This window comes from Agrobacterium sp. ES01 (assembly GCF_050320885.1).
In the GTDB taxonomy this organism is placed as follows: domain Bacteria; phylum Pseudomonadota; class Alphaproteobacteria; order Rhizobiales; family Rhizobiaceae; genus Allorhizobium.
Window position 1 is genome coordinate 287033 of record NZ_JBNQTH010000005.1, and the last position, 55989, is coordinate 343021.

Annotated in this window: 53 protein-coding genes and 1 tRNA gene (2 of these 54 only partly in view); 24 read left to right on the forward strand and 30 right to left on the reverse strand. The window is 56.9% G+C overall.

The window, feature by feature from the left end:
- From ACQQ2Q_RS16590 to rocF, 4 genes are all read right to left on the reverse strand, one after another.
- On the reverse strand, positions 1–954 hold the 5' portion of the coding sequence (locus ACQQ2Q_RS16590; RefSeq protein WP_428188215.1) for a methyl-accepting chemotaxis protein. 816 nt of this gene lie to the left of the window's left edge; the window shows 954 of its 1770 coding nt (coding positions 1–954); the start codon lies at positions 952–954; its stop codon lies beyond the left edge, outside the window.
- 168 nt (positions 955–1122) lie between these two features.
- Complete coding sequence (locus tag ACQQ2Q_RS16595) at positions 1123–1602, reverse strand: chemotaxis protein CheW (RefSeq protein ID WP_428188216.1); 480 nt, start codon at positions 1600–1602, stop codon at positions 1123–1125.
- Positions 1603–1855: 253 nt separating this feature from the next.
- Positions 1856–3067: an ornithine--oxo-acid transaminase gene (gene rocD, locus ACQQ2Q_RS16600; protein ID WP_428188217.1), complete on the reverse strand. Its 1212-nt coding sequence runs from the start codon at positions 3065–3067 to the stop codon at positions 1856–1858.
- 17 nt (positions 3068–3084) lie between these two features.
- A complete protein-coding gene (gene rocF, locus ACQQ2Q_RS16605) occupies positions 3085–4020 on the reverse strand; it encodes an arginase (RefSeq protein WP_428188218.1) in 936 nt (311 codons plus the stop codon).
- A gap of 111 nt (positions 4021–4131) precedes the next feature.
- Between rocF and ACQQ2Q_RS16610 the strand changes: the two genes are divergently transcribed.
- Complete coding sequence (locus tag ACQQ2Q_RS16610; protein ID WP_428188219.1) at positions 4132–4569, forward strand: Lrp/AsnC family transcriptional regulator; 438 nt, start codon at positions 4132–4134, stop codon at positions 4567–4569.
- A 25-nt stretch (positions 4570–4594) separates the two neighbouring features.
- Here the strand turns inward: ACQQ2Q_RS16610 and ACQQ2Q_RS16615 are convergent, their stop codons facing one another.
- From ACQQ2Q_RS16615 to ACQQ2Q_RS16625, 3 genes are all read right to left on the reverse strand, one after another.
- Positions 4595–8758, reverse strand: coding sequence for a translocation/assembly module TamB domain-containing protein (locus ACQQ2Q_RS16615; protein ID WP_428188220.1), 4164 nt, complete (start codon positions 8756–8758; stop codon positions 4595–4597).
- A gap of 38 nt (positions 8759–8796) precedes the next feature.
- Positions 8797–10722, reverse strand: coding sequence for an autotransporter assembly complex protein TamA (locus ACQQ2Q_RS16620; protein ID WP_428188221.1), 1926 nt, complete (start codon positions 10720–10722; stop codon positions 8797–8799).
- A 165-nt stretch (positions 10723–10887) separates the two neighbouring features.
- Positions 10888–11151, reverse strand: coding sequence for a YMGG-like glycine zipper-containing protein (locus ACQQ2Q_RS16625; protein WP_428188222.1), 264 nt, complete (start codon positions 11149–11151; stop codon positions 10888–10890).
- Positions 11152–11447: 296 nt separating this feature from the next.
- Here ACQQ2Q_RS16625 and ACQQ2Q_RS16630 point away from each other — a divergent pair, with 296 nt between their 5' ends.
- The 4 genes from ACQQ2Q_RS16630 to hemA all read left to right on the forward strand — a co-directional run bounded on the left by ACQQ2Q_RS16630 (position 11448) and on the right by hemA (position 16640).
- Positions 11448–11936 (forward strand): (2Fe-2S)-binding protein, encoded by a 489-nt coding sequence (locus ACQQ2Q_RS16630; RefSeq protein ID WP_428188223.1) that lies wholly within the window; start codon positions 11448–11450, stop codon positions 11934–11936.
- A 108-nt stretch (positions 11937–12044) separates the two neighbouring features.
- Positions 12045–14393: a xanthine dehydrogenase family protein molybdopterin-binding subunit gene (locus ACQQ2Q_RS16635; RefSeq protein ID WP_428188224.1), complete on the forward strand. Its 2349-nt coding sequence runs from the start codon at positions 12045–12047 to the stop codon at positions 14391–14393.
- A gap of 15 nt (positions 14394–14408) precedes the next feature.
- On the forward strand, positions 14409–15203 hold the full coding sequence (locus tag ACQQ2Q_RS16640; RefSeq protein ID WP_428188225.1) for an FAD binding domain-containing protein: 795 nt from the start codon (positions 14409–14411) through the stop codon (positions 15201–15203).
- 222 nt (positions 15204–15425) lie between these two features.
- Complete coding sequence (gene hemA, locus ACQQ2Q_RS16645; protein WP_428188226.1) at positions 15426–16640, forward strand: 5-aminolevulinate synthase; 1215 nt, start codon at positions 15426–15428, stop codon at positions 16638–16640.
- 54 nt (positions 16641–16694) lie between these two features.
- On the opposite strand, the gene dxr is transcribed toward hemA, so the two are convergent.
- A complete protein-coding gene (gene dxr / locus ACQQ2Q_RS16650; RefSeq protein WP_428188227.1) occupies positions 16695–17879 on the reverse strand; it encodes a 1-deoxy-D-xylulose-5-phosphate reductoisomerase in 1185 nt (394 codons plus the stop codon).
- Between the two features lie 184 nt (positions 17880–18063).
- Between dxr and ACQQ2Q_RS16655 the strand changes: the two genes are divergently transcribed.
- The gene (locus ACQQ2Q_RS16655) at positions 18064–19914 is read left to right on the forward strand and encodes a heavy metal translocating P-type ATPase (protein ID WP_428188228.1); all 1851 of its coding nucleotides are present in this window, start codon (positions 18064–18066) and stop codon (positions 19912–19914) included.
- Between the two features lie 32 nt (positions 19915–19946).
- Here the strand turns inward: ACQQ2Q_RS16655 and ACQQ2Q_RS16660 are convergent.
- Both ACQQ2Q_RS16660 and ACQQ2Q_RS16665 read right to left on the reverse strand, forming a co-directional pair.
- A tRNA-Arg gene (locus ACQQ2Q_RS16660) sits at positions 19947–20023 on the reverse strand.
- 85 nt (positions 20024–20108) lie between these two features.
- Entirely contained in the window at positions 20109–21272 is a 1164-nt protein-coding gene (locus ACQQ2Q_RS16665; RefSeq protein WP_428188229.1) for a M20 aminoacylase family protein, read from the reverse strand.
- Between the two features lie 176 nt (positions 21273–21448).
- On the opposite strand from ACQQ2Q_RS16665, the gene ACQQ2Q_RS16670 reads away from it, so the two are divergent.
- Together ACQQ2Q_RS16670 and ACQQ2Q_RS16675 are read left to right on the forward strand one after the other, a co-directional pair.
- On the forward strand, positions 21449–22537 hold the full coding sequence (locus ACQQ2Q_RS16670) for a D-alanyl-D-alanine carboxypeptidase family protein (protein WP_428188230.1): 1089 nt from the start codon (positions 21449–21451) through the stop codon (positions 22535–22537).
- Positions 22538–22571: 34 nt separating this feature from the next.
- Complete coding sequence (locus ACQQ2Q_RS16675; protein WP_428188231.1) at positions 22572–23714, forward strand: CobW family GTP-binding protein; 1143 nt, start codon at positions 22572–22574, stop codon at positions 23712–23714.
- 18 nt (positions 23715–23732) lie between these two features.
- Here the strand turns inward: ACQQ2Q_RS16675 and ACQQ2Q_RS16680 are convergent, their stop codons facing one another.
- The 5 genes from ACQQ2Q_RS16680 to ACQQ2Q_RS16700 all read right to left on the reverse strand — a co-directional run bounded on the left by ACQQ2Q_RS16680 (position 23733) and on the right by ACQQ2Q_RS16700 (position 27462).
- Entirely contained in the window at positions 23733–23966 is a 234-nt protein-coding gene (locus ACQQ2Q_RS16680) for a sulfurtransferase TusA family protein (RefSeq protein WP_428188321.1), read from the reverse strand.
- Positions 23963–25165, reverse strand: coding sequence for a L,D-transpeptidase family protein (locus tag ACQQ2Q_RS16685; protein ID WP_428188232.1), 1203 nt, complete (start codon positions 25163–25165; stop codon positions 23963–23965). Before ACQQ2Q_RS16685 ends, ACQQ2Q_RS16680 begins: the two co-directional genes overlap by 4 nt.
- A gap of 171 nt (positions 25166–25336) precedes the next feature.
- On the reverse strand, positions 25337–26290 hold the full coding sequence (locus ACQQ2Q_RS16690; protein ID WP_428188233.1) for an acetyl-CoA carboxylase carboxyltransferase subunit alpha: 954 nt from the start codon (positions 26288–26290) through the stop codon (positions 25337–25339).
- Between the two features lie 62 nt (positions 26291–26352).
- Entirely contained in the window at positions 26353–27300 is a 948-nt protein-coding gene (gene xerD / locus ACQQ2Q_RS16695) for a site-specific tyrosine recombinase XerD (RefSeq protein ID WP_428188234.1), read from the reverse strand.
- Positions 27301–27309: 9 nt separating this feature from the next.
- Positions 27310–27462, reverse strand: a complete 153-nt coding sequence (locus ACQQ2Q_RS16700) for a hypothetical protein (RefSeq protein ID WP_428188235.1) — start codon at positions 27460–27462, stop codon at positions 27310–27312.
- A gap of 153 nt (positions 27463–27615) precedes the next feature.
- On the opposite strand from ACQQ2Q_RS16700, the gene ACQQ2Q_RS16705 reads away from it, so the two are divergent.
- From ACQQ2Q_RS16705 to ACQQ2Q_RS16715, 3 genes are read left to right on the forward strand one after another with little or no spacing between them, the layout of a single operon-like run.
- A complete protein-coding gene (locus tag ACQQ2Q_RS16705) occupies positions 27616–28224 on the forward strand; it encodes a shikimate kinase (RefSeq protein WP_428188236.1) in 609 nt (202 codons plus the stop codon).
- Positions 28217–29344 (forward strand): 3-dehydroquinate synthase, encoded by a 1128-nt coding sequence (gene aroB, locus ACQQ2Q_RS16710; protein WP_428188322.1) that lies wholly within the window; start codon positions 28217–28219, stop codon positions 29342–29344. Before ACQQ2Q_RS16705 ends, aroB begins: the two co-directional genes overlap by 8 nt.
- Positions 29345–29355: 11 nt before the next feature.
- Complete coding sequence (locus ACQQ2Q_RS16715) at positions 29356–30648, forward strand: HlyC/CorC family transporter (RefSeq protein WP_428188323.1); 1293 nt, start codon at positions 29356–29358, stop codon at positions 30646–30648.
- 23 nt (positions 30649–30671) lie between these two features.
- Here ACQQ2Q_RS16715 and ACQQ2Q_RS16720 read toward each other — a convergent pair whose 3' ends face one another.
- The gene (locus ACQQ2Q_RS16720; RefSeq protein ID WP_428188237.1) at positions 30672–30953 is read right to left on the reverse strand and encodes a BolA family protein; all 282 of its coding nucleotides are present in this window, start codon (positions 30951–30953) and stop codon (positions 30672–30674) included.
- Between the two features lie 93 nt (positions 30954–31046).
- Between ACQQ2Q_RS16720 and ACQQ2Q_RS16725 the strand changes: the two genes are divergently transcribed.
- From ACQQ2Q_RS16725 to cobT, 3 genes are all read left to right on the forward strand, one after another.
- Positions 31047–31676, forward strand: coding sequence for a J domain-containing protein (locus ACQQ2Q_RS16725; RefSeq protein WP_428188238.1), 630 nt, complete (start codon positions 31047–31049; stop codon positions 31674–31676).
- A gap of 66 nt (positions 31677–31742) precedes the next feature.
- The gene (cobS, locus tag ACQQ2Q_RS16730) at positions 31743–32735 is read left to right on the forward strand and encodes a cobaltochelatase subunit CobS (protein WP_428188239.1); all 993 of its coding nucleotides are present in this window, start codon (positions 31743–31745) and stop codon (positions 32733–32735) included.
- 10 nt (positions 32736–32745) lie between these two features.
- A complete protein-coding gene (cobT, locus tag ACQQ2Q_RS16735) occupies positions 32746–34644 on the forward strand; it encodes a cobaltochelatase subunit CobT (protein ID WP_428188240.1) in 1899 nt (632 codons plus the stop codon).
- A gap of 53 nt (positions 34645–34697) precedes the next feature.
- On the opposite strand, the gene ACQQ2Q_RS16740 is transcribed toward cobT, so the two are convergent.
- Positions 34698–35153 carry a hypothetical protein gene (locus ACQQ2Q_RS16740; protein ID WP_428188241.1) on the reverse strand — a complete coding sequence of 152 codons (456 nt, stop codon included), beginning with the start codon at positions 35151–35153 and terminating at the stop codon, positions 34698–34700.
- A 165-nt stretch (positions 35154–35318) separates the two neighbouring features.
- Here ACQQ2Q_RS16740 and ACQQ2Q_RS16745 point away from each other — a divergent pair, with 165 nt between their 5' ends.
- Positions 35319–36311, forward strand: coding sequence for an esterase-like activity of phytase family protein (locus tag ACQQ2Q_RS16745; RefSeq protein WP_428188324.1), 993 nt, complete (start codon positions 35319–35321; stop codon positions 36309–36311).
- Between the two features lie 41 nt (positions 36312–36352).
- Here ACQQ2Q_RS16745 and ACQQ2Q_RS16750 read toward each other — a convergent pair whose 3' ends face one another.
- Positions 36353–36991 carry a VUT family protein gene (locus tag ACQQ2Q_RS16750; protein ID WP_428188242.1) on the reverse strand — a complete coding sequence of 213 codons (639 nt, stop codon included), beginning with the start codon at positions 36989–36991 and terminating at the stop codon, positions 36353–36355.
- A 112-nt stretch (positions 36992–37103) separates the two neighbouring features.
- Entirely contained in the window at positions 37104–37394 is a 291-nt protein-coding gene (gene rpmB / locus ACQQ2Q_RS16755; RefSeq protein WP_428188243.1) for a 50S ribosomal protein L28, read from the reverse strand.
- 246 nt (positions 37395–37640) lie between these two features.
- On the opposite strand from rpmB, the gene ACQQ2Q_RS16760 reads away from it, so the two are divergent.
- Together ACQQ2Q_RS16760 and yddG are read left to right on the forward strand one after the other, a co-directional pair.
- Positions 37641–38414, forward strand: coding sequence for a DUF3108 domain-containing protein (locus ACQQ2Q_RS16760; protein ID WP_428188244.1), 774 nt, complete (start codon positions 37641–37643; stop codon positions 38412–38414).
- Between the two features lie 35 nt (positions 38415–38449).
- Complete coding sequence (yddG, locus tag ACQQ2Q_RS16765; protein WP_428188245.1) at positions 38450–39337, forward strand: aromatic amino acid exporter YddG; 888 nt, start codon at positions 38450–38452, stop codon at positions 39335–39337.
- Between the two features lie 7 nt (positions 39338–39344).
- Here the strand turns inward: yddG and ACQQ2Q_RS16770 are convergent, their stop codons facing one another.
- Entirely contained in the window at positions 39345–39776 is a 432-nt protein-coding gene (locus ACQQ2Q_RS16770; RefSeq protein ID WP_428188325.1) for a cupin domain-containing protein, read from the reverse strand.
- A 5-nt stretch (positions 39777–39781) separates the two neighbouring features.
- On the reverse strand, positions 39782–40552 hold the full coding sequence (gene gloB / locus ACQQ2Q_RS16775; RefSeq protein ID WP_428188246.1) for a hydroxyacylglutathione hydrolase: 771 nt from the start codon (positions 40550–40552) through the stop codon (positions 39782–39784).
- Between the two features lie 84 nt (positions 40553–40636).
- Here gloB and ACQQ2Q_RS16780 point away from each other — a divergent pair, with 84 nt between their 5' ends.
- The 3 genes from ACQQ2Q_RS16780 (at position 40637) to ACQQ2Q_RS16790 (ending at position 43525) form a co-directional block, all read left to right on the forward strand.
- Positions 40637–41392 (forward strand): class I SAM-dependent methyltransferase, encoded by a 756-nt coding sequence (locus ACQQ2Q_RS16780; RefSeq protein ID WP_428188326.1) that lies wholly within the window; start codon positions 40637–40639, stop codon positions 41390–41392.
- 100 nt (positions 41393–41492) lie between these two features.
- Positions 41493–42599, forward strand: coding sequence for a pyridoxal phosphate-dependent aminotransferase (locus ACQQ2Q_RS16785; RefSeq protein ID WP_428188247.1), 1107 nt, complete (start codon positions 41493–41495; stop codon positions 42597–42599).
- Entirely contained in the window at positions 42599–43525 is a 927-nt protein-coding gene (locus tag ACQQ2Q_RS16790) for a prephenate/arogenate dehydrogenase family protein (protein WP_428188248.1), read from the forward strand. Before ACQQ2Q_RS16785 ends, ACQQ2Q_RS16790 begins: the two co-directional genes overlap by 1 nt.
- 59 nt (positions 43526–43584) lie before the next feature.
- Here the strand turns inward: ACQQ2Q_RS16790 and ACQQ2Q_RS16795 are convergent, their stop codons facing one another.
- Positions 43585–44595: a DUF2125 domain-containing protein gene (locus ACQQ2Q_RS16795; protein WP_428188249.1), complete on the reverse strand. Its 1011-nt coding sequence runs from the start codon at positions 44593–44595 to the stop codon at positions 43585–43587.
- Between the two features lie 37 nt (positions 44596–44632).
- On the opposite strand from ACQQ2Q_RS16795, the gene ACQQ2Q_RS16800 reads away from it, so the two are divergent.
- On the forward strand, positions 44633–45178 hold the full coding sequence (locus tag ACQQ2Q_RS16800; RefSeq protein WP_428188250.1) for a gamma-glutamylcyclotransferase: 546 nt from the start codon (positions 44633–44635) through the stop codon (positions 45176–45178).
- On the opposite strand, the gene ACQQ2Q_RS16805 is transcribed toward ACQQ2Q_RS16800, so the two are convergent.
- The 4 genes from ACQQ2Q_RS16805 to ftsE all read right to left on the reverse strand — a co-directional run bounded on the left by ACQQ2Q_RS16805 (position 45169) and on the right by ftsE (position 48498).
- Positions 45169–45969 carry a lysophospholipid acyltransferase family protein gene (locus ACQQ2Q_RS16805; RefSeq protein WP_428188251.1) on the reverse strand — a complete coding sequence of 267 codons (801 nt, stop codon included), beginning with the start codon at positions 45967–45969 and terminating at the stop codon, positions 45169–45171. The two genes, ACQQ2Q_RS16800 and ACQQ2Q_RS16805, sit on opposite strands and share 10 nt — an antisense overlap.
- Before the next feature lie 67 nt (positions 45970–46036).
- Entirely contained in the window at positions 46037–46765 is a 729-nt protein-coding gene (locus ACQQ2Q_RS16810; protein ID WP_428188252.1) for a YdcF family protein, read from the reverse strand.
- 67 nt (positions 46766–46832) lie between these two features.
- Complete coding sequence (locus tag ACQQ2Q_RS16815; protein ID WP_428188253.1) at positions 46833–47846, reverse strand: cell division protein FtsX; 1014 nt, start codon at positions 47844–47846, stop codon at positions 46833–46835.
- Entirely contained in the window at positions 47839–48498 is a 660-nt protein-coding gene (ftsE, locus tag ACQQ2Q_RS16820) for a cell division ATP-binding protein FtsE (protein WP_428188254.1), read from the reverse strand. Before ftsE ends, ACQQ2Q_RS16815 begins: the two co-directional genes overlap by 8 nt.
- Before the next feature lie 198 nt (positions 48499–48696).
- Here ftsE and ACQQ2Q_RS16825 point away from each other — a divergent pair, with 198 nt between their 5' ends.
- The 3 genes from ACQQ2Q_RS16825 to ACQQ2Q_RS16835 all read left to right on the forward strand — a co-directional run bounded on the left by ACQQ2Q_RS16825 (position 48697) and on the right by ACQQ2Q_RS16835 (position 50505).
- Positions 48697–49383 carry a hypothetical protein gene (locus ACQQ2Q_RS16825; protein ID WP_428188255.1) on the forward strand — a complete coding sequence of 229 codons (687 nt, stop codon included), beginning with the start codon at positions 48697–48699 and terminating at the stop codon, positions 49381–49383.
- Positions 49384–49446: 63 nt separating this feature from the next.
- Positions 49447–49998, forward strand: coding sequence for a hypoxanthine phosphoribosyltransferase (gene hpt / locus ACQQ2Q_RS16830; protein WP_428188256.1), 552 nt, complete (start codon positions 49447–49449; stop codon positions 49996–49998).
- Between the two features lie 147 nt (positions 49999–50145).
- Positions 50146–50505, forward strand: coding sequence for a response regulator (locus ACQQ2Q_RS16835; RefSeq protein WP_428188257.1), 360 nt, complete (start codon positions 50146–50148; stop codon positions 50503–50505).
- A 13-nt stretch (positions 50506–50518) separates the two neighbouring features.
- On the opposite strand, the gene ACQQ2Q_RS16840 is transcribed toward ACQQ2Q_RS16835, so the two are convergent.
- The 4 genes from ACQQ2Q_RS16840 to argH all read right to left on the reverse strand — a co-directional run.
- Positions 50519–53095 (reverse strand): TIGR02302 family protein, encoded by a 2577-nt coding sequence (locus ACQQ2Q_RS16840; protein ID WP_428188258.1) that lies wholly within the window; start codon positions 53093–53095, stop codon positions 50519–50521.
- A gap of 130 nt (positions 53096–53225) precedes the next feature.
- A complete protein-coding gene (gene lysA, locus ACQQ2Q_RS16845; RefSeq protein WP_428188259.1) occupies positions 53226–54494 on the reverse strand; it encodes a diaminopimelate decarboxylase in 1269 nt (422 codons plus the stop codon).
- Positions 54495–54506: 12 nt separating this feature from the next.
- Positions 54507–54698, reverse strand: coding sequence for an LPS translocon maturation chaperone LptM (gene lptM, locus ACQQ2Q_RS16850; protein ID WP_428188260.1), 192 nt, complete (start codon positions 54696–54698; stop codon positions 54507–54509).
- Between the two features lie 122 nt (positions 54699–54820).
- Positions 54821–55989, reverse strand: the 3' portion of a protein-coding gene (argH, locus tag ACQQ2Q_RS16855) for an argininosuccinate lyase (protein WP_428188261.1). 235 nt of this gene lie beyond the right edge of the window; only the last 1169 of its 1404 coding nucleotides appear in the window; its start codon lies off the right edge, out of view — the gene reads right to left on this strand; it ends in the stop codon at positions 54821–54823.

Sequence of the window (55989 nt, forward strand, 5' to 3'; positions counted from 1 at the left end):
ATCGCCGGCATTGGCGCCGATTTCACGCGATCCCGCGGCTATCTCGCCTGCCGCCTTGCCAACCGTCTGTAATGTCTCGCGCAATTTCGCGACGGCTTCGTTGAAGTCGCTACGGGTCTTTTCCATCGTCGGCACAAAGGGCGTGGCGAAATGCACCGTGAGGTCGCCGTGAGCGACCGTGTTCAGACCATCGCTCAAGCGGGCAATATCATTCATGCGCGCGGTGACGTCGGTGGCGAATTTCACGACCTTCACCACTGCGCCCTTGTCGTCCAGGATAGGATTATAGGCCGCCTGGATCCAGAGCGGTTTGCCGCCCTTGCCATAGCGCAGGAACTCATTGGACAGGAACTCGCCACGGGCGAGTTTCGGCCAGAAATCCTTATACTCCTGCGAGGCGATGTAATCAGCATCGCAAAACATGCTGTGATGCTTGCCCTGGATTTCCAAGAGACCATATCCAGTCGCTGCACAGAAATTTTCATTGGCGGTGATGATTTTGCCCGTGGGCTCGAACTCGATGACGGCCTGAGACCGGCTGATGGCGGCCAGCTTGCTGTCATCCTCGATGGCCTTTTGCTTGGCTTCCGTTATGTCCGTTGCAACTTTCACGACTTTGACGGCTTTGCCGCCGACAATGACCGGATCATAGGATGCCTGGATCCAGATTTCCTGGCCGCCTTTGGCGATGCGTTTAAATGAACTGGACTGATATTTGCCGCTGGCGAGAGCTTTCCAGAAAGCTCTGTATTCCTCCGACGCGGCATAGTCTGTGGGACAGAACATGCTGTGGTGTTTGCCGACGATTTCAGCTGGCGTGTAGCCGAGCGCCTTGCAGAAATTCTCGTTGGCACGCTCGATCGTGCCATCGATATTAAATTCAATAATTGCGTGAGAGCGTGAAAGCGCTTCGAAAAACGAATTGAGCTTCCGCGATGACGGTTTGCCAAACATGTTATCCGCTCCCCCTTTAATTTCGGAATCAACAATTCTTTATCTATAAGTGCTCAATGTTTAAGTTGTAATTAAATAAACCTAAGATTGCTTTTTTCGAAATTTGGCAAAGAAAAAGCCGCCGAGGTGACCCAGGGCGGCTTGCCAAATTCAGCTTTACAGGCCCCGTCAGGCTGCCATGTCCTCCATCTCACTGCCCTTGAACATTTTCGACAGATTGAGGAAGCAGATCATACCATGTTCAGTCGCGATGATGCCTTCAGAGAAGGACTTGTCGAAGGAAGCCGACACTTCCGGCACCGGCTGTACCTGCGTGGCAGGAATGGTCAGGATGTCGGAGACGCGATCCACCAGCATGCCAATGACCATGTTGTGCACCTCGGTGACAACAATCGCCGAGCGTTCGTTTGCAACGGTGCTCTTCATGCCAAGCTTTTGCGCGAGGTCGATGATCGGGATGACTGAGCCACGGAGGTTCATCACGCCGATTACGTCGGCAGGAGCGTGGGGAATCGGCGTGGATGGTGCCCAGCCGCGAATTTCCCGGATCGTCGTTGTCCGCACGCAGAATTCCTGATCATGCAGGCGGAACGCGATGATTTCGAGAGTTTCATCACCAAAATTCGTAGAGTTGATCGCCGTTGACATCAAAATTCTTCCCAACTTTCCTATGCCTGAGCAATCGGCGCTGTGCCAAGTACGGCATTTGCAACCTTTGCTGCCGAAAATGCGTGCCTTTATACAATTGCCGTGTCTGGCAGGACTGATTCGGGGCTCACTACGGCAAGCCTAACGGAAGAATGTTTCTTAATTCTAAATTCCGCCCACAGCTCTTCAAGCGCCAAAGACGTTGACCGCTTTCGGGTTGCCGGACAGGTTGCGATAAAGTGCTGGCGGCGTTTCAAGAAATGGGGCCGGTCAGGACTGCTTCTATCTGTTCCAGTGCCCAGTCTACCTGTTTTTCATCGATAATCAGAGGTGGGGCAAAGCGGATGGTATTCTCATGGGTGTCCTTTGCCAGGAGGCCCTTTTCTTTTAGGGCGTAGCAATAGGGACGAGCACCGCCGACGTCCGGGTCGAGTTCGACGGCAAGCATCAATCCTCTGCCGCGGACTTCCTTGATCATATTCGAGCGAATTGATCCAAGACCGTTGAGGAAGCGGGCCCCCATGCGCTCCGCGTTGCCGATCATGTCTTCCTCGACGAGGACCTTTAGGGCTGCGCGCGCGACTGCGCAGGCCAAAGGATTGCCGCCAAATGTCGAACCGTGCTGTCCCGGTTTCAACACACCCAGAACCTCGGAATTCGAAAGGACAGCCGATACGGGGTAAAAGCCGCCGGACAGAGCCTTGCCGACCAGCGTTACATCCGCCTCGATGTTTTCATGTTCTTCGGCCAACAGTTTTCCGGTGCGACCAAGGCCCGTCTGAATTTCGTCGAGTATCAGCGTGATATCGTGTTGCGTGCAAAGCTCGCGCACGCGGCGGAAATACCCAGGGGGCGGAATGATAACGCCTGCCTCGCCCTGAATGGGTTCGATCAATGCCGCGACCGTGTTGGGATTGATTGCCGCTTCGAACGACTTTTCGTCACCAAAGGGCACGATGCTGAATCCGGAGGTGAAGGGTCCGAAGTTTCGGCGCGCATCCGGGTCGGTGGAAAACGAAACAATGCTCAGCGTGCGCCCGTGAAAATTATTCGCGCAGACGATGATCTCGGCCTTGTCCTCCGGAATTCCGCGGGTCTCGTAGCCCCATTTGCGCACCGCCTTGATGGCGGTCTCCACAGCCTCGGCACCGGAGTTCATTGGCAGCACCTTATGCGAGCCGGTCAGCGCGGCTATCTCCTCATAGAACGGGGCGAGTTGGTCGTTGCGGAATGCGCGGGATGTCAACGTCAGTTTGGAGGCCTGTTCCGTCAGAGCGGCCAGAATGCGCGGATGGCAATGTCCCTGGTTCACGGCGGAATAGGCAGAGAGGCAATCGAGGTATTGTTTGCCTTCGCTGTCCCAGACGTGAACGCCTTCACCACGGGTCAATACGACGTCGAGCGGCTTGTAGTTGTGTGCGCCGAGACGCTGTTCTGTGGCGATCAGTTCTGCTGATAATGTCATCTCAAGACCTCTATTGATCACGCGGAGCGGGTGGGACGATCGAGAATTCTACGACCGAAGAGGCTTGCCGACAGTTCGACGAGAACGCGGGCGCTGGTGCCTCGATCATCGAGAAACGGGTTGAGCTCAACCAGGTCCAGGGAAGCGACAAGATCGCTATCATGCAGCATCTCCATGATGAGATGAGCCTCGCGAAACGTAGCGCCTCCTGGAACCGTTGTGCCGACGCCTGGCGCAATCGCCGGATCGAGAAAGTCGACATCCAGGCTGACATGGAGCAGACCGTTTTGGGCGGCAACTTCCTGCAATATGCTCTGCATGATCGATGCCATGCCCAACTCGTCGATGGCGCGCATATCGTAAACACGCACGCCGTGCTCTCCGATGCGCTTGCGCTCTTGGGCATCAACCGAACGAATGCCGACCTGATAGACGCGCTTGGGATCAACAAGGGGACGATCTTCCGGCAGGATATTGCCGAGATCGGCAGCACCGCAGAAATAGGCGACCGGCATTCCATGCATGTTTCCAGATGGCGAGCTTTCCGGCGTGTTGAAATCGGCATGGGCGTCCAGCCACAATACGAAGAGAGGTCGGCCTTGTGTATGTGCATGCCGTGCCATACCGGAAACGCTGCCCATGGCCAGGCTGTGATCGCCGCCCAGCGTCACCGGAATGCTGCCGCCTTCTGCCGCAACATAGATCGCATTCTCCAGCGCGCGTGTCATCGCACCGACGCGTTGGATGTGTTTTGCATTTTCGTTCGGAGTGAGATCCATTGCAGCATCAGGCCGCAGATCGCCGCAATCGGAGACCTGGTAGCCGAGATCGGAAAGGGCGTCAGAAATTCCGGCTATCCGGAGCGCTGCCGGTCCCATGGCGCATCCGCCACGGCCTGAACCTTCCTCCAGCGGTACGCCGATCAAAGCGACTGATATTCCGTTCTTATCCATGCTGTCTCCTGATGTTGTCACCATCATCTTTCATTCGTCTGTTGACAGAAAGAAGGAATAGTGTCGATTTTGAACACCAATTTGACACTTTGATAAATAGCGGTGCGCACAATGCAGGAGCTTGACGACCTTGACCGAACTATTCTTGCGACCCTCAGGCAGAATGCGCGCATTCCAGTCGCTTCGCTTGCCGCTGAGACCGGGGCTTCCAGGGCGACCGTGACGGCGCGCATCACTCGCATGGTGTCCGGAGGAACGATCACGGGGTTTACGGTGAGGACCGGTGACGAGCTACGTCAAATCGGTGTCCGCGCCGTTGTCTTGATCGAAGTGCTCGGCAAGCTTGCCGATCAAGTGATGCGCCAGTTACGTGGCATTCCGGAGGTCAGGGCACTGCACAGCACCAATGGAAGATGGGATTTGATTGCCGAGCTTGAGACCCGCGACCTTGCAGGTTTTGACGAAACATTGAGACTGATCCGTCTGATTGAAGGTATCAACAACACAGAATCCAACATACTGTTGAAGACTACCAAGGCCGGCTTTTGACGCACGTTATATTGCAGGCGTCCGATCAGTACTCTTTTTCGTAGAAGATCCCGGCTGCACCACTGCCGTCACCGCCGGCTTCGCCGCGCAACTTTACCCCGCGCCCTATGTCCAGATTAATAACCGCCTTGCCTGTGCCTTCACCCGATTGCTGAAGTTCCAGATAGGTGCGGTCGTTCAGATACTTGCCGGCACTTACGCTGGCATTGCCCTGACTGTCGGTGGTGATGTCGAGATTGTCGACACCGAGGCCGGAGCGCAGACTGTTGAGAAGCGATGTGGAATTGCCCCCCGCCAACTGGCTTGCTGCATCGGCAAGCTGTGCGATCTGCAGCGGCGATAGCTTGGCGATGGACTGTCCGAAGATCAACTGCGCCAGAATTTCATCCTGGGGAAGGGCGGGTGACGACGAGAAGGTAATCTGCGGGTCATCAGCCAAGCCCTCGATCGATGTTGTGATCGTGGTGCTGCCACTGGTGGTGGTCGCTGTCATATCCAGTCGCGGAATAAGATTGCCGCCGAAGGTGATCTTGCCGCTGGTGAAGTCGAGTCGGCGCGTCAGGATCATCAATCGCCCACGGGTGAGCGTGAAACCGCCAGAGACGATCGGATTACTGGCCGTCCCGCGAATGGTGAGCGATCCGCCGAGTTCGGCATCAATGCCGCGCCCTCGTACGAAAATCCGGGCAGGGGCCGAGATTTTCAGATCGAGCGCCAGATCGGAGCTGCTGCCGTGGCTTTCTGTTTTATTGACCACCGCCATTTGCTTGCGCACATCTGCAGGCGCATTGCGGTGTTCGATGTCAAGCTGGCGCAATGTCGGCGGAAGGCGCTCGGGAATCGTGATCGCCGTCTCGCCAAGATTGACAGCCCCAGACAATGTTGGCGAGGCCAGAAGCGGACCTTTCACCGTCATGTCGCCACTGGCCGTTGTCGAGAAGATGGTGCCGTCGGCATAGGCCGCCTGATCCATTTTTACCGTGAGGTCCGCAGGCAAATTCGGGCTCAGTATGTCGATGGTGCCGCTGGCAGTGACCTTGCCTCCACCAGTCAGTTGGCCTGTCAGGTTTTCGATGCGTGCCGTGTTCCCGTTCATCGCTATGCTGGCTGACAGGTTTTCAACAGCGAGATTTCGCCGAGTGTCTATGAGACGTGCGCCGTTGGTGTTGATCGAACCGGAAATTTGCGGTGCCTGAGCGCTGCCCGCGAGGATGACATTCACGGCCGCAGCACCCTCCAGCACAAGCCCTTGTCCAGCCAGTTGCCCGGCCAGAACGCCGAAGGGCAGGTCTCCGGAAAAGCGCATATCGAGTGGCTTGTTTCCAGTAATCCCAACCGATCCGCCGCCTGACAGTGTCAGGCCGGAGACGCCTGACAGTTCGGTTTGGACTGTTACCTTACTGTTGGCAAACTGCCCTTTGGCGTTGATCGTCAGTGCAGGCAGGTTCGCACTGCGGGTCTGGGCGATTGCGGCATCGGACCATTTCAGGTCGTATCCGATCGACGGGCTGGAAGCGGTGCCATTTGCTGTAACTGTTCCGGAGATCGTGCCAGCGGCGGATAGCGAAGGAACAAAGCGATTGACCAGCGATGCCGGCAAGGCATCCAGGCGGCCGTTGACATCCAGCTCAGAGCCAGCATTGCCGCTCGCACTGATCGTGCCATCGCCTGCCTTTATCTTCAGATCCTGGAATGCAACTCCGCCATCAGCGATCTTCAAGGTGACCGGATCAGCGAGCGTAACCTTGATCCCTTGCGGTGTAGCGGAGGCTTCTTGCAAGGCGATCGACAATTGCTCGTCTTGTTCGATGCTACCCTTCACCGTGACCGGCGCCTTGTCATATTGGGCTTCAAGGTCAAACTCGGTAGCAGATGACTGGCGTTCGAAGGCGAGAGCAATATCGCTGACCTTGTTTGTCCCGAGAGCAAGACTTGATGCTTTCAAGGTTCCATTGAGAGCGAGCGCTTTGGCGTCGGGAATGTCGAGCGAAATACGTGGCCCACTCAGCAGTGTGCCGTCGCGTTCGATGCGCGAACCGCTAGCCTCTACTTTTGCGCGGATCGATCCGCTCGTTGAGCCCAATTCCACCTTGCCCTTGAGGTCGCCCTCTACATTCTGGCCGGCCAAGGCAGCCAGAAGGGCAATCTTTGGGAAGTCGAATTGAAACGCGCCTTGCGGTTGGAAGTCAGGCGAAAAGGACAGGTTGCCGGTAATCCTGTTTTCACCGACATTTGCTTCGAATTGCGGAAGGACCGCGCGTCCGTTCTCGCTTTTGAGTTCGGCCGACAGGTCTATGCTCTGACCATCAATGGATCCTGATGCTGTGGCGGTTCCCGTCGGGGCGTCAGGATCTGCTTTGCCGCTTGCTTGAAGCTCAAATCCCTTAAGTTCGTATCCGGCAAATTTGGCCTGATCGATGGATATCTCTGCTTTGGCATCCAGCGCATCCAAAGGCCCGCTGGCGTCCAGCGAAAAGTCGGCTTTGCCTTCTGCCTTGTCCATAAATGTGGACAGGTTTGAAAGCTCACCTGTGAGGTTGGCGGTCAGTGCGTCGTCTTCATAGGAGGCATTGCCGGTGATCGAACCCAGGTTGGACTTGACGGTCAGGCCATCAACCGTCACGGTCGTTGGCTGCTGGTAGTTCACATTACCGGCGATCTCGATTGTTCCGGTCAACTTTCCGGCCAAATCTTCTGGCAGCACGGATGGCAGGGCAAACAACTTGATCTGCGCATCCAGTTCCTGCGTGTCGAGAGCGTATTGTCCGGTGACGGTGCCGCCAACTGTTGCACTTTCGATGGTCGCGGTCTCGACAGCCACTTTGTCCGCGGAGAGGATTACAGGTGCCTTCACTGTTACGGGCGCCTTCAGGGCTCGTTCCAGTGATGGATTGGTGAATGCGCTTGCGTTGACGCTGAGCACCACGTCCAGAGCACCCGTTCTGTTTCCCAGATCGAATGTGGCACTCGTTGCGGATAGCGAAACACCGCGCAGATCCGCTTGCGGCACAGTCAGGCGGTTGAGCGAGGCACTGAGGTCGAGATTGACTGCACTGGCGGGACCGCGTGCGGTCAAATCGACACTTTCAATGGCAGCCGCAAGCTCGTGTTCACCCATTGGCCAACGGAAGTCGATTGGGCCGTTAACACCCTTCAGGCTTGCTGTCAGATCGTTGTCACCCGATGGATCAAGAGTGCCTGAGCCGGTCAGCGTCAGGCTGCCGCTGGCAATGTCGGCCTTCTGTAGATCGAGACGGCCATCTTCTGCGTAATCGACGGCGAGATCGATGGATGTCGTTCCGGCAAATGCCGGACGAAGCGCTGGCGGCAAGAGGGTCGCCAATTGACCGCCCCCCGTGACTGTCAATTGATGCGGGCCACCCTTCGCTTGCCGATGCGTCGCCTTGATGTCGACAGTCTGTTGTCCGTCAACGGTGCCGGAAATGTCGCCAGTCCATTCGGAGAGAGGACCTTCTCCGACAACGGCGACGTCGACCGAAGGGTTGGACGGGAGGCGTAGCAACCCCGCCAGCACACCGCCCTCAGGCTCTGAAAAACGTGCATCCAGCTTCAGCCGATCATCGTCGGGCGAGAACACGATATCTGCATCGAGCGTGCCGCCAGCGCCATCGTTACGCTTGGCCGCAATTTTCGAGCTGATGGCATTGGAGTCGGCGACCAGATTTCCACTGATGCTTAGATCGAACGTGCGGCCGAGCACGTTTTGATTGAGTGCTATATGGGGAAACAGCAGGCTATCTATATCCAGTTTGACTGGCAGCGAAAAACCACCGTCACTGGCCTGGGTGGTTGTTTGGGGTGCATCCGGTTTCCTGGTAACCGACACGGAGTCAATTTCGAGCCGGTCTGCGTCAAACGTGAATTCGAGAAGAGAGAGCGGCGACCAGTCCAGAGCGATGCCATCAATCGTAGCATAGGTTCCTTTTTCATCTGCGACTGAAACGGATTGTACTCGCAATTCGCCCGTCAGCAGCGGCCCAGGGCCAGAAATGGTGATCTCTCGCCCCGGCTGGGAAACTGCTGATGCAATCCAGGGTGCAAGAATGCCGGCGCCAAATGAAGTGAAGCCTGCAAGCGCGATGATTGCGATCAGCACGGCCAGCCCAAGGCCTATCGCATATTTGGCGGCTCTAAGGAGGGTAACGATTATATGCTTTATGAAGGCCATTCTGCCTGAGTCTCTTCGCTCGTTCGCTGCTGATTGGCCTAAAAGCTCTGGCCTATGCCGGCATAGATCCCGTATTTGCTGCCGCCGTCATAAGGATTGAGAGGCATTGCAACGTCGAGCCGGATCGGTCCGAAGGGTGTAGCATAGCGCAAGCCTATGCCCGCACCGAGGCGAATATCTGAGAAATCAGGGATATTTGAGGCAGTCACGCTGCCGGCGTCAACAAAAGGGACGATACCAATCGAATCTGTCACCTTGATGCGGGCTTCAAACGACGCCAAAGCATAAGATCGCCCGCCGGTTGCGTCGCCGGCCCCATTGTAAGGGGAGATTTCCTCAAACGCATATCCGCGAACCGATCCGCCCCCACCGGCAAAGAAACGGCGATCTGCGGGAATGGCTGCGAGGGTATCGCCGCCTATCAGGGTCCCCGCATCCAGCTTGCCCGCGAGAACAAGTCGATCTTCTGCGCCCAGCGATTGATAGCCGGCGATAGACCCCTCGAAGGACGAGAATAAAGCGCCGCCATTGATCTCGTAGCTTGGAGTTGCCGATATCGAGGCGCGGTAGCCTTCTGTCGGATCAAGTGTGCTGTCTCGGGTGTCGCGCACATATTCGAAAGGGGTTGAAAAGGTTAGATAATCATTCGAGCCGAATGCGTCATCAATGTCTGACCAGCGTAGAGAGACGCCACCTGACACCGTATCGACATCGGTAAGTTCATAGGCGAGCGATGTCTGCGCTGTGACCGCTGTCAGATCGTAAGAAGTTGTGTTGGCTGTCGAAGCCTTGACGCTGGCGCTCAACGTTGCAGCCGGAAAGAAGGCCCCGGGTTTTGTGAACGTGATGCCGGCCGAATAGTCGAGATCACCAAGTTCCGTGGTATTGCCGAGCCTGTCCACCGAGCCTTCGATGCGGAGTGCTTCGGCCTGACCGAAGAGATTCCTGTGGCCCCAATAACCCTGGATACCGAAGCCGTCGATGCTGGAAACCGTGGCGCCGACGCCGAAATAGCGTTGCTTGCCTTCTGAAACAGCAATCTCGATCGGCAATTCACCCTCAGGTGACAGTCGGTCAGCCTGCTTCAGGTTGACGCTCGAAAAGACGCCGAGCTTGCGCAGCCGCTCTGATGCCTTGTTGAGCTTCTGCGGAGAATAGGTTTGGCCTTGCCTCAAGCGAGAGTAACGCTCGATGAACGCGGCATTGACAGCCTTGCTGCCGGACACAGTGATGACGCCAAGTGGTGCCTGTGGGCCGCTGTCTGCAGCAATCATGACATCGACCGTTTGTGTGTCGTGATTTGCAATGACATCGCGGCTTGTTATTTGCGCCAGAGGTCGGCCCTGTTGCTTCAGATCGGTGACGATCTGTTCGGCAGCTTTCAGGATGACGAGCGATCCGGCGGCCCCGCCCGAGACGAGGTCATAGTTTTCCGGGTCAAGGGAAGCGGCATCATCCACCAGGCTGATCTTGCCCAATGTGAAGGTCGGGCCAGGTTCAATCTTGACCGTAACGGGAACAGGCCTGTTGCCGGAGAAGTCTGGATTGGGCGGCAGCTGGTCGACCGGTATGCCGTTGACGGCGACATTGACCACACCGCCATAGCGCGCGTTTTCGTAGAGCGCTGCAATCAAGCGATCACGGTCGTCGCGCGCGCGGATAACAAGACCAAGGTCTCCTGATACGGGTTCGTCAGAGTTCTGGTACAGGAGCGATGTGTTCTCCAGCGCTTCCTGCAGCTTGCTGTCGGTTGTTCCCGTTTCGAAGGTCAGGGTGAATGAAACAGGATTGATGACCTGCTCTTCCTTCTTGTCGTCACCGAAAATATGGATGCCGAAAAGCTCGAACGCGTATGCATTCGGCGTGTGGGCGGGAAAAGCTGCAGCAATTGCTGCGACCGTCAAGACGGTGCCTGCTTTCCGAAACGCTGTACTGATATTCGGCTGTGTCGATAAAATCGGCATGCGCAGTAGTTTCTTCCGTCGCAACAGTCGTCGGTCCGGCAACCGGGTTAGCTAAGATTTTATCTTATACGAAACCGCACCGGCAGGATATCCCGACTTTCGCTAACATATTGTGTCGATGCTCAGGAGCACTGGGTTGCGCACCAGTGCTCCTCAGTCGTTCGATCAGTAGCCGCGTGGGCAAGAGTCGATGTAGCGACGACCGTAGCGGTCGCGGTAGTAGCATTGACCCGGCTGCTCGGAAACGCGACCGAGTACAGCACCGGCAACGCCGCCGATCGCTGCGCCAACTGCGGCACCACGGACATTGCCTGTCGCAAGGCCGCCGATGACGGCGCCAGATGCGGCGCCAATGGATGCGCCCTTTTCCGTCTGCGTGCAGCTTGCCGCAAGCAAGCCCGTCAAGACGAGCGCCAGAACTATCTTCATAACTCTTCTCCTGTTAAGCGAAACCATTGAGAGGTTTTATCATTCAGTGCTTGCCTGCTTTTCCAGCAAGGCTCCTCCTGTATATTTAAGCATATCGTCGAAAACGTGAAAGTCCACGCACACATTTGAGCGTGGTCGAATTGTCCGTTTTTTTGTCTCGATGTGATGCGTGTTGCCCCGCAATTTGCTGCGGTGCGGGAACTAATTAGCGACAATGCCTAAAACTTCATGTTGATCCCGGGATCAAAAAGTCAAATGATGCCTCTGTGTCAGGGAGAGACACGAGGAGGAACATAATGACGAAAGTAACGCTGACGGTGAATGGCCGGACAGTGAGTGGCGACTGCGAGGACCGCACGCTGCTTGTTCAATTCATCAGGGAAAATCTAGCTCTGACCGGCACGCATGTGGGTTGCGATACCACACAATGCGGCGCCTGTGTTGTTCATATGGATGGAAAGTCCGTGAAGAGCTGTTCCATTCTGGCGGTTCAGGCTTCCGGTTCCACGATCACGACGATCGAAGGCTTAGCCGGTTCCGGAGAGCTGCATCCGGTCCAGGCCGCCTTCAAGGAGCATCACGGCTTACAATGCGGTTTCTGCACACCCGGCATGGTTATGGCAGCAGTCGATATGATTGATCGCCACGGTGGCAACCTCGATGAAGCGACCGTGCGCCGAGAGCTCGAAGGCAATATCTGTCGATGCACCGGTTATCACAATATCGTTAAGGCCATTCTTGCCGCCAATGCCGAGATGTCCAATAGCCGTCAGGCTGCCGAATAAGCCAGCCGGCAGTTGAACGCGGTTGGCATCGTCGCATCTGCGCAGCCATCCCGCCTCACGCTGCCCACTGTCACAAGCCTAAATCCTGTTTCTCTGGAGGAGAAGACAATGGGTGTTGAAGGAATCGGCGCGCGTGTGGCGCGCAAGGAAGATAAGCGTTTTCTAACCGGCAAGGGCCGTTATACCGACGATATGAGTGTTGCGGGCATGAAATATGCCTATTTCGTGCGGTCTCCCTATGCGCATGCCAAGATCAAGAGCATCGATCTTTCGGCTGCCAAGGCCATGCCCGGCGTCATCGACGTTCTGGAAGGCAAGCAGCTTCTGGCGGATGGCATCGGCAATCTCATCTGTGGATGGATGATCCACTCCAAAGATGGCTCGCCGATGAATATGGGTGCATGGCGGCCGCTCGCGCATGACACTGTTCGCTATGTCGGCGATGCGGTTGCCATCGTCATTGCCGACAGCGTTGGCCAAGCGCGCGACGCCGGTGAAGTTGTCTCCATTGACTATGAAGAGTTGCCGGTGGTGACCGACGCTATTTCGGCCATGGAAAGCGGCGCGCCGCAGATCCATCCGGAAGCACCAAACAATCTGATCTATGACTGGGAGATCGGGGACGGTAGCGCAACCGACAAGGCTCTTTCGGAAGCCGCGCACATCACCGAGATCGAGATCCACAATAACCGTCTGTCCCCGAACCCCATGGAGCCCCGTGCGACGCTTGGCATCTATGATTCCGCGGAAGACCACTACACCTGCTATACCACCAGCCAGAACCCGCATGTGGCACGGTTGGTAATGAGTGCCTTCTACAATGTCGCGCCGGAAAACAAGCTGCGCGTCATTGCGCCGGATGTCGGCGGCGGTTTCGGATCGAAGATCTACATCTATCCGGAAGAAATCGTCTGTCTCTGGGCATCGATGAAAACCGGCGTGCCGGTCAAATGGACATCTGATCGCACGGAAGCCTTTCTTACCGATGCCCATGGTCGCGATCACGTTTCCAAGGTGAAGATGGGTTTTGATAAAGACAACCGCATGATCGCCTTGAAGGTCGATACTGTCGCCAATCTGGGCGCCTATATGTCGCTGTTCTCCTCGTCGGTGCCGACATATCTCTATGCCACGCTACTTTCAGGACAGTATGAAATTCCGGCCATTCATTGCAATGTGCGCACAGTCTACACCAATACGGTTCCGGTGGATGCCTATCGCGGCGCGGGCCGTCCGGAGGCGACATATCTCCTTGAGCGAACGGTCGAAACGGCTGCGCGTGAACTGGGCGTGTCACCGGCGGAACTCAGACGGCAAAACTTCATCCGCAGCTTCCCCTACCAAACGCCTGTGATCATGAATTATGACGCGGGTGATTACGAAGCCTCTCTCAATGCTGCGATGTCTGCTGCCGACTGGAACGGGTTTGCCAGCCGGCGGGAAGAGGCTGAAAAGCGCGGCAAAAAGCGCGGCATCGGCATGAGCTGCTACATCGAAGCCTGCGGTATTGCGCCGTCACAGGCGGTTGGTTCGCTCGGTGCCGGTGTGGGGCTGTGGGAATCAGCGGAGGTCCGTGTCAACGCGGTTGGTACTGTCGAAGTGCTGACAGGTTCGCATAGCCATGGCCAGGGGCATGAAACCACATTTGCCCAGTTGGTGGCCGAACGGATTGGTGTGCCTCTGGACAGTATTTCCATCGTTCATGGGGATACCGACAAAGTACAGATGGGGATGGGGACCTATGGCTCGCGCTCAGGTGCTGTCGGTATGTCCGCCATCGTCAAGGCGCTGGACAAGGTCGAGGCGAAAGCCAAGAAGATTGCAGCGCATCTTATGGAAGCCGACGAAAGCGATATCGTCATCGAAAATGGCGAGTTGAAGGTCGCCGGCACCGACAAGTCTCTCCCGTGGTTCCAGGTGGCACTGGCTGCCTATACCGCCCACAATCTCCCGGCCGGCATGGAGCCAGGTTTGAAGGAAGGGGCGTTCTACGATCCGACCAACTTCACTTTCCCTGCCGGGTGCTACATCTGCGAGGTCGAAGTTGATCCGGAGACGGGCAAGACAGAGATCGTCCAGTTTGTTGCGGCAGATGATTTCGGCAACATCATCAACCCCATGATCGTCGAAGGGCAGGTTCATGGCGGGATCGCTCAAGGGATTGGCCAGGCCATGCTGGAAGGGGTTCGCTACGATCCGCGGACCGGCCAGCTATTGACGGCCAGTTTCATGGACTACGCCATGCCGAGAGCGGATGATCTGCCGTCCTTCGAGGTTTCCCATCAATGCACGCCTTGTCCCGGCAATCCGCTCGGCATCAAGGGGTGCGGGGAGGCGGGTGCCATCGGCTCACCGCCGGCGCTGATCAATGCCATTACAGACGCGATCGGCACCAATGCGCTCAACATGCCAGCCACGCCGCTTGCGGTGTGGAACGCAATCCAGGCAAGAAATTGAGGGGAGGACGGGACAATGTATGCAACTAGCTATCACCGTCCATCATCGGTTGAAGATGCAGCCAGGCTGCTATCGGGCTCCGAAGATGCGAAATATCTCGCCGGCGGTCAGACCTTGATCGCCACAATGAAGCAACGTTTGGCGGAGCCTAGTGACCTTGTCGATCTACGACATGTCGATTCGATGAAGGGTATCAAGGTCGAAGGGCGCCGTGTGACCATCGGCGCTGCCACCACCCATGCGGAGGTCGCGGCATCGGCAGAACTTCGTGCCGCCTGTCCAGCGATCTGCGATCTCGCAAGCCTGATCGGTGATCCGCATGTACGGCATATGGGAACCATTGGCGGCTCTCTTGCCAACAATGACCCCGCCGCGGACTATCCAGCTGCGGTTCTGGGCCTTGGTGCAACGCTGGTCACCAATCAGCGGCAGATCGCCGCTGATGACTTCTTCGAAGGACTGTTCGATACGGCCCTGGAAGAGGGTGAAATCATCACGGCGATCACCTTCGAGGCACCGGATAAGGCGGGTTATGCGAAATTTGCCAATCCCGCATCCCGATTCGCGATGACCGGTGTGTTCGTGGCCAAGGCTGGCGGGAACGTCAGGGTTGCTGTCACCGGGGCGGGATCGGAAGGGGTGTTTCGTGTTTCGGAAATGGAAGCAGCGCTTTCCTCGCAATGGTCGGCGGATGTGCTTTCATCGATTTCCGTCGATCCATCAAACCTTATGGCTGACATGCATGCCAGCGCCGAATATCGCGCAAACCTAATCAAAGTTATGGCAAGACGCGCTGTAATGGCGGCCTAGGGCTGTTGTCTGAGCAAACTGGCGGAAAAAGGGCGGCGCAGCTGCCCTTTTTCACTTCCGCTTGATGCAAGTCAAATTTAAGGTGATTCGCATAAGCTAGTAGTCAAAATGGAAGTCGCGAAAATTTGTACCATTTGTCGCACTTTAGAGCGATTCCATCTGGAAGGGGTTGACCGCGCGCGCGGGTGATCCCAAAAGGAACGCCTTAGCTGGAGTTTGGCAATGGATTTCGAAGCGTTTTTCAAGAGCGAACTGGATGGTCTTCACGACGAAGGCCGCTACCGGGTGTTCGCTGAACTTGAGCGCCAGAAGGGGAATTTTCCCCGCGCGACGCGTTATACTGAAGATGGTTCGCACGATGTGACCGTTTGGTGTTCCAACGACTATCTCGGCATGGGGCAGAACCCGCAAGTGATCGAGGCGATGAAAGCAACGATTGATCACTGTGGCGCGGGTGCGGGAGGCACCCGGAATATTTCTGGCACCAACCACCATCACGTTCTTCTCGAGCGCGAATTGGCCGATCTGCATGGTAAGGAATCGGCACTGATCTTCACGTCCGGTTATGTCTCCAACTGGGCAGCGCTCGGTACGCTCGGCCAGAAGATCCCGGGCCTCATCATATTTTCCGATGCTTTGAACCACGCTTCGATGATCGAGGGCATTCGCTATGCAAAATGCGATCGCGTCATCTGGAAGCACAATGACCTGAAAGATCTGGAAGCAAAGCTTGCTGCCGCTGATCCCAAGGCACCGAAGATGATCGCGTTTGAATCCGTCTATTCGATGGATGGCGACATTGCGCCAATCAAGGAGATCTGCGATCTCGCTGACAAATATGGTGCCATGACCTATCTGGACGAAGTGCATGCCGTTGGCATGTATGGTCCGCGCGGCGGCGGTATTGCTGAGCGCGAAGGATTGATGGACCGTGTCACTGTTATCGAGGGAACGCTCGGCAAGGCGTTTGGTGTCATGGGCGGTTATATCACTGCCTCAACCGCGCTTTGCGACTTTGTCCGTTCCTTTGCATCCGGCTTCATCTTCACCACCGCATTGCCGCCGGCACTGGCTGCGGGCGCGGTGGCCTCGATTCAGCACCTGAAGACAAGCCAGATCGAGCGTTTCGCCCATCAGGAACGTGTCCGTCGGCTGCGTTCGCTGCTGGATTCACGCGGCATCCCGCATATGGACAATCCAAGCCACATCGTTCCGGTGATGGTTGGAGATGCGGCCAAGTGCAAATGGATCTCGGACATCCTGCTCGACAATTTCAATGTCTATGTGCAGCCGATCAATTATCCGACTGTGCCGCGCAAGACCGAGCGTTTGCGCATTACGCCGACGCCGTTGCATAGCGATGCGGATATGGATCAGCTCGTCAGCGCTCTTCATTCGCTGTGGTCGCAATGTGCGCTTGCGCGCGCAGTTGCCTGAGGCATCGCCAATCATTGACGTTTTCGAAAACCGCCTGCTTGTCAGGCGGTTTTTTCATATATGCTTGATGAAACCGCTTGCCCGGTGACGGGCTTCTTCGTCCGTTTTGTAGACATCATCGATCGATGATGCCGGTGGATGGCCCACCATCGCTTCCATGACCTTCTCGGCGATGCCGGCCATGTCGAGAAAGCCGATATCGCCAGTGACGAAGGCATCGAAGGCGGTTTCCTCTGCCGCATTCATGATTGCCCCTTGCAAGCCGCCACGCTCCATGGCGACGCGTGCAAGGCGCAGTGCCGGGAAGCGATCCTCGTCCGGCGCTTCGAAATCCAGGCGGGAAAGTTTTGTAAAGTCCAATCGCTCCACCGGAAGGCCGGGGCGGCTTGGATAGGTTAGCGCATAACCGATGGCGGTGCGCATGTCCGGGGCGCCAAGCTGGGCGAGAACAGAGCCATCTGCATAGCCCACCATGGAGTGAATGATCGATTGCGGATGAACGACCACCTCGATCTGATCGGACGTCACCCCGAAGAGATGTTTGGCTTCGATCATCTCCAACGCCTTGTTGAACATGGAGGCGCTGCCGACAGATATTTTGAGCCCCATGGACCAGTTGGGGTGCGTGCGTGCCGACTGGACGGTCACATCCCGCATCTGTTCGCGGGTGTAGGCGCGAAATGGGCCGCCGGACGCTGTCAGGATAATTCGTTCCAGTGCGTGGCGCTGATTATTGTCAAGGCACTGAAAGATTGCGCTGTGTTCGCTGTCTACGGGGATGAGTTTGCCACCGCCAGCTTTCACGGCGTCGACAAACAGATCTCCACCGGAGACAAGGCATTCCTTGTTGGCAAGCGCGATGGTGGCGCCACGGGCAGCGGCCGCAAGGGTCGGCGCAAGACCGGCGGTTCCAACGATTGCGGCCATGACCCATTCTGCGTCGAGTTCGGCTGCTTCCTTCAGACCGCTTTTTCCCGCTGCGACATCGGTTTTCGTTCCCGACAACGCATCCTTCAGCGCCATATACTGGCTCTCGTCTGCAGTCACCGCGAGTCTCGCGCCTGTCGTTCTTGCCTGCTCTGCCAGAAGCTCGATATTGGCATGACCGGTGACGGCCATGACCTCGAACTGATCGCTGCCGCCCAGGTGATCGATCACATCGAGCGTGTTCACACCGATCGAGCCGGTCGAGCCGAAAACGCTGAGACGGCGCGGTGGATTGTTGGCGGTCAACTTCATGAGATCCGGCAATTGCTTAAGTTGTAGATGCGTCTACAAGGGAAATAGCCGGTCAGCAACCCTTGGTTCATGACAGGCACGAGAGTGGAACGTTGATAGCCATGTCGCAAGTCGTGCCCTCCACGTTTAGCACGCAATGTCGTCTCAGGCTTGGGCACGGTTCCACGGCTTTGAAAGATGGCCGATGTCTGTAAGCGACGTTTTCTTACGTCACCTGTGGCTGGCACTCGCCGGCCTGACATTTCTTGCGCTGGGCGCTGGCATTGCCTTCTACCTGGCTGATCGTGCGGTTTTTGCCGAGAGGCTCTGGTTTGGCGGTGCTGCACTCGTCCTTGCAGCCCTCACATTTGAAGTGGTTCGTTCGCTGGTTCAGGGCCGGTTTGGCGTTGATATCATCGCAGGGCTGTCCATCTCTGCAGCCTTGGTGTTTGGCGAGCCGCTCGCAGCGATCATCGTTGCACTGATGTATGCCGGTGGACAGCAGCTGGAGAGTTTTGCCGAGGGCAGGGCGCGCCGGGAAATGACTGGTCTTCTCGGTCGGGTTCCACATGTGGCCATGCGTTATGACGATGATCGGCTTATTGAAGTTTCAATCGACAGCCTCGTGCCCGGCGACAAGGTTCTGGTTCGCCAGGGTGAGGTGATCCCCGTCGATGGAACGCTTTCCGGTGATCGTGCCGATATCGATATGTCAGCCCTCACAGGTGAGCCTCTGCCTGTTCGCTTCAATGCGCGTGACGACATAGCCAGCGGTGGTGTGTCCGTGGGTGCGGCCTTCGATCTCGTCGTTACGAGGCCTGCTGCAGCCAGTACCTATGCCAATATCGTGCGACTGGTGGAGGGTGCCCAGGCGAGCCGCGCTCCGATCATGAGGCTGGCAGACCGCTATGCAATCTGGTTTCTGGTCGCAACATTACTGGTTGCTTCCGCTGCCTGGTACTGGTCCGGCGACGAACTGAGGGCCCTCTCTGTGCTGGTCGTTGCCACACCTTGCCCTTTGATCCTTGCCGTGCCGGTCGCTGTCATATCGGGAATGTCCCGGCTCGCCTCGCTTGGTCTGCTGGTCAAGACAGGCGGCGCGCTGGAAGCGCTGGCCAGTGTCCGTATTGCGGTCATGGACAAGACCGGCACGTTGACCAGCGGTGAGGCAGGCATTGTGGAGACCCGGGTGATGCCCGGCATAGACCCGCAAGAGATGACGCGCCTTGCCGCATCGCTTGACCAGGCATCCAATCATCCAAGCGCTGTCATGCTCGTGCGGGCCGCCAGCCGTCTGGGCCTCGTGCTTGATTCGCCAGCTTCGGCAACGGAGACGCCGGGAAATGGCATTGCCGGATCCGTTGACGGTCATCAGCTTGTCGTTGGCGGAAGCGATTTCGTTGAAATGAATTGCGAGGGTAGCAATTTCCGGGCATTGGCCGCGAACAGACCTTTGGGAACGGCCGTGGTTGCCGTCGCACTTGACGGCAAGCCCGCAGGTGTCCTGCTTTTGTCCGACATGCCGAGGCCGGAAGCAAAGTCGGTGATTGCGGCGCTTCACAAGGCAGGGATCGAGCGCATCATATTGGCGTCGGGCGACCGGGAGGATGTGACGCGGTCAGTGGGCGAGGTGCTTGGCATCACCAGCATTCACGGAGATCTGACGCCGGCTCGCAAGGTCGAGATCGTTCTGGAAGCCCGACGCGAGGGACCGGTGATGATGGTCGGAGACGGTGTCAATGATGCTCCGGCGCTCGCTGCTGCGGATGTCGGCATTGCGATGGGGGCACATGGTTCAGCGGCATCGTCGGAAGCTGCCGATGCCGTCCTGCTTGTTGACGATCTCGGTCGTCTTGCCGCCGGATTGCGGGTTGCATCGCGTACGAAGATGATCGCCCGGCAGAGTGTTGTCGCGGGGATCGGTCTTTCACAGGTGGCCATGATCTTTGCAGCGCTCGGCTATCTGCCGCCCGTGCAGGGTGCGTTGCTCCAGGAGTTGATCGATGTAGCGGTCATCTTCAATGCCTTGCGTGCGCTACAGGTGCCTGCCGACTGAAGTGTCGCCTCAATTTCAAGCCTAGTGAGAAATGGTGATCCCGACGCGATTCGAACGCGTGACCCCCAGATTAGGAATCTGGTGCTCTATCCTGCTGAGCTACGGGACCACTTGGCGACATCCTTACAAAAGCAGAAGCGGCAAGCCAAGCCTCATGGGTGAAAAAACAATTCGGCACCCACTGCGCCTGCTGCTCAATCCGTCAGTCGTTGCTCGGCAAGCTTCACCCAATAGGAGACGCCATAGGCAATTGCTGCGTCGTTGAAGTCATAGGCCTGATTGTGCAGGCCTGCAGTGTCGCCGTTGCCGATCATGATATAGGCGCCCGGTCGCGCCTGGAGCATGAAGGCGAAGTCTTCACCGGCCATGGAGGCATCCACTTCGGTGTTGACGTTTGATGGGCCGACGACGTTGATTGCCGCCTTTGCCGCGTGATCTGTCTCGTCCGGATGGTTCACCGTTACCGGGCATGCGCGTTCATATTCGAATACGATCTCTGCGCCGTTGGCGGCTGCAATCCCATGGGCGATCTCGCCAATACGCTTCTCGGCCAGGCTGCGCACTTTTTCATCCAGCGAACGGACGGTGCCTCCGAGGTGAGCATCTTCGGGAATGATGTTGTGCGCGGTGCCGGCATGGAAGGTGGTGACCGAAACAACGACAGAACGCAGCGGATTGGCATTGCGCGCGGCAATGACCTGCAGCGCGCCGACGATCTGCGATCCGATGACAATAGGGTCGACCGTGTTGTGCGGTTCTGCCCCGTGGCCGCCTCTGCCCTTTACCAGGATGTTGAACTTGTCGGGTGCCGCCATGATGCCGCCCTTCCTGATGGCAAAGGTACCCACCGGCATGCCCGGCATATTGTGCATGCCGTAGACTTCCTCGATGCCGAACTGCTCCATCAAACCATCTTCGACCATGGCAAGCGCGCCACGTCCGCCTTCTTCTGCAGGCTGGAAGATGACGATGACCTTGCCGTTGAAATTGCGAGTCTCGGCCAGATATTTTGCGGCGCCAAGCAGCATGGATGTGTGGCCGTCATGTCCGCAGGCGTGCATTCGGCCCGCAGTCTTGGATGCCCAGGGCTTGCCGGTCATTTCCTCAAGCGGCAGAGCGTCCATGTCCGCGCGCAGACCGATTGCGCGATTTCCCGGTGCCCGACCGTGAATGACACCGACGACGCCCGTCCGCCCGAGACCAGTGACAACCTCGTCAACACCGAATTCCTTGAGCTTTTCCTCGACAAAGGCTGCGGTGTTATGCACCTCGTAGAGAATTTCCGGATTTTGGTGGAGATGGTGACGCCATTGGGTCAGTTCGGCCTGCAATTCAGCGGCGCGATTCAATATGGGCATGAATGAAAGTCCTGTAGATGACAGAGATGTGTAATTTAGCGGTTGAATGACAGATTGTCCGCTCCATAATTGACCTAATTCACCGCCTTTGCCATTCCATCCGCGTTGGACATGCTAAGAGCGGTTTGCAATTTCCATATCCTGAAGCGGGAGGACCATTCGTGCAAGGCAATAAGATGAGATCTTTACCGTCCATCGGCCGTCTGTTGATCAGCGGCACAATTGCGGTTCTGATCGCCACCGGCGCACCCCTTGCCGCTTATGCCAATCCGAAGATGGTGATCGATGTCAACAGCGGACGGGTGATCGAGCATGAGGATGCCTTTCGCAAATGGTATCCTGCATCGCTCACCAAGCTCATGACGGCCTATACGGTGTTCCGCGCCATCAAGCAGCGCCAGGTGGGGCTGGATACGATTGTGACTATGAGCCAGAAAGCGTCCGCGCAACCGGCGAGCAAGATGTATTTCAAGCCCGGCTCGCAGATGACGCTCGACAGTGCTCTGAAGATCATGCTGGTGAAATCTGCCAACGACGTGGCGGTGGCCATTGCCGAGACGGTTGGCGGATCTCTCGATAATTTCGTCGGGCGTATGAACGGTGAGGCCGCAAGGCTCGGCATGCGTTCGTCTCGCTTCGTCAATCCCAACGGATTGCCGGGCAGTGGCCAGTATACGACAGCGCGGGACCTTGCCGTGCTGGCAATGGCCATTCGTCGCGAATTTCCGCAATATGCCGGCTATTTTTCGCTGGAGGGTATCAACACTGGCAAGCGCAGTTATCCCAACTACAATCTGCTGATCGGGCGTTTCGACGGCGCGGATGGCATGAAAACCGGTTACATCTGCGCCTCCGGCTTCAATCAGGTGTCATCGGCGACGCGGCGCGGACGCACTGTGATCTCCGTTGTGCTCGGAGCAGATAGTCTTGGCGAACGCGCGGACCTTTCTGCCGAACTGCTGCAAAAGGGCCTGACGACCTCTGCCGGCGGCGTGCCGCTGCAGTCGCTGGCACCTTATGGGGCCGGCCGCGATGCTGTCGCCGATATCAGTGCGCAGATCTGTAATCCGAAGGCCCGCGCCGAACGCAGCGAAGGGCGCGACGAGGAAGGCCGCATGGTGGTGCATTCTCCCTATATTCAGGAAATGAACCATCCGCCACGGACCGTCTTTGCCGGTCTCCTTGCCGGGAGCGGCGCTGCTGCATCCGCGGGCAAGCCTGAGATCGCCAATGTTCCGATCCCCATTCCGCGACCAACATTCTAAAAGTCGTTATCCATAACCATAAGGGAGAACTCCCATGGCTGCACGGCGTGACCGCGTGCCTGTTTCCATCATTACCGGCTTTCTCGGCGCTGGAAAATCCACGCTGCTGAACCGTATTCTCAAAGATCCTGCGATGCGGGATGCGGCGATCATCATCAATGAATTTGGTGAGGTCGGCATCGATCATTTGCTGGTCACGGCGTCGGATGAAGCCATTATCGAGCTCTCGGACGGTTGCCTTTGTTGCACCGTGCGCGGCGCGCTTGTCGATACGCTGGCCATGCTTGCCGATGCGATGCAGACCGCTGGCTTGAAGAAGCTGACTCGTGTCGTCATCGAGACCACAGGGCTTGCCGATCCTGCACCGGTCATGCAGTCGGTCATGGGGCATCCCGTAATTGGCGAAACTTTCGAACTGGAAGGCGTGGTCACTTTGGTGGATGCCGTTAACGGGGTTTCCAATCTCGAGCGGTTTTCCGAAGCCGTCAAACAGGTGGCCGTGGCGGACCGGCTAATCCTGTCCAAAAACAGTATGAGCGACGCGGCAACCGTCGCTACACTTCGTGAACGCCTGCGCGAACTTAACCCGCATGCGCCGATTGTTGACGGCGATAGCGAGGAAGCCGGGCTCGCTTCGATTTTCGACAACGGGCTTTACGATCCGCAGACGAAGACGGCTGATGTTGCGCGCTGGCTGCGGGCAGAAACCGGCGACGCGCATAGCCACCATCATCATGATGGTCACCACCACCACCACCACCACGACCATGGGCACCACCACCATGACATTAATCGCCACGGTGAAAATATCCGATCCTTTTCGATCATACATGACCAGCCCATCGATCCGGCGGCACTTGAGATGTTCATGGATCTGCTACGCTCTGCGCATGGCGAGAAGCTATTGCGCATGAAGGCCATTGTCGGTCTGACCGACAATCCCGAACGGCCGCTGGTGCTGCATGGAGTTCAGTCGATCTTTCACCGCCCCGAACGCCTGCCTGAATGGCCTGACCCGAAGGACAAACGGACGCGGCTGGTACTAATTACCCAGAATCTGCCCGAGGATTATGTGCGGGAACTGTTCGACACGTTCGCCGGCAAGCCATCGATTGACAGGCCTGACCGGGCAGCGCTGGAGGATAATCCGCTGGCGATCCCGGGCATGAAGATGTAGCTGCGTCTATCCGGCTTGTCACGCCTTGCGGATGATGAAGCGGTGGCCATCGACGGTCTTTACGCTCTCGAGGAGGCCATGGCCGTCTTCGCGGCAGAAATGGGGAATATCGATACCTGCCAGAGGATCGGTCGTTTCGACAGCAATTGTCGTGCCGCGTGGCAGCTTCTCCAGCCGCTTTCGTGTCTTCATGACCGGGAGGGGACATTTCAGCCCCTTAAGGTCGACGACGATCAACTCCTCAGAGCTCACTGACTGGACCACAGCTTCCAGAAAGGTTTCCTGGCTGCCGGTTGTTCTGCAGCTTCAGTCTGAGGATTGGGAACTGGCACTGGCACGGTTGCCGTTGTGGTCGGGGCCACCGCAGGACTGGCTGGCGCTGATTGTGCGGTTGCTGCTGGAACAGGTGGCGTCTGCGTTGCCGCAGGTTGGTCGCTGCTCATTGCCTCAAACTCGTCGATGCTGACCAGGCGGCCAGCTTTCAGCGCTGAGCCTGTGGGTGCATAGGCGAGGTCGCTGGCTTTTGCCTTGCGCTTTGCGGCGACCAGTGCCTTGCGCTCGGCTTCGCTTGGATCGACCCATGCCTTACCCTTGTATTTGTTCAGCGCCTTTGCGTAATCGCGTTCATAGGAGACGTTGTAGGATGCAAGCGCAGATGCCAGTGCCGGTGGGGTGGACATGGGGGGACAAGCGGCGGCTGCATTCACAGTAGCATTGCCTTCGACTTGCTGGTTGAAGACATATTGCCGGCCACACACCGCCACTTCCGGCGGACGTTTGGTCACTTCGAAATTATCGTAGCCGACTTTCAGCATTTTCCAGAAGTCGTAATGCGGACTCAGCCGATGGCGGGCCATGTTTTCGGCAGTCATCCTGAACGGGAAAGCCTGGAGCTGTACCGTCTGCTGGCCACCCTTGAAAGCGTCGCGCGCGAACGCGTAGATTTCCATGATCTGGGCGTCAGTCATCGAATAGCAGCCAGACGACGAGCAGGCGCCGTGGATCATCAGGTTGCTTCCTGTGCGGCCATTGGCCTGATCGAAACGGTTTGGATAGCCGGTATTGATTGCCAGAAAATACTTTGAATTTGGGTTGAGGTGATAGGGCGTGAGCGGATAGTAGCCTTCCGGAGCCTGACGATCGCCTTCTTTCACCTTGGGTCCAAGCTTGCCCGACCATGCACAGATTTCATATTCGGCAATCTTGTCGAACCGGTTGTTGGTCTTGGCCTTCCAGATTTCCAGAACGCCTTCTTCCTTGAAGACACGGATCATGATCGGCGAATTGCGTTCCATGCCTTTGGCCTTCATGGCGGCCAGAATTTTAGATGGAAGCGGCTGTTCGACCTTGTTGCTGATCTTCGATGGATCGAAACTATCCAGCGTGTCGTTGCACCCGGCCAGGGTGGCAACGGCAAGGAACAGGACGATTGCTGTCGATTTCACATGCATTCCGCTGAACTCTTGTCGAAAAGGCTATCGGAAGATTCATGCATAGCCGGTTTGAGTCGATGGTAAACCCATGATCTTCACAACATGTTAACTATCGCTGATAAAACAGCCTTCTGCCGACACTTTTCGGCAGAAAATAGTAGCAAGATTGTGACCGCAGCCCGTGTGACCCTAGAGGTTGCGACCAATCTCGAGGAATTTCTTCCTGCGGTCTGCTCTCACGGCATCGCCGGACAACTGTCCGAGATCCTTGAGCGCATTGGCAATCACCTCTCCGGTGCGGCCGATCACACTGTCCGGATCGCGATGGGCGCCGCCGAGTGGCTCTGGGATGATGCCGTCAATCACGCCCAATGACTTTAGATCTTCTGCCGTGATCTTCATGTTGGTCGCCGCTTCCTTGGCACGGGTGGAGTCGCGCCAGAGAATGGAGGCTGCACCTTCCGGCGAGATCACCGAGTAGATTGCATGTTCCAGCATATAGACCCGGTTGCCGGTGGCAATGGCGATAGCGCCCCCAGATCCCCCTTCGCCGATGACGACTGAGATCATCGGAACCTTGAGCGAAAGACACATTTCCGTGGAGCGCGCGATTGCTTCTGCCTGGCCACGTTCTTCAGCACCGACGCCGGGATAAGCGCCCGCCGTATCAACAAGGGTGACCACGGGAAGACCGAAGCGGTCGGCCATTTCCATCACGCGAACGGCTTTGCGATAGCCTTCAGGGCGAGGGCTGCCGAAATTGTGCTTCAGGCGCGACTTGGTGTCGTTGCCCTTCTCCTGGCCGATCACGGCGACGGGCTGTCCGCGAAAACGTGCAAGACCTGCCTGGATCGCGGCGTCCTCGGAGAACTTCCGATCGCCGGCAAGCGGTGTGAACTCAGTAAAGAGTTGCTTTGAAAAGTCGACAAAATGCGGACGCTGAGGATGGCGCGCGACCTGGGTTTTCTGCCAGGCATTCAGCTTGGAATAGATATCTTCCATAGCTTCGCGGACGCGACCTTCCAAGCGCTCGATTTCCTCGGAGGTATCGATGCTTTCGTCTTCGCTTGCGATTTTCTTCAACTCGCGGATCTTGCCTTCGAGATCAGAGATTGGTTTTTCGAAGTCGAGATAATTTTGCATAAATTCCGTTTCCGATCGTTTCGCCCCCGTTATCGAGGGCCCGAGTACCGGGTTTTCCGGTCCTAATCCCCTCTTTTGACCTGTTTTGCAAGAGGGTGATGTGTTTCGACCAGCTGACGCAACCGCTCTTCCAGCACGTGAGTGTAGATTTGCGTGGTCGAAATGTCGCTGTGACCCAGCAATTCCTGAACGACACGCAGGTCCGCGCCGTTTTCCAGAAGATGACTTGCAAAGGCATGGCGCAAAACATGAGGGGAGATGGCAGAAACCCGTAAACCGGCGCGTGCGGCAAGTGCCTTCAATTCGCGGGCAAAGACCTGACGGGGCAAATAGCCTTCCTTGCTCGCGGATGGGAATAGCCAACGGTTTTCCAAAGATGTGTCGGGCGCTGTGGCTTTCAACACGTGGCCGTATGCAGCAAGCGCTCGGGTGGCCGCGCCTGAAAGCGGAACCAGCCGTTCCTTGTTGCCCTTGCCTTTGACCACAAGAAATTGCTCCTTGATGTCCAGAACCTTGGCTGGCAGCGATACAAGTTCGCTGACTCGCATTCCCGTGGCATAGAGCAATTCCATGAGCGCATGAAGCCGTAGCCTGCCCAAATTGCCACCGTCATCCTGCTTCGCCTCTTCTGCCGCAAGGTTGAGGAGCCGGTCTACATCCTCAATGCTCATGGTCTTTGGAAGAGGGCGCCCCTTCTTTGGCGCATCCAAGATTCCGGTCGGGTCGTCTGTGCGCAGCCCTTCGGCATAGAGAAACTTGTAAAACTGACGCATGGCCGACAGGCGGCGTGCTTGAGACGATGCCTGAAAGCCGCGCCTGGAGAGATCTGCCAGATAGGCGGACAGATCGCCTGATGCTGCCTGCACAAGCAGTACTTTTCGAGAGGTCAGGAAATCGTGGAGATCGGCGAGGTCTCTCTCATAAGAGGTGAGCGTGTTGCCTGCCGCGCCGCGTTCAGCGCTCATCATCTCCAGGAAGGCTTCAATACGGGCTTGGCTGAGATCGGGCAACGGTATCTCTCATTGTTCTGGCGGGTTCATGCGTTCAGCCGGCACACGAACAACGATGTCGCGCTCGTGTGGTTCAACGAAAACGACCAGCGCCAGCATGGCACCATAGATGATTGCAGCGACCGTTGCGCAAAAAAACAGGAAGCGGAGCAGTGTTGGCATCGATCCATCTTTCGGGTCTCAGTTTGTCACCTCATATCGTGATCCACATGGGAAACGACAAGTTGGGTGTGCTTTGCCCGGTTTTTGGCCGGTTGGCTTGACGTCGCGATCTTAAATATCAATACCGTTGTAAAAGAATTGCGAACGGGACCGATGACCGATCCAACTATCACTGCCGCACCCACTATTGCCGCCAAGGTGCGAACTGCCCTGGGCCGGCGCGACATTGTGTTCGTGGGGCTTATGGGGGCGGGCAAATCGGCTATTGGCCGAATGGTGGCGCAACAGCTTGGATTGCCCTTTGTCGATACCGATGCGGAAATCGAGCGGGTCTCGCGCATGACCATCAGCGAGTTGTTTGCCGCTTATGGTGAGCATGAGTTTCGAGCGCTTGAGACCCGGGTTATCAAACGTCTGCTCAAATCGGGTCCGCGTGTTATCTCGACGGGCGGTGGCGCCTTCATCAACGACAGGACGCGCAGGCAGATAGAGCGCGGCGGAATTTCGTTGTGGCTGAAGGCGGACCTCGATGTATTGTGGGAGCGCGTTAACAAGCGCGACCACAGGCCGCTGCTTAAAACCGAAAACCCAAAGCAGACGCTCGCCAATTTGATGGACCAGAGATACCCCGTCTACGCCCTTGCCGATATCACTGTTCATTCGCGTGATGTTCGAAAAGAGCTGATTGTGCGGGAGGTAATCGATCTTCTTGCTGCCTATCAAGGACTGGCTGTGTCTTCCGAAAGTGTGAATGATGACTGATATTGATACTGCCGAACGGGTCGTGCATGTACCGCTTGGCGAGCGTTCCTATGATATTTTGATCGGTTCTGGGGTTATCAAGCGCGCCGGCGGGGAAATTTCCACCCGGATCAAGGGCCGTAAGGCGGCGATTGTTACCGACGAAAATGTCGGAGCGATCTATCTTGAGGGTCTCATGGACAGTCTGGAAGCAGACGGTATCGATGCGACCTCACTGATATTGCCGCCTGGCGAGAAAACCAAGAGCTTTGACAACCTGACCCGCGTCTGCGACGTGCTTCTGGAGGCACGGATTGAGCGCAATGACACGGTGATTGCGCTTGGCGGTGGCGTGATCGGTGACCTTACGGGATTTGCCGCCGGTATCGTTCGGCGTGGTGTCAGATTCGTGCAGATCCCGACATCGCTTTTATCCCAGGTCGATTCGTCCGTCGGCGGCAAGACAGGCATTAATGCCCGTCAGGGCAAAAACCTGATCGGGGTTTTCAATCAACCTGATCTGGTGCTTGTCGATACCGATGTCCTTGAGACGCTGAGCCAACGGGAATTGCGGGCCGGATATGCGGAAGTTGCCAAATATGGCTTGATCGACAATCCGGAATTCTTTTCCTGGCTCGAGACCAATTGGCGTGACGTTTTTGCCGGCGGTGCTGCCCGGGTCGAAGCAATTGCCACAAGCTGTCAGGCCAAGGCCAATGTCGTTGCAGCAGACGAGCGGGAAAACGGACGGCGCGCGCTTCTCAATCTCGGCCACACGTTCGGCCATGCTCTCGAGGCTGCAACCGGCTATGACAGCCGGCGACTGGTGCATGGCGAAGGGGTTTCGATTGGAATGGTGCTGGCGCACCAGTTTTCCTCACGCCTCAATTTGGCGAGCCCGGATGATGCGGCGCGCGTGGAAGCCCATCTGAAGGCTGTTGGACTGCCAACACGAATGAATGATATTGAAGGCGAGCTACCGCCACCCGATATGTTGATGGAGGCAATTGCCCAAGACAAGAAGGTCAAGGGCGGCAAGCTGACATTTATCCTGACCCATGGGATCGGGCAGTCATTTGTGGCTGACGATGTTCCCGCGTCAGAAGTCTTGAGTTTCCTGGAGGAAAAACACCCGAAATGAACATAGATGCCATGACCACGATCCTGTCTGAGAACTGGCTGCTGATCCTGGCGATTTTGGGCCTTATCGGTGCTTCTGCTTTTTTCTCGGGTTCCGAAACAGCGCTGACGGCCGTCTCGCGCGCCCGCATGTATTCGATGGAAAACAACGGTGACTTGCGCGCCGGCGTGGTGAACAAACTTATCGGCAGGCAGGACCGTTTGATTGGTGCACTGCTGATTGGCAACAATCTCGTCAACATTCTGGCATCATCACTGACGACGAGCCTTTTCCTTGCGCTGTTTGGGGATTCAGGCGTTGCTATCGCGACGCTGGTTATGACAGCCCTTCTGGTCGTGTTTGCTGAAGTGTTGCCAAAGAGCTGGGCGATCTCCTCGCCAGAGCGTTTCGCTCTTTTCGTCTCGCCGTTTGTTCGAATTTTTGTTCTTGTTGTGGGGCCACTTTCCTCAGGGGTCAATCTGGTCGTGCGCCTATTGCTCGGGATGTTCGGTCTCAATCTCTCGAAAGAGACATCCATGCTGTCGGCGCAGGAAGAGTTGCGCGGGGCGGTGGATCTGCTCCATCGTGAAGGATCGGTGATCAAGGCCGACCGCGATCGTCTGGGCGGCGTTCTCGATCTTGGTGAGCTCGAAGTGTCCGATGTGATGATCCACCGTACCTCGATGCGGGGCATCAGTGCGGACGATCCCCCAGAGACGGCGGTACGCGCGGTTCTTGAAAGTCCTTATACACGCATGCCACTCTGGCGTGGTTCGATGGAAAACATCATTGGCGTGATCCATGCAAAGGATCTGCTGAGGGTGCTTGCAGAACCGGATCTGGATCCCTCGACAATTGACATCGCCAAGATTGCCCAAAAGCCCTGGTTCGTCCCAGACACGACCAATCTGAAGGATCAGTTGAACGCCTTCCTGCGCCGCAAGGTTCACTTTGCCATCGTCGTGGATGAATATGGAGAAGTGCAGGGCATTGTAACGCTTGAGGATATCCTTGAGGAAATCGTCGGGGATATCGCCGATGAGCACGACATCGATATTCAAGGCGTTCGACAGGAAGCCGACGGTTCGATCGTAGTCGACGGGACTGTTCCGATCCGAGATATCAACCGAGCGCTCGACTGGAATCTGCCGGACGAGGAGGCAACCACGATCGCTGGCCTCGTCATTCACGAATCAAAATCCATACCCGAAGAACGCCAGGCCTTCACTTTTTATGGAAAGCGCTTCATCGTTATGAAGCGCGAAAAGAACCGGATCACCAAATTGAGGATCCGTCCGATCGATGAAGTGACGAAGACTGCATAACCGGTGGCGGGGACGATACGCTTTTACCAGCGCGTAGGCTCTCCGGGGGCTGCAGCTTCAATGGCCAATGCATGGAGCCCGGCGTCGAATTCTAGCTTCAGCAGATCGGTAATGGCGCGGTGTCGCGCCACACGCGTCAATTTGGTGAAGGCCGGTGACACAATACGGACACGCATATGCGTTTCACCTTCACCGGTCATGTCTGGCTGATGCCCGGCATGATGAGAACTCTCATTGAGGACGATCAGACGTTCTGGCTCGAAGGCCGCATTCAGCTTGTCTTCGATACGCGTTTTAACGGTCATTGATTTGCCTCCGGCTAAAACGGTTCACAAAGCCGCTAGAAAACTGATTTGTCAATTCTTGTAGACACATGAGCAAAGCACCATAATTGCACAATGAAACTAGACTCGAAATATTTCGACGGCATTCGCACAAAACGTAAGGCGAAGCCCGAAGCCGCAACGGCCGCTCCGACCTGCCAATGGGACGGTTGCGAACGGCCGGGCGCTCACCGCGCTCCTGTCGGGCGCAACGCTGAAGGACAATTCTTTCTCTTCTGCTTCCAGCACGTGAAAGAATACAACAAGGGCTACAACTACTTTTCCGGCCTTTCCGATGGTGAGATCGCTCGGTATCAAAAAGAAGCGATTACAGGCCATCGCCCCACCTGGACCGTTGGTGTGAACAAGGAATCGCGCGATAGTCCGCTGCATTCAAAGGCGGATGCGCGCTTTGCTTCCTCTGCGGCCCATACGCGCATGAAGGATCCGTTCGGCTTCGTGGCGCAGAATGGTACTCCCAAGTCGCGACAGCCGCGCGCGCGCAAGCTGAAAACCCTGGAAGCAAAGGCCTTTGATACGCTGGGGCTTGGCGCAAGTTCGTCATCGACGGAGATCAAGAGCCGCTACAAGGAACTTGTAAAAAAACACCATCCGGATGCGAATGGCGGAGATCGTGGCTCTGAAGAGCGTTTTCGCGCTGTTATTCAAGCCTACCAATTGTTAAAGCAGGCTGGTTTCTGTTAATCGAAAACGCAACGGAATTACGATTGCACAGGCGGCTGGACGGCGCGCGTTCGGCATGGAGTTACGATGAGCAAAATTGAACTAGAAATTTCCAACCTCCCCGATACCACAGTATCTGTCAGGGAGGTATTCGGCATCGATTCCGACATTCGCGTTCCCGCCTATTCCCAAGGCGACGCCTATGTTCCAGATCTTGATCCGGATTACCTGTTTGACCGCGAGACAACGCTCGCCATTCTGGCCGGATTTGCCCATAACCGCCGGGTGATGGTTTCGGGTTTCCACGGAACAGGCAAGTCGACACATATCGAGCAGGTGGCTGCACGTCTCAACTGGCCATGCGTTCGCGTCAACCTCGATAGCCATGTCAGCCGTATCGATCTTGTCGGCAAGGACGCCATTGTTCTGAAGGACGGCAAGCAGATTACCGAATTCAAGGACGGCATTCTGCCCTGGGCCTATCAGCACAATGTTGCTCTCGTCTTCGACGAATACGATGCGGGTCGTCCTGACGTGATGTTCGTTATCCAGCGCGTTCTGGAATCCTCCGGTCGTCTGACGCTGCTTGACCAGAGCCGCGTCATTCGTCCGCATCCAGCCTTCCGTATTTTCTCGACTGCAAACACTGTCGGTCTGGGCGATACAACGGGCCTCTATCATGGCACCCAGCAGATTAACCAGGCACAGATGGACCGCTGGTCGATCGTGACGACGCTGAACTATCTGCCGCATCAAAATGAAGTCGATATCGTTCTTGCCAAGGTGAAGAGCTTTAAACAGAGCGATGCCGGCCGCGACACCATCAGCAAGATGGTTCGGCTTGCCGATCTGACACGTGCCGCCTTCATGAACGGCGATCTCTCCACCGTGATGAGCCCACGAACCGTCATTACCTGGGCGGAGAATGCCGAGATCTTCGGTGATGTGTCCTTCGCCTTCCGCGTGACCTTCCTCAACAAGTGCGACGAGTTGGAGCGCACGCTTGTGGCTGAACAGTATCAGCGGGTCTTTGGAACCGAACTCAAGGAAAGCGCCGCGAACATCGTGCTTGGCGCCTGAGGTATCTCTTATGGCAGGCCGTGGAGACAATTCAAACGCCAGACCGGGCGCGATCATAGATTCCGAACCGTTTCGCCGTGCGGTTACGGGCTGCGTACGCTCGGTTGCCGGAAGTGGCGAGGTGGAGGTCTCCTTCGCCAATGAGCGGCCGGGTCTGGCTGGCGACCGGGTGCGGTTGCCTGAGCTTTCCAAGCGTCCGACAGCACAGGAAGTGGCCGTCACGCGTGGTATTGGCGATTCCATGGCACTGCGACTTGCCTGTCATGATCAGTCGGTTCACGCTACCATGGCGCCGATGGGGACTGATGCACGTGCGGTATTCGATGCCGTTGAGCAGGCCCGCGTCGAGTCTCTCGGTGCAAGCCGCATGAGCGGCATGGCCACGAACATGACCGCGATGAACTCGGAAAAATACGCCAAGGCGAATTTCGCCGGCATCAGCCGTCAGGAGGATGCGCCATTGGCCGAGGCCATGGCCATGCTCGTGCGCGAAAAGCTGACGGGCGAAAAGGCGCCTGCCAGCGCGGGGCAAGTGCTGGACCTTTGGCGTCCCTTCATCGAAGAAAAGGCCTCGGCGGATTTCGCCAATCTTCGCAATTCCATGGAAGACCAGCAGGCCTTTGCCAAGGTCGTTCGCCATATGCTGAGCGCCATGGAAATGGCCGAGGATTTCGGCGATGACGCCGAAGATGCCGACGAAGACGATCTGAGCGAAGAAGATCAGCCGCGCTCGCAGGAAGAGCAGGAAAACTCCTCCGAGGAAGAAGCCGGCGATGAACAGGTTCCGGCCGAAGACAGCGAGTCTGCTCAGGAGCAGATGGATGACGGCGAAATGGACGGGGCCGAGATCTCTGACGACGATATGGTCGAAGAGGGCGACGACGAGTCTGAAACGCCGGGCGAGATGCGCCGTCCCGCAAGCCCATTCGATGATTTCAACGAGAAGGTCGACTACAAGATCTTCACCAAGGAATTTGATGAAATTATCGAGGCTGAAGAGCTGTGCGACGAGGCTGAGCTTGAACGTCTGAGGGCCTTTCTCGACAAGCAGCTTGCCCATCTTCAGGGTGCAGTCGGTCGTCTGGCTAACCGTCTTCAGCGCCGCCTTATGGCACAGCAGAACCGGTCCTGGGATTTCGATCTTGAAGAAGGCTATCTCGATACGGCACGCCTGACGCGCATGGTGATCGATCCGATGCAGCCGCTCTCGTTCAAAATGGAGCGGGATACGCAATTCAGAGATACTGTCGTTTCACTCGTGATCGACAATTCAGGCTCCATGCGGGGGCGCCCGATCACGGTTGCGGCGACCTGTGCCGATATTCTGGCGCGCACACTTGAGCGATGCGGCGTCAAAGTGGAGATCCTCGGCTTTACCACCAAAGCATGGAAGGGCGGCTCGTCACGCGAGCAGTGGCTTGCCAATGGCAAGCCGCAGACGCCCGGTCGCCTGAACGACCTGCGTCACATCATCTACAAGTCGGCTGATGCGCCGTGGCGCCGTTCGCGTCGCAATCTCGGGCTGATGATGCGCGAAGGTCTGCTGAAGGAAAATATCGATGGAGAAGCGCTGATGTGGGCCCATGGCCGATTGATCGCTCGGCGTGAGCAGCGCAAGATCCTGATGATGATTTCGGACGGCGCGCCGGTGGATGATTCCACACTCTCGGTCAATCCGGGTAATTATCTGGAGCGGCATCTTCGGGCCGCTATCGAGCAGATCGAGACAAAGTCGCCGGTGGAGCTGCTTGCGATCGGCATCGGCCACGACGTGACCCGTTATTACCGCAAGGCGGTGACGATCGTCGATGCCGATGAGTTGGCCGGTGCCATGACCGAACAGCTCGCGGCGTTGTTTGAAGACAAGCCCGAAAAGAAGGGTGGCTCTTCCATGCGTCGCGCTGGATGAACTGACATCAGCCGGTATCGGTTTGAAAGCCGATACCGTTGAGCATCTGCTCCCTAGAGCATCGCCGGCTCGGCGCGAACCTGACCGGCGACATCTTGTGATTGAGCGCCTGTTATCTGTGCCATGTTTTCCTTGATATACTCAGCGATGGCGTCTTCCATCTTGGCACGCTCGTCGGTTGGCATGGCTTCAAGCTCTTCTTCCGTCACATCATGGTCGGCCAGATACTGCGCTCTCAGGCGCTCTGCCAGCGACATCGTCAGCCATTTCAAAAGGTCATCCTCGGCACTTCCGGTTGACTCTGTATCGTCTATCTGAAGGTCGCTTGCATTCGGGTCCTGGGGGGTCTCTGAAGCGAAATAGGTGTCGGCTTTCTGTTGTGCTTTCTGGCGGGAATAACCCTCCAGCACGTCGTCGAACCAGCTATCGAAGTTCGTCGGAGTGGATTGAGCTGAGTTTTGATTGGAGCTGGGTGTTACGCCGTACAATGGCCCGGATACGCTTGTCATTGTGGAGCCTCCATCGTTCAAGTTCGCCCCATCTTATCGGATGATGCTTGCCCGTGGCTGGGTGCTTGCCGGACGGCAAACCAAGGCTTGCATTGACCGGTCTTTCCCTCATCGCATATGACGTCGGGTAGATGTAATTTCCGGGACAACTCCTTGCCTCATCAAATGCGCCGTGCGCCTGCCATTCTTCTTGCCCTTGCCGCCCTTTGCCTGTCTGTGCCTGTGTCAGCAGAGCCTATTTCGGTGGACGCGAGGCGGATAGACACGTTCAAGCCAGGACTGGACAACCAGCGCTTCGGTCGTCTTGAGTTTTTGGGAGGATTGGAGCTGAGCTCTACCGAGCCGCTGTTCGGTGCTTGGTCGTCCATTCGTTTTCTCGATGACCAAAGTCATTTTATCGGCGTTCTGGATACTGGCCATTGGCTGGAAGGCAGGATCGATCGCGGATCAGACGGCCGGCTTTCTGGGCTTTCGGAGGTGTCCCTGTCGCCGATGGCAGACCGACAAGGACGTTTCATGCAGGGCAAGTATCTGATGGATGCTGAAAGCCTAGCGCTGCGCGATGATGGCATCCTTGTCGGTTTCGAGCAGCGTCATCGGATTGATGTCTATCCTAGAGAGGGCTTTACTACTGCGCGCCCGACCTCATCATTGCCCTTACCGTTTCCAACGACCGAGCTTCGGCGAAATGGCGGTTTGGAGACTGTGGTGGTTTCGCCTCTGGACACCCCGCTTGCCGGTGCGACCATCACGATTGCAGAGCGCAGTGTCGACGGCGACGGAAATCTCTTCGCTGGCATTGTCGATGGATCGCTCCAAGGCGCGTTCCGCGTTGCTCGTCACGACAGCTACGACGTCACTGACGGCGCTTTCCTGCCCAATGGGGATCTTATGCTTCTGGAGCGTCGGTTCTCGCTGGCGACCGGTATAGGCATGCGCATACGGCTTGTTGCCGGTGACACCATCAAACCTGGCGCGATTATCGATGGGGAGGTTTTGCTGGATGCCGATTTCGGCTATCAGATCGACAACATGGAAGGGCTTGATGTGATCAAGGCCGCCGATGGTACCACGCATATCATTGTCGTTTCGGACGACAATCACTCTATCCTGCAGCGTAATCTGATGCTGGAATTCAGGTTGAACGATGAGAGATAGGATAAGAAAAAGCCGCGGACAGTGCCGCGGCTTCTTTCATCTCAGTTTGCCGGCTGCGCGGATGGCAGCGGTTTCAGCCTGTTCATCAATGCGCCATAGGGCAGGAGCATCACAAGGCCTACCAGCATCTTTACGCTGAAATCGCCGAGTGCCCACGAGATCCAGCGCGGTGCATCTGCCGAGAAGATGCCAAGGACCGGCGCCCATTCAATGGCGAAGTCATCATTGGCACCCAGCATGACGAAGGCTGGAGCAAAGGCGAGCGAGAAGAATATCACCGTATCGAGCGAGGAGCCGATGAAGGAGCTTACAAGCGGAGCCTTCCACCAAGCGAGCTGGCGGAGCCGATTAAAGACGGTGATGTCAAGAAACTGTCCGGCGAGATAGGCCGTGCCTGATGCGACTGCGATGCGCGGTATGGATGTCACGAAAGACAGGGCTACACCGATGACGAAACCAATCAGGACCACACGACGGGCCATTGATGTGCCGAACTGGCGATTGGTGAGGTCGGTCACCAGAAATGCTACCGGGTAGGTAAAGGCACCATAGGTCAGCAAGTCGCCGAGCTGAATGCCTGCCAGTTCTCCCGAAAGGGGATATTGGACGAGGACGTTTGATGCGACGACAACCGCCGTCATTATAAGGCTGTAGATCAGAATGTGCCGTTTGCTGGGCATTTTTTTATCCTGGGTGATGCCACCAGTTAGAGTGAAATTACGACAAAGCAAAAGGCTTGTCCGGATCATCTCCGTGCAAGCCTTGATGCTTTATCGTCTAGGGCGTTGAAGCTTAAGCGGCTTCAGCGGTCTTCTTGGCGATCTGGCGACGCAGCAGACGAGCGCGCATGCTCAGTTCGGTTTCCTTGGCCTTCAAGAGAAAGGCGTCAAGGCCACCACGATGCTCAACCGAGCGAAGGGCTGCAGCCGAAATGCGCAGACGGAAACGCTGACCGAGAATATCGGAGATAAGCGTTACGTCGCAAAGGTTCGGCAGAAACCTGCGGCGGGTTCTGTTATTGGCGTGGCTTACGTTATTGCCCGTCTGGACTGCCTTGCCGGTCAATTCGCAACTGCGGGACATGATGCACCTATTTTTTCTGTGTATGGATTTGCGCTCCGGCCATAACCGGCGCCGCATTCCAATCGTTCGTTATCGGAAAGTTGCGGTTCTATAGTCAGACTGGCTTGCGCCGTCAAGCCTGTGCGTGGGTTTTACCGCCGCAACGGGGAAAACTAGCTGTTTTATTGCCATAGTCTCATTTAACAATGCACTTCAGGAAGTGGGAGCTGTTGCTGGCAAGGCGCAGACTCTGAACCGAGGTCATGCATGTCCAGGCTTAAAATTGCAATTGCATTGCTGACCGGTTTTTGCGCGTCTTCGGTCGTGTCGAATGCTGGTGAGGATAGCTACCGAACGGATTATCGCATCACGCTTTCGGGTATTCCCATCGCAAGTGCCACCTTTGTTACCCAACTGGCCAGCAGCAGGTACAAAATCCGAGGCACCTTTGTATCGGCAGGGGTCGCGGATCTCATCACTGATATTTCCGCCGAGACCAATGTATCTGGGCGATTGCGTAACAATCAGATGGAGGCCTCGCATTACTCGCTGGTCTATCGCAATGGAAAGAAAGTGCGCACCTACGATGTTCGCCTTGATGGTGGCAATGTCACCCAGTCCGAGATCAAGCCTCCGCCGAAGAAACGACCGAAGAACTGGATACCTGTTACCGCCAGTGATTTGAAGGCGGTGCTTGATCCCTTATCGAGTCTTATCATTCCTGATGGCGAAAAGATCTGTCAGCGCACCTTGGCGATATTTGACGGCGAAAGCCGCATGGATCTGGTGCTCAGCCACCGGGGTACGAAAGAGTTTTCTTCGGGGGGCAAAACCTCAAAGGCAACCGTCTGTTCGGTGCGTTATGTGCCGAAGTCAGGTTTCCGCAAAGGCAGAGACGATGTGGAGTATCTGTCCAATGTGTCGGGAATGGAAATCTGGTTTGCCAAGACAAATGACCTCCCGTTATATGCTCCGGTCTATGCCCGTATCCCCACGCGTTACGGGCCAGTCTATATTACGGCGGTGAAATTCAGCGGCTAGGTTTCAGCCGCGGATCCCACCCGGCGGAGAGGGCGATGCGCACCAAGGCAACGATCATTGGATTTTCGGCCATTCTGATGTGGTCTTTTCTGGCGCTCTTTACTGCAGCCTCCGGAAAGATGCCGCCGTTTCAGCTTTCCGCAATCTGTTTTGCCATCGGTAGTCTGCCAGGGATGGTGTTGTTTGCCATCAAGCCGCAGCGGTTGAAGCTCTTGCGTCAGCCGGCCGGCGTCTGGCTGCTCGGCGTTGCAGGACTGTTCGGGTACCATTTTTTATATTTCACCGCGCTTAGGAATGCGCCTGCGGCTGAAGCAGGATTGATTGCGTATTTGTGGCCGTTGTTCATCGTGGTCGGCTCAGCGCTGTTGCCGGGGGAGCGGCTGCGCTGGTTTCATATCGCCGGTGCGCTCGCCGGGCTGGCCGGCACTGTCATCATTATCATCGGCAAAAACGGTCTAGATTTCGATCCGGTCTATGCGGTTGGTTATGGTGCTGCCCTTCTCGGTGCTTTCGCGTGGTCAAGCTATTCTCTTTTGACGCGCAGACATGGCTCAACGCCAACCGATGTCGTCACCGGATTTTGCCTGGCAACCTCGTTGCTTTCGCTGGTCTGCCATATGGGCCTTGAAACGACTGTTTGGCCTGACGGCGTTTTTGAGTGGATCGCCGTGCTGGGTCTCGGTCTGTTCCCGGTCGGTGCTGCCTTCTACGCCTGGGACTTTGGCGTGAAGGGGGGCGATATTCAGATACTCGGAGCGGCCAGTTATGCGGCCCCGCTGCTATCGACCCTGATCCTGATGCTGTTCGGTTATGCCGAGCCCTCCGGTCGGGTTGGCATAGCCTGCCTTTTGATAACGGGCGGAGCTGTGCTCGCAGCACGCGATATGTTCAAGTCTCGCTCCAAACTACAGCCAGCGGTGTAGCGAAGATCTAGCTCATCGGCTCTCCGGGAGACCAACCGGGTGGCGCCATCTCGAAGGCGGAGAAATCGAAGCCGGGGGATACGGTGCAGCCCACCAGGGTGAAATCGCCCAGTGTTTCTGCCGCTTGCCAGCAGTTGGCCGGTATAACCGATTGTGGACGCTCTCCTCGCGTCACAGCCGCGCCCAGGATGGTGGTTTCTACAGTCTTTCCGTCGTTGGAGCTGTAGAGCGCCAGCGATGCGCCAGCGTAATAGTGCCAGATCTCTGCGGCATCACGCACCTTGTGCCAATGCGAGCGCTCTCCGTGCTTCAGAAGGTAGTAGATCGCCGTGGAATGACCGCGGCGACCGCCATGCTTGTCGCGGAAGGTCTCCGCATACCAGCCCCCTTCCGGATGTGCCTGCAGGGAAAGCTCCGCAATGATCTCGTCCGCCGTCATGGGCATCAGAAATTATCCTTGCGTGTGCGGATCTCGGCAAAGACCTCCGCGTCGCTATTGGCGTCCATGCCAAGATTTTTGCGGATAGCCGGATCGCTGGCACGCAGAAAGGGATTGGTTTCCTTCTCTATGCCGATGGTGGTGGGAATGGTGAACTTTCCCTCTGCGCGGAGCGCTTCGATCTCTGCTGCCCGTGCTTTCAACTTTTCGTTGTCGGGATCGATCGTCACGGCAAAGCGGGCGTTTGCCAGCGTATATTCATGGCCAAAATAGACAGTCGTGTCGTCGGGCAGGGCTGCAAGCTTTTGCAGTGATGCCCACATATCTGCAGCGGGACGTTCGAACAGTCGACCGCAGCCGAGCGCAAACAGTGTATCGGCTGCAAACAGCAACTTGCTCTCCGGCAGGTGATAGCAGACATGGCCTGCGGTATGGCCAGGCGTTTCAATCACATTGACGGTATGGGGTCCAAACTCAAAGCTGTCGCCATCATTGACCGCCTCGTCGAGGCCGGGAATGGCCACCGCTTCGGCGCGGGGGCCGATGATCTGGCAGTTGAAGCGATCTTTCAGTTCCAGGTTCGCTTCCACATGATCACCGTGATGGTGCGTTGTGAAGATATGGGTGATCGTCCAACCGCGTCGCTGAGCCGCCTCGATGATCGGCTCCAGTTCCGGCGCGTCGATGGCTGCGGTCAGGTTTGCCTCCGGGCAATGCAGGAGAACGCCGAAATTATCGCTGCGGCAGGGGAAGACTTCGAGTTCAAGTGATTTCATCTTTGGGGTCTCCCTCTGTTTATCAGGGTCAAATGTAAGTGCTTTGCCCTTGAAGTCCATGCGCCGATGTTTATCAATTGCGCCATGTATGTGGATATCGTCGATCTCCGGCAATTTTATCACTCGCTTCTCGGGCGCATGGCGGAGCATTCCATCGCGATGGCCTTGTCATCGCTTTGGGCACGGCTGCCGCAAGAGCGGCTGGTTGGGCTTGGCTTTGCCGTTCCTTATCTCGAGCGGTTCCGGGCCGATACCGAGCGGACCTTCGCCTTCATGCCGGCGGGGCAGGGCGCTGTAAACTGGCCCGCCGGAGCCGTGTCCGATACCGCGCTCGTCTTCGACGAGGAATTGCCGCTTCCCGACTCTTCAATTGATCGGGTGTTGATGGTGCATTCGCTGGAGTTTGCCGAAAACCCACGCGAAACGCTGAAGGAAGTCTGGCGTATTCTGGCGCCGGGTGGACGTCTTGTGATTGTTGTGCCAAATCGCCGCGGTGTCTGGGCGCGGCTGGAGCACACACCTTTCGGTTCTGGCCGGCCTTATTCGCGTGGCCAGTTGACCAACCTGTTGCGGGAGGCCAATTTTACCCCCGGTGCAGCAGCTGAAGCGCTGTTCTTCCCGCCCTCCAAACTGCGTCTGGTTCTGGGGATGCGCTCCTCTTTCGAGCGTCTTGGCCGCTTGCTGTGGCCCGCCTTTTCCGGGGTGATCATCGTTGAGGCACAAAAGCGTCTCTATCAGGGTCTGCCAGTCGCAGCTCGGCAGTCCAGGCGGGTGTTCGTTCCAGTCCTTGCGCCGCAAGGTGTACCAACGACCAGAAGCCGCACGGAAAGGAAAAGCTGATCGCCCCGTTACCCTCGACAATCGGACGGTTCCGTTCTAATCCACTGGACCGTTGCCGCCGGGAATTGCCGGCGCCGTTAGCGTTGAGGAAAAGATTACCATGAGCAGCGACATGAGCAAGCCGGTCCCGCGTCCAGGAATTCTCGATATTGCTGCTTATGTGCCCGGTAAGGAAACCGCTCCGGGCGTTGCCCGTGTCTTCAAGCTGTCATCGAATGAAACGCCACTTGGCGCCAGCCCAAAAGCAATCGATGCATTTCGCCAAAGCGCCGGTCACCTGGAGCTTTATCCGGACGGCCAGGCCCATGCATTGCGTGATGCAATCAGTGCAGTCCATGGGCTGAACAGCGCGAACATCATGTGTGGCAACGGCTCGGACGAGTTGCTCGGCTTGCTGTGCCAAGTCTATCTGGGTGATGGGGACGAAGGTATCATCACCGAACATGGATTTCTCGTCTACAAGATCCAGATCCTGGGCGCGGGCGCAAAGCCCGTCGTCGTGAAGGAAAAGAACCTCACGGTCGATGTGGATGCGATCTTGGCCGCCGTGACGGAAAAGACGAAGATCGTCTTCATTGCCAATCCCGGTAATCCGACAGGCACTTATGTGCCCGTCGGCGAGATCAGGCGCCTCCATGCAGGCTTGCCGAAGCATGTCCTTCTGGTGCTGGATGCAGCCTACGCTGAATATGTAAGAGCGAGCGATTACGAAGCAGGAATCGAACTCGTGTCAGGCAGTCGCAATGTCGTCATGACGCGCACTTTCTCAAAGATTTTCGGGCTCGCAGCGCTGCGTATTGGCTGGATGTATGCGCCAGCTGATGTGATCGATGCTGTCAACCGTATTCGCGGACCTTTCAATCTCAACGCGCCGGCCATTACTGCTGGTGCTGCTGGTATGCGGGACCAGGATTTCATCAAGGTGGCCTCCGACCACAATGAAGTCTGGCGTGCCAGGTTGACCGAGGCCTTTGCGGCGCTTGGTCTGACGATCACGCCATCGGTTACCAATTTCGTGCTGATCCACTTTCCGGATATTGACGGAAAGCGTGCCGATGATGCGGATGCTTTCCTGACAAGCCGGGGTTTCATCTTGCGCAGTGTGCGTGGATACGGGTTGCCGGGTGCACTGCGCATGACGATTGGCTCGGAAGAGGCCAATCTCGGCGTGATCGGCGCACTCGAGGAATTTATGGGGAAGGCCTGATGGCGATCCTGTTCGATAAAATAGCATTGATCGGTATCGGTCTTATCGGTTCTTCGATTGCACGCGATCTGAAAGCGCTCGGTTTGGCGCGGCATGTCACGATATCGAGCCGTACTGGCGAGACATTGAAGCGTGCGGAAGAGCTTGAGCTCGGAAGCCAGTATGTTTCGTCTGCTGCAGACGCGGTCGAGGGGGCCGATCTGGTGGTCGTGTCTGTTCCGGTCGGGGCATCGGGCGCGGTGGCGCAAGAGATCGCACCGTATCTGAAAGCCGGTGCGATCGTGACCGATGTCGGTTCGACGAAAGCATCGGTAATTGCGCAGATGCTGCCGCATATACCCGAAGGAGTGCATTTCATAGCAGGCCATCCATTGGCTGGTACCGAGAAATCCGGCCCGGATGCCGGCTTTACAGGCCTGTTCAAGGGTCGCTGGTGCATCCTCACACCGGTGGAAGGTACAGATCCTGGCGCGCTTGCGAAGCTTCAGGAGTTTTGGCAGGCGCTCGGATCACGTGTCGACGAAATGGATCCGGAGCATCATGACAAGGTGCTGGCCATCGTGTCGCATCTTCCGCATATCATTGCCTACAATATTGTCGGGACTGCGGATGATCTGGAAAACGTGACCGAATCCGAAGTCATCAAATATTCAGCTTCGGGCTTTCGCGATTTCACGCGCCTTGCAGCATCGGACCCGACCATGTGGCGTGACGTCTGCCTGCATAACAAGGATGCCATTCTGGAGATGCTGGCGCGTTTCTCTGAGGATCTCGCCTATCTTCAGCGCGCGATCCGCTGGGGCGAGGGTGACAAGTTGTTCGAACTCTTTACGCGCACGCGCGCTGTGCGCCGCTCGATCATCGAAGCGGGCCAGGATGTCGACGCGCCGGACTTCGGCCGGCATACGCTAGACAACAAATCATAATTACTCTTTCGCGGGCTATCCATGTGCATAGCCCGCTTTGATTTAGAGTAATCCCGATGTCAAATTGGCGGGATCTTGCCGATTGGGAACAGGCCCAGGAAGATTGCGCCATTATCGATGCGCAGATCCACATTGCCCTTGTTGCCTCCCATCAGAGCAGACAGCATCCGCATTGCGTTATCGATATCGTTCGCCGCATCCGGCCAGACCAGTTTTGTCTCAGAGGCCAAGCCGGTAATGTTTTCGACTTCGACATGGATCTTTCCGGACAGCAGACCGGTATCACCGATGCTGATGGGGCCGCTGAGCGTCACCATTCGTCCGTCTCCCAGATCGGCAACAAGGCGCGTCAGGTTGCCCTGCAACCCATAGAGATTAGATAGGTTCGCGCCGCCGAAGTTCAGCAGGCTTGCCTGACCATCCAGCGTGGCCTCCAGGGTCGCCGAGAACTTTGGTAGTTCGATCTTGCTCTCGCGGGAAGATAGCTGGACGTCACGAACCGTCGCTGCATAATCGAGGTTGCCGTCGTCCTGACGGATATGACTCTCCAGATGCGAAACGGCCATGTCCAAGGTGGGCGCGCTCTGGGTCGTCGTCAGTGCTGCGCTCAGATTTTCCACTTCGAGAGATGAACGGTCTATGCCCGCGATCGCGGAGACAACGCTGGAGCGCAGCTTTTCCCATTGCAGTGAAAGGCCATATCCGGCAGTTGAACGGACCTGTCCCGGTCCATCGAGCTCCCAGACAATCTTGCCCGGATTGTAGACCTGTGCTGCCGATCGGAAGTTTCCAAAGGACGCGGAGATGCCGTTCCTGTGATCATCGATTGCTATGCTTGTGCAAAAGAGACCGATGCGGAACGGGAAGCCGCGCAGCTGCCGATCGGCGCATTCGACATTGGCTCTGTCGGTATCTTTGGTGCCGAATATCTTTGCCAGCCTGCCATCAAGGGCGGTTGCCGCCCAATACCAGCCTCCGCTATAGAGGAGCAATGCTACCAGGACGGCGAGTGACAGTCGAAATACCTTCCGGCTGGCTGTTGTCTTTTTCGACCGGTCTGGCATTGCCATGAAGCGCTCCGATTCTCGAGTGTCGCGGCAGTTTGATATGAAGTGCGATATGGACGAATTTTGGGTCTTTGGCTATGGCTCGCTAATGTGGAACCCCGGTTTTCCCTATGAGCAGCGCGTCCTGGGACTAACCTTCGGTTTCCGGCGGTCGCTTTGCGTGCGCTCCTGGGTGCACCGCGGAACGCAGGAGCGCCCGGGATTGGTGCTTGGCCTTGATCGTGGCGGCTCCTGTCGAGGCGTTGCCTTTCGTGTGGATGCTCAGCATTGGTCGGCCACCGTCGAGTATCTGCGGGAGCGGGAACTGGTGACGCATGTCTACAAGGAACGCAGCGTGCCGGTACGGCTGGAAGACGGCAGGGTGGTCAAGGCACTTACCTATGTGATCGACCGTTCACATCAGCAGTATGCAAGTGGCGTTACCGTCGCTGAAGCGGCCAAAACGGTCAGTGAAGCCGTTGGTCGCTCAGGCCGTAACCGTGATTACGTGGCCAATACGATTTCTCATCTCAAGGAAATCGGTATTCGCGATCACTGGCTTGAAGACGTATTCAAAGCCGTCGAGCGATCCGAGCTTCAGGACTGAGACGACTGGGCGACGGTCTTCAGTTCGTCATACCGCTTTTGCGCCGTTGGCGGCACGTGAAGACCGGGGTTTTGCTCAATGGCCTCCACCAGCAGTTCGTCGCTCGCCTTTTCCAGTGTGTCAACCAAAGTTGAAAAAAAGACGTCGGGTTCCAGGCCCTGCTGGATTGGCGGCAGGATCCTCACCTTGAAATGACCGGGATAGCGCATGGTGCTGTGGCGCGGCCAAAAGAGACCCGGATGCATGGCCACGGGGACGACCGGCACATCAATGTCTCTGTAGAGGCGGGCAATTCCATATTTGTAGGCGGGCTCTGCTCCCGGCGGGCGTCGGGTGCCTTCAGGATAGATAATAAGCTGTCGCCCATTGCTCATGGCCTCTTTGGCGCGCTGCATGACACCGACCATCGCCTTGCCCTTGGCGCTGCGATTGACAGGGATCATTTCCTGTTTGCCCGCATACCAGCCAAACAGAGGGATCCAGGTCAGTTCGCGCTTCAAGATGAAGACAGGATCATCCAGCCAGGGCAGCAACGCATAGGTGTCCCAGAAGGACTGGTGCTTTGGTGCCAGAATATAGCCGCCCGGAGGAATGTTCTCCAATCCCTCGATCTCGAAGGTCGTGCCGACAATCTTTTCCATCAGCCAATGGCAGGAGAGGGCCCAGTTCTTTGGAACGGAATAGGCTTTCTTGCGTGGCGACAGAAAGTAAAACGGCGCCATCACGATCATCCATATGATCAGATTTGCATAGAAGACTGTATTGAAAAGTATGGAACGCAATGTGAGCATTAAGTGGATTCCCGGACCGGACGGAAGCAGTGACTACACGATAACGCACTTGAGAGAAAGCGTGACGTCAGGATTTGTGCCCGGTTGTGGAAGCCGTGTGCCTTCTCAGCCCGTCGCTGGTGTCGAGCCCAGATACGCCGCGGACATAGGCGACAATCGTCTTTCCATATTCCGATAGAAGCGTACGCACAGCATCGGGATCGGCATACCACTCGGCTTTTTTGAGATCCGTATTCACCACCGGATAGCCGATGAAATCCGTTTGACCGTCGACACGCCTGAGCTCGAACAGACTGCGCGGCATGTGGTAGTTGCTCGTGACCACCAAGATCGTGCGGTAGCCCTTTTCATGGATCCACTTTGCGGTCTCGGTCGCATTTCCGATCGTGTCGATGGCGTCGTAACCAATGTCCACGCAACAGTCGAAGAGGTCGGTGGAGCTCTTGGTCATCTTGCGGATCTGGGCGCTGGTGGTGGATGGGTGCACGCCCGAGATCAACAGTCTTTTGCCGTAGCCGCGGCTGAGAAGATCCACAGCCTGATCGATACGCTGGTAACCGCCGGTCAGAACCACGATGCCGTCTGCCTTAGCCGTGTCGGGTGGTCCGAGCGTCGTGACCGAATCGACAAAGCGCAAAAAGCCTCCCACGAAGATTGCAGCCGCCAACAGGACCAGTATTCCACCATAGCGCAGCGCACGGCGAATCGGCCCGCTTCTTCTGAAGAGTGGAGGGGCTGACTGTCGGCGCTGCGCCTTGTTTGAGGCAGGCTTTGGTTTCATTGGGCCTATCGTCATGTCACGGTGATTAGCGCTGTCTTATGGCGCGTAGCTGGCGGCTTTGTGGCAAACCTTCATGACTTTATCAATCTCCCTGAAGTCCATCCGTCAATGCCGGATCTGAACGTATGAGGTCGATTTCATAGATTGTGCGCATGACCGTCAGGCGCGCCGTCAGTGTTGTCAGTGCAGAGATCACGATCATGGTGGCGAAAATCCCGAGATATCCTGCAAAGCCGATGCTGAATGTTCCGAAAAGGGCTGTCGCCTGATCGCTTTCCGGCGTTGCCAGCGACCGGCTCTGCCAGAAACTTGCAAGGGCAAAACAGAGCGCAGCCAGTATGCCTCCGGTGGCCGCTCCCTTCAGGCTTATTTTCAAAAAATGGCGCTGGAATTCTTGGGCGACGAAGGAGGTTTCTGCACCGACGAAATGAAGTACTTCGACGATATGCCGGTTTCCGGACAAGACGCCGCGCGTGGCAAAGACAACCGTCAGCACCATGGCCGAGAATACCAGAATGAGAACGCCAAATCCGATGACAACGGTCGTGCGCGCCATCGATACCAAGCGGTTTACCCAGGTTCGGTGATCATCCAAATAGGCTTGCGGGATTTCTTTCTTCAAGAGAGCGCGCATGGAGTCGAAATCCGGCGGATTGCTCTCGTCAATCGTAATGATGACAAGGCGGGGCACTGGAAGATCGGACAGATCCAGGCCGGTGCCGAGCCAGGGTTCGAGCAGGCGGGCAGTCGCGTCATCGTCCATGATCCGCCCGTCTTTGGTGCCGACAAAACCCAGAGCCAGATCGCGTGCTTTTACCAGTGCCGCATTCATGTCCAGATTGTCGTCGGGCTTGATCTGTATCGTGATCTCGCGGGAAATCTGGCTCTGCCAGCCGGCCGCTGTTGCCTGCACCATGGATACGGCGCCAAGCGTCAGGCAGGCGAGAAAAGCCATAATCGAAATCACCACCATCAGCGCGTTGCCCTGGATATTCGAAGGCGGCAGGATTGGTCCAGTTGGGCGCACCTGCATTTCCGCGCGGCGCGGCGCCCGCTTCGGCAATGCTTTCGCCAATTTCGATGCTGCCTTATTCATAGATGTCCAGCCGTCCATCAGTGAGGATCATGCGGCGGGCATCCACCTGATCCATGAGGGCGAGGTCATGGGTCGCGATCACCACAGCCGTGCCGAGGCGGTTGAGTTCCATGAAAAGCGTCAACAGTCGCCGGGCCATGGGCGGGTCGACATTGCCTGTCGGTTCGTCGGCCAGCAGAACTTCCGGTCTGTCGATCAGGGCGCGGGCAATGGCCACACGCTGTTTCTCTCCGCCCGACAGGACCGGTGGCAAAACATTGATGCGTTCACCGAGACCCACCCAATGGAGTAGTTCCAGAACGTCCTTCTTGTAGCTCATCTCGTCCTTGCCGCGAACCCGCAGCGGCAGCGCGACATTTTCATAGGTCGTCAGATGATCGAGGAGCTGGAAATCCTGGAAGACGATGCCGATGCGCCTACGCAGCATCGGAAGATCGTTGCGGGGGATCTTTGCCGTGTCGCGCCCAAAACTGCGTATGAGGCCGCGCGTCGGGTGCAGCGACATGAAGAGCAGTCTCAAAAGCGTGGTCTTGCCTGCACCCGAAGGGCCGGTCAGGAACTGAAACGACCGTTTCGGGATGTCGAAAGTCAGGTCCCGGAGAATCTCCGGTCCCATTCCGTATCGCAGGCCGACATTTTCGAAATGGATCAATGAAATGCCCAGTCTGGCAGATTTGGAGTCAGGCCACTTGTTAACCTTTTTGGTTAACAGCCGGTAAATCATACGCGCAAACCAGCCTCTCTGCCGGCTTTTTTGCGAAGCATTAACCAATAGAATTTAGAACTCAGAGGGTTTCGTTTCAATGCCAAGATTTGGGTGTCCTCTCAGGGTGCCCGAGCCGGAGACAGGATGGGCGCTTCCCGCTTCAATCAGCAGCACCTTTGGCCGGACGTGGATGTCATTCCGCCCGACAGGAAGGCGCGCGCGAAATCCCGGCTAGAAACTCAACATGCGGCTGAAGTGGTCGATGCGGAATTCATTACGATCGTGGAGGCTCCCCGTCGTTCGTTCGACGCGCGCCGCTTCAATGACAATAGGCGCCAGGAGACGTCTTCTGTCGGTGATGCGCAAATTTCGAAGGCCAGTCTTGCACGTCATGTCGTTGAAGGCTTGGAGGATGTGCTGGGGCGGCTGTCCAACAACACATTTGCAATGCTTGTTGCCTGCGCATTCTTCGCCGTCTTCATGCTCGTGGGCGGGCTGTCTGCTTCTGCCTATTCTGGCGTGAACAGGCCGACCGCGCGCGCTCTCGACATTACCCATGTGTCCGTCACGCCACAGGATGCGAACGGTATGCGGGTTCTTCTGATCAATGCGATTATCGAGAACCATTCCAACCTTGAGATGGCGCCGTCGCCGGTGCGCGCCGATCTGATTTCAGGCGGTCAGCTTGTCGCAAGCACGTTGATCCACTTGCCGGTTCGAATTGTGCAGCCTGGGCAGAGCCGCGGCTTTGCGGCCAAAATACAGTATGCCGGTGGAAAAATCCCGGAACTGAAGCTTTCTTTCGCGCCTCGGGATGTTCAGCATCCCTGAACGTGCTAATGCGCGATGAGAAGGCTGCCGGCGAGGCGGTCGCTAATTCCAAGGAGCGAAACCTTGCCAATCGTGCGCGGTAAAGTCATTGATCCCCTTTATTCTGCCGAGCAGATTGCAGAGCGCAATCTCGTGCTCGCCAGCGAGATCGCCAAGGGCGCCTGCGATAATCTTCTGGTTATCTCAGTCCTCAAGGGCTCGTTTATTTTTGCCGCCGATCTGATCCGTGCTCTGCACGACGTTGGTCTGGCGCCCGAGGTTGAGTTCATTACGCTGTCGAGCTATGGCACCGGTACCGTCTCGCAGGGCGTGCGGATCATCAAGGACATCGATAGCGAGGTCAAAGACCGCAACGTGCTTTTGATCGATGACATACTCGAATCCGGGCGCACCTTACGTTTTGCCAAGGAGTTGATGTATGCGCGCGGTGCGGCCAATGTCGATATTGCCGTCCTTCTGGACAAGCGCGTGAAGCGCAGTGAGAAGCTCGAAGCCAATTATGTCGGCTTCGAATGCCCTGACTATTTCGTGGTCGGTTACGGCATGGATGTCGCTTATGCTTTCCGTGAACTGCCCTTTGTCGGCGTTGTGACCGGAGATGCGCCGGAAGCGTGATCTTCACCGCCTCGATCGGCCCTCGGCTTCCATAAAATTCTAGAGAAGCTGTTAACCATTTCGGATGGCAGGCGGGGCGTGTTTACCTCTCGACAAGGAAACTCTGGTGATTTGGCCCCAGGACATTTTTTGACGGGAGAGCCATCCATGGCCAAGATTCTCATTACCGAAGACGAAGACGCATTGCGCACTTTCGTTGCACGCGCGCTTCGAATGGACGGGCATGAGACCTTTGAAGCTGCGGATGGCGCTGACGGGTTGGAAAAGCTCGCCGAAGGTCAATTTGATCTTCTGTTGTCCGATATTCGTATGCCGGTAATGGACGGTATCGAGCTCGCGCATCGCGCATCTGCCGAGTACCCGGATCTTAAGATCCTGTTGATGACGGGGTATGCGGAACAGCGTGAGCGTGCCGATGATCTGATGACCAAGGTTATCGATGTTGTCGATAAACCTTTCGCACTTCCAGACATCCGCAAAGCCGTAAGCCGCGCGCTGGTTGGTTAAGAGCCGGCCGGTTTCACTGAATGTCGAGAAGACGCTCTAGATAGCGCTTCTCGGTCTCGGGGCTCGCGTTTTCCTCAAGCTTGCGACGTATGGATTCCAGAATTTCACGCGCGCGCTGGACATCGATCTCGTCTGGCACACGAACGTTCTCTCCGAAATCGGGCCCCGATGTTGCGCGCGGTCTTCCAAGCGGGTCGCGACCGTTCTGCTGGCCTTGGCCGGCCATGCCCTGACCTGGGTTCTGACCTTGCCCACGCATGGCCTGCATGATCTGGCCCATCATATCGCGCGCACCCTCGCGCAATGCTTCCAGCGCACGCCCTTGCCCTTCCACGGCGCGATTACCCTTGCCTTGTCCGAGTGCCTCTCCGGCACCCTTCATCTCGCGCTGGGCCTGGCCAAAGCCTTCGCCGGGCTTGACCCCCATACCTTCAAGCGCTTGCTGCAATTCCTGGAGTTGCTGACCCAGGCCATCCTGTTGCTCGCGCAGTTTCTTCAATGCGTCGCGCAGCTGCTCGGCGGTCATCTGATCGCTGGGTGATTGCTGTCCGTCCTGTTGACCCTGCTGCTGTTCGCCTTGGTCCGGATCGCCACGCTGCATTCTGTCTCTGAGAGCCTGATCCAGTTTGAATGTTTCATCCATCAGCTTTTGTTGCTGCTGCATGAGCTCGCCGAGCTTGTCGATCTGCTCGCGCATCTGGTTGTTGCTCTTCTGTTGCTGGCCACCCTGTTGCGGTCTGCCTGCCTGCATATTGTTCATCATGCGCTGGAGTTCATTCAGCATCTGTTGCGCGGCGTCGCGATTGCCGGAGCGTGCGAGATTTTCGATCTGATCCATCATGTTGTTGAGATCGCGATCGGTCATCATCTGCATGGCCTGCTGCTGGTCCATAGGCTGACCGTCCTGCTGGCGCTGGGCAAGTTCCTTCAAAAAATCCTGCATTGCTGAGCGAAGCTCGTCCATCAAGGCCGCAATTTCCTCGTCAGAAGCATTGTTCTCCAGAGCCTCGGACAGCGCTTTTTGGGCGTCACGCAATCTTTGCTCGGCAAGGGAGAGGTCGCCGTCTTCAATTCCAAGGGCGATCTCCCACAGATAGTCTGCGGTGTCCTTCAACTGCACTTCGTTATTGGCAAGCTTCATCCTGGCGCGTGCCGATTCGATCAGCAGAAAATGGGTGGGATTGGGAATAGTCTCGTCGGCCCGGACTGTCAGCGCCTCGTTGAGTGCAATTGCCTGCGGCATCTGCCTTGTGTCCAGCGCGAACACCTGCCGTTGTTCCGAGACCGCAGCTGCAAGCGGATTGGTAAAACGATGGGGTGGCAAGATCATTTCATGGGGCGGGCTGCGCCCCGTCTGACCGGCTCCATCCGTGCTGACCAGTGTGATTTTAACGCGCTTGCCCGACAATGGGTGTTCGGTGATGTTTCTGCTGGCGAGCCCCTTGGCTTCCCTTGCATTGTAGCGCGGAAGGTCAAGCTTGTATTCCGGTAGCGGATAAAGCGGTGTCGCGCCGTCCTTCTCATCAACCGGCACTATTTCAGCATGGGCTTCCTGGAGGCCGTAATCATCAGTCGCCTTGAAAGGGATTTCCAATGCTCCGTTGACGGCCACCTTGGGCATGCCGTCGAAGGCGATTTCCGGCGGCTTGTCCAGAACCACCTCAATAGGCCAACTGTGGCCTGCTGCTTCGAGCGTGCCGTTGTCTGCGATCTTCATGGTGAAGGTTCGCGCAGCTTTCGCATCCGCTTGCGTCGAATTGCTATCCGTCTCCTTGGCCCCTTGCCGATCGAGATCGATTGTCTTGCCGCTATCGTCGATGAAATGCACAGGATCGCTGCCGTCGCCGCCAGAAAGCCTGACGGTTGCGACAGAAAATTGCGGCACGCTGGGCGCGGCTGTCATTGCATTTTCGCGACCGGTCAGAAAAACAGGAGCCCGGCCAGTGTAAGACGGCGGCGTTATCCACGCATCGATGCGCATGTCCGGTACCGTGGCTTCTGGCGCGTTCCAGCGAAATGCATCGGCCACTCGGCCGGCATTGTTTGAGCCTGAAAAAGCATAGGCGGTCACCAGCAATAGTGCCGGTATCGTGCGCAAGGCATATTGATCGAACTTTGAAATATCCGGTCTGGGAAGACCCGCGTCAAGCGCTGCAATCTTGCGTGCCATGCGCCGCTGGTGCTCTTGCCACAAGGCCCTTGCAAATGGACTTTCGAATGCGGGCACGTCTTCCTGAACAGCCACCGGCTGGTGGGGCAGGTTGTTGCGCTCTTCCAACAGTCTGTCCGCTTCCTGAGCTTTGGGCCACCGCAATCGGAAAAAGGGAATGAGGGCGGCCAGAAAAGCGAAGATCAGGACAAATACGAGGCCGAAGCGCGGGATGTCGGGTATGATGCGGAAAACGCCGAGCCAGGCGAGCGACAGAAAAATAGCAGCAATGCCCACGGAAGGTAGGAAGAGTGGAATGGCACGCTCGGCAAAAAGCACGAGGCGCGCCAGAAACCGCTTGACCGCAACAAGACGCGCAAGGCGGGGATAAGCGCTGAATGCACTTGTCGCTCGGCTCTTGTGCTTGTCCGGTTGGCTCATGATCGGGTCTCCGGCTGCGTGGATAGGGTCCATGCGTCGCCCAAAGGATAGCAAGCTTTGTGGCGAAGGCGAGGGGCGTGCCGCCCTCACCACCAGTTTTTACGCAATGTCGCTTAAATGTGATCGCCGATCAGGCGAGCCAGTCCGGCATGGAATCGAGCCCGATCAGGTCCTCATAACTTGTTCGTGGGCGGATGACGTGGAAATCATCGCCGTTCACGAGCACCTCCGGTACCAGCAGACGGCTATTATAAGTGCCTGCCTGGACAGCTCCATAGGCGCCGGCAGATCCAACGGCAATCAGATCTCCCGGACGCGGCATGGCCATTTCGCGATCAAGGGCCAGATAGTCGCCTGTTTCGCAGACCGGCCCAACGATATCTGCGCGGATACGCGGAGCATTGGCCGCAGAAAGGACGACTGCTCTCGTCTCATGATGCGCTTCGTAAAGTGTCGGGCGGATCAGGTCGTTCATGGCCGCATCAACGATGACGAAAGTCTTGTCTCCGCCATCCTTCACGTAGATGACCTCGGTCACCAGAATACCGGCATTGCCGACGATCAGTCGACCGGGTTCCATCACGATGCGGCAGTCCAGTTCCGCGAGCTGGTCCTTGACGATGCGTGCATAGGCCTCTGGCTCAGGCGGAGGATTGTTGTCGTCCTTGTAGGGGATACCAAGGCCGCCGCCGACATCGACATGTTCGATGACATGCCCATCTGCCCGCAACGCGCCGACCATTTCCTTCAGCAGGCGAAAGGCGTCTTCGAAGGGTTGCAAATCGGTGATCTGGCTACCGATATGCATATCAATGCCGGTAACCTTGATGCCGGGAAGCGCTGCGGCACGGGCGTATACTGCCCTGGCGCGCTCAAAGGAAATGCCGAATTTGTTTTCTTTCTTGCCCGTCGAAATTTTTGCGTGGGTCTTGGCATCGACATCGGGGTTTATGCGGAAGGATACGTGAACCTGCTTGCCAGCCTTCACCGCGCGTGCGTTCAAGACCTCGAGTTCCGGTTCTGATTCGACATTGAAGCAATAGATGCCGGCCCCGATGGCAAAGTCCATTTCCCGGACGGTCTTACCTACGCCTGAGAACATGATGCGGCTTGCCGGTATGCCAGCTGCCAGTGCGCGCCGCAGTTCGCCTTCGGAAACCACGTCGATGCCCGCGCCCAGCTGGCCCAGTGTTTTCAGCACTGCCTGGTTGGAGTTCGCCTTCATGGCATAGCACACCATGGAGTCGACACCTTCGAATGCCTTGGCAAAAACCTTGTAATGGCGCTCAAGCGTGGCGGTCGAGTAGCAGTAGAACGGGGTGCCGACTGCCTCGGCAATGTCGGTGACAGGAACGCCTTCCGCATGAAGAACGCCGTCGCGATATTCGAAATGGTTCACGGGTCAAGCCTGTCAGAGTAGGGGGTCGAGAACGAAAGGTCGGTCCGGCGCGGACGTCTGGTCCGGCGTCGACTGCTTGTTCTGCTGTTCAACCGGCATATTCGGCGGGTCGAGGTCTGTCTTGCGGCCGCAGCCCGACAGGACGGCGAGCGTCGCGACCATCAAACCGGTCATAAGCAGCGTCTGTTTCAGCGATTTCACCATGTTTCGTCCAGCATCGTCCGTTGGTTCAGCGTTAAGTTTCCAAATGCGTAGCGAAAAACCGGGGCCTTGTGCACCCCAATTCTTGTGATGCCAAAGGCCCCGACTTTGATCAGATGGTCTTATCAATTGCGCGCGCGCCACCAGGCGATCTGCTTTTTGACTTCCGAAGGTGCTGTGCCGCCGAAACTCTTGCGGCTTGCAACCGAGGCTTCAACCGTCAGGACATCGAAGATGTTGGCCGTGATGGACGCATGAATGGACTGGAGATCCTCCAGCGAAAGCTCTGCCAATTCACATTCCTTTTGTTCAGCGAGCGCCACGGCGCGTCCGGTCACATGGTGGGCGTCGCGGAAGGGCAGGCCCGCTTCCCGCACTAGCCAGTCGGCGAGATCGGTTGCTGTCGAATACCCTGAACCGGCCGCCGCCTTCATCTTGTCGGCACGCACGGTCATGTCACCAACCATTCCGGTCATGGCCGCAATCGCAAGCTCGAGGCTTTCGGCTGAATCGAAGACCTGTTCCTTGTCTTCCTGCATGTCCTTGGAATAGGCGAGTGGCAGTCCCTTCATGACGGTCAGCAGTGCCACCAGCGAACCGTTGATGCGTCCGGTTTTGGCGCGAACGAGTTCGGCTGCATCCGGGTTCTTCTTCTGCGGCATGATTGACGAGCCGGTGGAGAAGGCATCGGACAGGCGAACAAAGCCGAATTGCGGTGTCGACCAGATGACGATTTCTTCGGCAAGCCGTGACAGGTGGGTCGCGCAGATCGAGGCGATTGCCAGGAATTCGAGCGCAAAGTCGCGGTCCGACACCGTGTCGATGGAGTTGCGGGTCGGTTCGCGGAAGCCGAGGGCCTTGGCCGTCATCTGCCGATCGATGGGAAACCCGGTGCCGGCGAGGGCCGCGGCACCGATCGGACTTTCGTCCATATGTTCGATGGCGTGGCGCACGCGCTGGCGATCACGACCGAACATCTCGACATAGGCCATGCAGTGGTGGCCGAAGGTCACCGGCTGTGCCGTCTGGAGATGGGTGAAGCCTGGCATCACCGTTTCAGCATGCTCTTCAGCACGATCCAGAAAAGCCTTGATCAACGATGTCAGGGCAGCTTCCAGCTTTTGCAACTCGTCCTTGACCCACAGACGAAAATCGAGCGCCACCTGATCGTTGCGCGAGCGTGCTGTGTGCAAACGGCCAGCTGCGGGGCCGATCAGGTCAGACAGGCGCGCCTCGATGTTCATATGGATGTCTTCGAGCTTGCGCGAGAAGACAAATTTTCCGCTTTCGATCT

Bases quoted from the DNA above. Each gene is read 5' to 3' on its own strand.
- ACQQ2Q_RS16595 (WP_428188216.1), bottom strand. From the start codon at position 1,602: ATGTCAACGGCGATCAACTCTACGAATTTTGGTGATGAAACTCTCGAA.
- rocD (WP_428188217.1), bottom strand. From the start codon at position 3,067: ATGACATTATCAGCAGAACTGATCGCCACAGAACAGCGTCTCGGCGCA.
- rocF (WP_428188218.1), bottom strand. From the start codon at position 4,020: ATGGATAAGAACGGAATATCAGTCGCTTTGATCGGCGTACCGCTGGAG.
- ACQQ2Q_RS16610 (WP_428188219.1), top strand. From the start codon at position 4,132: ATGCAGGAGCTTGACGACCTTGACCGAACTATTCTTGCGACCCTCAGG.
- ACQQ2Q_RS16615 (WP_428188220.1), bottom strand. From the start codon at position 8,758: ATGGCCTTCATAAAGCATATAATCGTTACCCTCCTTAGAGCCGCCAAA.
- ACQQ2Q_RS16620 (WP_428188221.1), bottom strand. From the start codon at position 10,722: ATGCCGATTTTATCGACACAGCCGAATATCAGTACAGCGTTTCGGAAA.
- ACQQ2Q_RS16625 (WP_428188222.1), bottom strand. From the start codon at position 11,151: ATGAAGATAGTTCTGGCGCTCGTCTTGACGGGCTTGCTTGCGGCAAGC.
- ACQQ2Q_RS16630 (WP_428188223.1), top strand. From the start codon at position 11,448: ATGACGAAAGTAACGCTGACGGTGAATGGCCGGACAGTGAGTGGCGAC.
- ACQQ2Q_RS16635 (WP_428188224.1), top strand. From the start codon at position 12,045: ATGGGTGTTGAAGGAATCGGCGCGCGTGTGGCGCGCAAGGAAGATAAG.
- ACQQ2Q_RS16640 (WP_428188225.1), top strand. From the start codon at position 14,409: ATGTATGCAACTAGCTATCACCGTCCATCATCGGTTGAAGATGCAGCC.
- hemA (WP_428188226.1), top strand. From the start codon at position 15,426: ATGGATTTCGAAGCGTTTTTCAAGAGCGAACTGGATGGTCTTCACGAC.
- dxr (WP_428188227.1), bottom strand. From the start codon at position 17,879: ATGAAGTTGACCGCCAACAATCCACCGCGCCGTCTCAGCGTTTTCGGC.
- ACQQ2Q_RS16655 (WP_428188228.1), top strand. From the start codon at position 18,064: ATGTCTGTAAGCGACGTTTTCTTACGTCACCTGTGGCTGGCACTCGCC.
- ACQQ2Q_RS16665 (WP_428188229.1), bottom strand. From the start codon at position 21,272: ATGCCCATATTGAATCGCGCCGCTGAATTGCAGGCCGAACTGACCCAA.
- ACQQ2Q_RS16670 (WP_428188230.1), top strand. From the start codon at position 21,449: ATGAGATCTTTACCGTCCATCGGCCGTCTGTTGATCAGCGGCACAATT.
- ACQQ2Q_RS16675 (WP_428188231.1), top strand. From the start codon at position 22,572: ATGGCTGCACGGCGTGACCGCGTGCCTGTTTCCATCATTACCGGCTTT.
- ACQQ2Q_RS16685 (WP_428188232.1), bottom strand. From the start codon at position 25,165: ATGCATGTGAAATCGACAGCAATCGTCCTGTTCCTTGCCGTTGCCACC.
- ACQQ2Q_RS16690 (WP_428188233.1), bottom strand. From the start codon at position 26,290: ATGCAAAATTATCTCGACTTCGAAAAACCAATCTCTGATCTCGAAGGC.
- ACQQ2Q_RS16700 (WP_428188235.1), bottom strand. From the start codon at position 27,462: ATGCCAACACTGCTCCGCTTCCTGTTTTTTTGCGCAACGGTCGCTGCA.
- ACQQ2Q_RS16705 (WP_428188236.1), top strand. From the start codon at position 27,616: ATGACCGATCCAACTATCACTGCCGCACCCACTATTGCCGCCAAGGTG.
- aroB (WP_428188322.1), top strand. From the start codon at position 28,217: ATGACTGATATTGATACTGCCGAACGGGTCGTGCATGTACCGCTTGGC.
- ACQQ2Q_RS16715 (WP_428188323.1), top strand. From the start codon at position 29,356: ATGACCACGATCCTGTCTGAGAACTGGCTGCTGATCCTGGCGATTTTG.
- ACQQ2Q_RS16720 (WP_428188237.1), bottom strand. From the start codon at position 30,953: ATGACCGTTAAAACGCGTATCGAAGACAAGCTGAATGCGGCCTTCGAG.
- ACQQ2Q_RS16725 (WP_428188238.1), top strand. From the start codon at position 31,047: ATGAAACTAGACTCGAAATATTTCGACGGCATTCGCACAAAACGTAAG.
- cobS (WP_428188239.1), top strand. From the start codon at position 31,743: ATGAGCAAAATTGAACTAGAAATTTCCAACCTCCCCGATACCACAGTA.
- cobT (WP_428188240.1), top strand. From the start codon at position 32,746: ATGGCAGGCCGTGGAGACAATTCAAACGCCAGACCGGGCGCGATCATA.
- ACQQ2Q_RS16740 (WP_428188241.1), bottom strand. From the start codon at position 35,153: ATGACAAGCGTATCCGGGCCATTGTACGGCGTAACACCCAGCTCCAAT.
- ACQQ2Q_RS16745 (WP_428188324.1), top strand. From the start codon at position 35,319: ATGCGCCGTGCGCCTGCCATTCTTCTTGCCCTTGCCGCCCTTTGCCTG.
- ACQQ2Q_RS16750 (WP_428188242.1), bottom strand. From the start codon at position 36,991: ATGCCCAGCAAACGGCACATTCTGATCTACAGCCTTATAATGACGGCG.
- rpmB (WP_428188243.1), bottom strand. From the start codon at position 37,394: ATGTCCCGCAGTTGCGAATTGACCGGCAAGGCAGTCCAGACGGGCAAT.
- ACQQ2Q_RS16760 (WP_428188244.1), top strand. From the start codon at position 37,641: ATGTCCAGGCTTAAAATTGCAATTGCATTGCTGACCGGTTTTTGCGCG.
- yddG (WP_428188245.1), top strand. From the start codon at position 38,450: ATGCGCACCAAGGCAACGATCATTGGATTTTCGGCCATTCTGATGTGG.
- ACQQ2Q_RS16770 (WP_428188325.1), bottom strand. From the start codon at position 39,776: ATGACGGCGGACGAGATCATTGCGGAGCTTTCCCTGCAGGCACATCCG.
- gloB (WP_428188246.1), bottom strand. From the start codon at position 40,552: ATGAAATCACTTGAACTCGAAGTCTTCCCCTGCCGCAGCGATAATTTC.
- ACQQ2Q_RS16780 (WP_428188326.1), top strand. From the start codon at position 40,637: ATGTATGTGGATATCGTCGATCTCCGGCAATTTTATCACTCGCTTCTC.
- ACQQ2Q_RS16785 (WP_428188247.1), top strand. From the start codon at position 41,493: ATGAGCAGCGACATGAGCAAGCCGGTCCCGCGTCCAGGAATTCTCGAT.
- ACQQ2Q_RS16790 (WP_428188248.1), top strand. From the start codon at position 42,599: ATGGCGATCCTGTTCGATAAAATAGCATTGATCGGTATCGGTCTTATC.
- ACQQ2Q_RS16795 (WP_428188249.1), bottom strand. From the start codon at position 44,595: ATGGCAATGCCAGACCGGTCGAAAAAGACAACAGCCAGCCGGAAGGTA.
- ACQQ2Q_RS16800 (WP_428188250.1), top strand. From the start codon at position 44,633: ATGAAGTGCGATATGGACGAATTTTGGGTCTTTGGCTATGGCTCGCTA.
- ACQQ2Q_RS16805 (WP_428188251.1), bottom strand. From the start codon at position 45,969: ATGCTCACATTGCGTTCCATACTTTTCAATACAGTCTTCTATGCAAAT.
- ACQQ2Q_RS16810 (WP_428188252.1), bottom strand. From the start codon at position 46,765: ATGACGATAGGCCCAATGAAACCAAAGCCTGCCTCAAACAAGGCGCAG.
- ACQQ2Q_RS16815 (WP_428188253.1), bottom strand. From the start codon at position 47,846: ATGAATAAGGCAGCATCGAAATTGGCGAAAGCATTGCCGAAGCGGGCG.
- ACQQ2Q_RS16825 (WP_428188255.1), top strand. From the start codon at position 48,697: ATGGGCGCTTCCCGCTTCAATCAGCAGCACCTTTGGCCGGACGTGGAT.
- ACQQ2Q_RS16835 (WP_428188257.1), top strand. From the start codon at position 50,146: ATGGCCAAGATTCTCATTACCGAAGACGAAGACGCATTGCGCACTTTC.
- ACQQ2Q_RS16840 (WP_428188258.1), bottom strand. From the start codon at position 53,095: ATGAGCCAACCGGACAAGCACAAGAGCCGAGCGACAAGTGCATTCAGC.
- lptM (WP_428188260.1), bottom strand. From the start codon at position 54,698: ATGGTGAAATCGCTGAAACAGACGCTGCTTATGACCGGTTTGATGGTC.